We start from the raw sequence: 56,943 nt of genomic DNA on the forward strand, positions 1-56,943 counted from the left end.
GGAGGCCTTCCTCAAGAGGATGCGGAGCAGATGTCCTGGCTGCTTGAAAAATACGAGGCAACCCACGTCATGCTTGTGTCCAACCGGCCGTTCCGACTGATTGCGCTCAACATGCCTTCCGTCTCCGCCACGCCGGGTGCAGAAACCGAATTGAAGGTCGTCCAGCGCATGGCCATGCTGATCTCCGAAAGAGACCCGCTTCATGATTGATATCCGTACCGGCGATATCGACGCCTTCTTCTCAGCGCCCTTTCAGATCTACGGTGCGCGGAAACCCTATGTCTCGCCGATGCTGAGCGACCTCAAGCGCTTCCTTTCCGCCGAGACGAATCCACTCTTCGACACGGCTGCGGACTATGCCTGCTTCACGGCCCATGAGGGTGGTGCCGTGCGCGGGCGCATAACGGCGCATGTGCATCGCGCATCGAACGCGCAGTTCGCACTTGATCGCGGCTATTTCGGTTACTTCGACTGTGCCGACGATGAACGGGTCGCAGCCGCCCTCCTGGAGCGAGCAGAGGATTGGGCGCGCGCGAAGGGCTTTCGGGAGATCCTTGGAAACTTCAACCTGACGGCCATGCAGCAGGTGGGCGTCATGACCGGTGGTTTCGAGAACGCGCCCTATACCGACCAGATCTGGGGACCGCCCTATCTGCCTCGCTTGTTGGAAAACCGGGGCTATGCGCCCTGTTTCCCGATGACCACTTTCGAAATCGACATTCGCACCGTGGAGATCGACGGATTGCTTGCCAGCGCGCAGATGCGCGCTCTTTTCGACGACGGTTTCCGCTTTTCGCCAATCCGGCGATCGACGCTCGAACAAAGGCTGGAAGACTCCCGATTGATCCTCAACGAGAGCTTCGCAGACAATCCGATGTTCGTGCCCGTCAGCCGTGCGGAGTTCGAGTTTCAGGCCAAGGAGATGAAGTGGATCATGGATCCACGCATTTCGGCGGTCGCGGAAAAGGACGGTACGCCTGCCGGCGCGGTGATCGCCATTCCTGATGTCAATCCGATGCTGAAGGCGATGGGCTCAAGGCTGGGGCTGACTGCGCCCTGGCACCTGCTCAAGCATCGCCTGAAGCGCCGCCGCGCCGTGATCATATTCCAGGGTGTGAAGCCGGAACACCAGGGACGCGGGCTCAACCCGCTGCTGCTTGCCCATGTGCTGGGCGAGATGCGCCGTGCCGGCTATGACACCGCCGGTGGCACCTGGATTGCAGACGTCAACGCGGCGAGCCTGAGACAGGCGGAGAAGGCGGGCGCAAGGCCGCTTCATCGCCTGCATCTCTTCGGAAAGACGCTATGAAGCGCGTTGATGCCGCCATGCTCGCCGTTCTCGCGGCGGAGGCCAACCTCGCCCCTTCCGTCCACAACACCCAGCCCGCGCGCTGGGCGCTCGACGAGGAGGGACGCGTCCTGCTTGCCGCCGACCTCTCCCGGCATCTGAGCGTCGGCGATCCGACCAGCCGCGATATGGGGCTTTCCTGTGGGGCGGCACTTGAGGGCATGGCGATGGCGCTCGCAGCCCGCGGGATCGGTGTGACGATCGATGATCTCTGGACGCACAATCTACTCGATTGGAGACCCGGCTATCGGTTGGCCGCACGGCTACAGCTTACCGGCGAGGACGCGGTGCCGCCGGCGCTTTCTGAGTGGACCGCCAGGCGCTTCACATGGCGGGCGCGTTTCTCGCCAACCTCCCCTGAGCAGATTAAGAGGCTCGAACACTGGGCCGTTCAGGCGGTCGATGTGAGGCTTGCGTACGGTCGCGAGGACCTTGCCTTCGTTGCGTCGCTCAACGACCGGTCAAGCCTCACAATCATGCGAGAACGCGCATTCCGCGATGAACTCGTAAGATGGATGCGACTGTCACCCCGGCATCCGGCCTATTCCACTGACGGCCTCAACCTCGCAGCCTTGCAGATGGGACGACTGGAAGGTGCACTGGCGGGACATCTTCTGGCCTCACCGCTTTTCGACATTGCCGACCGCCTGGGGCTTGGCCAAGCTCTCGTCGCGGAGTTGGAAAAGACGATGACGGCAGCCGCCTGTCTCCTGTTTCACCGGCCGGAGAATGAGAGCCCGATCGTCTCCGGACAAGCCTTCTACCGTTTCTGGCTGAGCTTCACCCGCTTTGGTTTTGCCGGCTGGCCGATGGCGGTGCTTGCGGACCTGCCATCCGCTGCGCAGGCGTTGCGAGAGCGCTTCGCGCTGCCACCCGGACACCGGCTGATCAACGTGCTGCGCGTTGGGCCGGCACCGTCGACGGTTCCGAAGTATCGCCTTCCGGCAGGCGATCTCGTGCTGGACGGGAAGCCGGCCTGAAGGGCCGGCTTCCTTTTCGACATCCTCAGGCGGCGTTCTCGGCCTTTGCCGTCTCGGCGAGAAGCCTCTGGGCGTTGACGAAGTCCACCTTGCCGGTACCGAGCACCGGTACGGCACCTACCCTCACCTCCGAGGGAACCATCATGTCCATGGCGCCCTTGTCTTTGGCGAAGCGGAGGAAGGCGGCGCGTGTCGCACCCGGAGCGTCGGTGAGCATGACCAGGCGCTCACCTTTCTTGGGATCAGGCAGCGACACGACGACCGTCAACTGGCCGGGCCACATCTCGCCCGCCAGCGCCTCCACGGCGCCGAGCGAAACCATCTCGCCGCCGACCTTGGCGAACCGTTTGGCCCGCCCGCGGATGACGATGAAGCCCTCTTCATCAACCGTGACGATGTCGCCGGTGTCATGCCAGCCATCGGGTGTCGGTTCGATCACGCCGGGCGCTTCCACGCGAAGATATCCGGCCATGACGTTGGCGCCGCGGATGAAGAGCCGTCCGCCCTCGGTGACACCCGGCACGGCATCGAGCCTGTACTCCATGCCCGGCATGATCTTGCCGACGCTGCCGGCCTTGTTGAACATCGGTGTGTTCAGCGCGATCACCGGCGCGGCCTCGGTCACACCATAGCCTTCGAGGATGCGGACGCCGAACTTTTCCATGTAGAGCGCACGGGTGGCTGCCCGGACCGGCTCGGCGCCGGCGAAGCAGTATCGGATCGAGCGGAAGTCATAGGGGTGCGCCGTTCGTGCATAGCCGTTCAGGAAGGTGTCGGTCCCAAAGATGATCGTCGCGTTGGACGCATAGATCAACTCCGGGATGATCCGGTAGTGCAGCGGTGACGGATAGAAATAGACCGGCACGCCGGAGATGAGCGGCAGGACCGTTCCGGCCGTGAGACCGAAGGAATGGAACACCGGCAGGATGTTGAACACCTTGTCGCCCGAGTGAAAATCGATGCGCGAAGCAGCCTGGGCCGCGTTGGAGAGGATGTTGCGGTGTGTCAGCACCACGCCCTTCGGCGTACCCTCGGATCCCGAAGTGTAGAGAATGACCGCCGGCTCGTCGGCCGTGCGCCGGACGAGCGGCCGCCCCTTTCGCAAAAGACCACGCAGCTTGTCGGCAAGACCGATCGTCTGGCGCAGATCATCGAGCCAGACGATCTCCACCGTCTTCGCCAATTCCTCGACGACGGGCCCGAGTTTCGCCTGGGCGACGAAGGCACGCGACGTCAGCACATGACGGACCTCGGCTACCTTGCAGGCCGAGATGATGTTGGCTGCACCGGCGGTGAAGTTGAGCATGGCCGGTACCTTACCGGCGGACATCACGCCGAGGATGGTGGCAACCGCACCGTTGGCGTTGGGCAGGAGAACGCCAAGCGCCTTTTCGTTCGGGAAGAGCGACTGGAACTTCGCGCCGAGCACGGCCGCACCGGTCAATAGCTTGCCATAGGTGAGCGAACCGGTGACCGGGTCCTGCACGGCGAGCCTGTTGAACCCGCGCTCCCTGGCCGTCTTGATTACCTTCTCGATCACGGTGGTGTCCGTGTCGGTGGTGCGGAACATCAGCATCGACATGACCTGGTAGAGCGCAGCACCCGCGGCCATGCGGCGCTTGCGGCCCTTCAGTTCTTCCGGCACGGACAGGCGAACCGGCTCCAGAATGGTGACCTTCACCTTCGGGAACAGGCGACGGCGAACGTGCATGGAACTGAGGCGTGAGAAGTAGCTCTTCTCCAGCCCATCGATACGCACCGGCACGACCATGGAGCCGGTCTTGTCGGCCACCATCGCGGCGCCGTCATAGACCTTCATCAGCGCACCGGTCACCGTGATGCGGCCCTCAGGGAAGATCACCAACGGCTCACCATTGTTGACGGTCTTGATGAGCGTGCGCGTTGCCATTGGCTTTGACGGATCCAGAGGCAGGAAGTTGCACATCTTCAGGAACGGCTTGACCCACCAGGCCTTGGCGATCGTGTAGTCGACCGCGAAAGTCGGTTCCTCCTCGGTGAGTGCCAGCGCCAGCGCACCATCGAGGAAGGACACGTGGTTGAGCGCAATGATCGGTGCGCGACCGGCCTTCTTCAGATTGTCGAGGCCTTCGACTTCCAGCCGCAGGAAGGCGCGGAAGAGGATGGAGACGAAATCGCGGAATGCGTTGGTCGGCAGCGTGCGCAGCATAACCCAGGCAGCAACGGCATTGGCAAGGGCAAGGCCAGCAAAGAGCACCGGTGTCGACATGCCCAATGCCTGCAGGATCGCGACAAGGCCGCCGCCAACGGTGATGAAGGCTGCAGACAGCACGTTCGACGCACCGATGACGCGCGAACGCTGGTCCTCTTGCGCCCAGGCCTGAAGCGCTGCGAGCGTCGGTACGGCGAGGAATGCCCCAGCAATCGCCATGCCGGCAAGATCGATGGCGATCCGTACCGTGTAGGGACCGGCGAAGAAGGCAGGGAGCGTCTCCGTCGGGGCGACCGCACCGGCATGCCCGACGCACCAGGCGAGATCGAGGCCGAAGAGCGCCATGATCAGCGTGCCGGCTGGCGCCGGCAGCAGCACGATACGGCCCGCAGACATCCAGGCCGCGATTGCGGAGCCGACACCGATGGCCACGGCAAAGACAGCGAGATAGGCGGTAATTGCGGTTTCGTCGCCGCCGAGATGGTTCTTCACCATCGGCGGCAGCAGCGACAGCACGATAGCGCCTGCCAGCCAGAACCAGGCGGCCATCAGCGCGGTGCGCCAAAGCCGCCTGTCGCCGCGCAGCGAAGCAACGAGCCGGCCGGTGGAGCGCAAGACGTTGCGATCGACGACAAGGTCCGGCGCCTTGGCGCCAAGACGCGGAATGTAGCGGCTCGAAAGCCAGCAGGCGAGCGCCAGGCCGAGCATCATGGGACCAAACAGCCAGGGATTGACGCCGTCGGCTGCGGCAATCCCTGCGATGACAGTGCCGCTGAGAATGGCGATGAACGTCGCACCCTCGATCCAGGCGTTGGCGCGCGGTAGTTCCTTGCGCTCCAGGTGGTCGGGAAGGATACCGTATTTGACCGGCCCGAAGAGCGCGGAGATGGCGCCGAACAGGAAGAGCGCAACCAGCAGCACCGCGATGGAGGAGAATGCGATCCCGACAACCGCAACGCCTGCGGCAGCAAGCTCCCAGCGCTTCAGTCGCTCGGCAACGATCGCCTTGTCGAACTTGTCGGCGAGTTCGCCGCCGAGTGCGGAAAAGACTAGGAACGGCGCCATGAAGACGGCGCCGGCCAGCGTGACCAGCGATCCCGCATCATCGGCCGCCACGGTTGCGAGGATGAGGAAGACGAGCGTATTCTTAAGAAAATTGTCGTTGAACGCGGATAGAAACTGCGTCCAGAAGAGCGGCGCAAAGCGCCGGGATGTCATGAGATTGGTTTTCACGGAACGTCTCCCTTTTTTGAGCGTTCTAGATGAAAATGGTTACGCACTCGTCCACAGGTTGTTCGCCATGGCGACAAGGCTGATGAGCGATTAGACTTCGTCGGCCTTAATGCCGAGCAGCAATTTCTCGGTCTTGGCATCATCGATCCTGCGGATGAGCTTTTCTGCCTCCAGATTGTCGCGCAGCGTCTTGGTGACGTTCACGGCCGTCTGCAGCAGCATCAGGATGCCCATGGCCAGGTACCCTTTGCCCCAGAGGTCGATCGGCATCATGTAAAGGCCAATCACCACCATGAAAGCGGCCACCCCGAAGCTAACATAAGAGAAGGAGGTCCAGGCCGGGGAGTGTTTCATCAGGCTGTCGTTCATCGTCGTTGTCCTTTGAGAAACAGAGGTTCTAAAGCGTAAGGTTCATCTTGGCGCGCAAGCGCTCGAGCACGTCGTCGGCGCTTGTCACGAGAGGGCGTCCGCAACCGGCCGCAGCCAGTTTCTGCGCAAGTGCTGCCGGATCCGGCCGCTCTTCCAGCTCGATCAGCGCCTCGGCGGTCAATTCGGCCTCGCGCTGACGCGTTTCGAGCCGCGTGAGCGTTGCCTCGGCGTCGCTGAGTGTCGCGAGATCATTGCCGGGCACCTCTTTGGAAAGGCGCTGCGTCCGGTCACGTGCGGCGGCCAGGCGTTCGCCGCGGCGCAGCGCCTCCAGGCGCGTTTCGCTCTGCCGCACCGCTTGCCTCAGCCGATCTATTCCGTCTGCAAATTCCGCCTGAACCTGGCGCGCATTCTGCAGTTCGGTTTCCAGCCGCGCGATCGAGGCTGCGGCTTCCGCGGCCAGATCCTCTCGCCCCTTTTCAAGGGCTGCAATGGCGCGGATTTCGAGCTCCTCGATGTGAGCGGAAAGCCTCTCGGCGTTTTCCTTTTCCAGGCGATTTTGCGCTATGGCCACAGCGACGGCCCGTCGCGCGCTTTCGACACCGCGGGCAGCGTCGCGTATCTGCTGAGCAAGAATGGGCAGCGCATGCCGATCGGCGAAGGCCTCCTCCGCCATATGAGCGCGACCGCGCAAGAGCGTTACGATTTGTTTGAACATCTCCTCACCTCCATGTATGAACAATGTTCAATAATGTTCTCTCACAAAAATGAACGTTGTTCAATATTGAAAATGAACATCGTTCAACAAAATGAGGTGGCCAGTGGCCGGAAAGCGTGAAGCGAAGAAGGAAGATCTGAGATCGAGGCTTATTGCCGCCGGCACGGAGCTGATCCGGGAGCAAGGATTAAAGAACCTGCGCGCCCGCGATATAGCCGAGCGTGCAGGTGCAGCACTCGGCGGGCTCTACACCGTCTTCGATGATCTCGACGGACTGATCCTGCATATCAACTCGGGTACATTGAAGCGCCTGGAAGCCGCCCTCAACGCTGCGGTCCAACCGGCGGCAGATGTTCAGGAGGCCTTCCTGAGCCTGTCGCTCGCCTATCTCCGTTTTGCGCTCGCAGAGCGAAATCTATGGTCGGCGCTATTTGAACACAGAATGCCCGAGGGTGCCCCGGTCCCCGAGTGGCATCTTGCCGAACACGGCTTTCTGATCGGTCTCATCGCAGCACCGCTTGCGCAGCAGTTTCCGGAGGCTGCTCAGGAGGACGTGGCAGTTCGTGCCCGCACGTTCTTCGCGGCCGTTCATGGGGTAATCTCTCTCAGCCTGGAAGGACGGTTCATCGGAATAACGCCCGAAGTGCTCGAGCGCGAGATTACAGCACTCGCCGGACTTCTTGCCAGGCGCCCGAACTGACGCGCTCATTGCCGGATTGCGGGTTTCAGCGCGAGAGATCGCGAACTGGGGCTTAAGCGATCGTCAAAGGACAACAGGAAAGCGGAAGAGGCTAACCAGGCGATATTGAAGCGGCTGGACCTTGGCCCGGCAGATCGGTGAAGGTCCATTTCGTAGCGGGTAGCCCGCACCTGGTGCGGGCTACCCATTTGTCGCTGTCCAACTGGTTGCGTCCGAGCCCGGCTATTGCTGTGCCGGAGCGGTGTCTTGGAGTTTTGCCTGAACCTTCTTGGCGACTGCGGGATCGCTCTGTGCAGCCGTAAGGATTGCCGAATACTCTTCGATCGAAATGGCCGGTGAGGCTTGGACGGCCTCGACCATTTTCTTGCTGGCTTCGGTCTCCAGGTCCTTCTTCGCCGTTGCATCCGACGTTGCTTCTATCTTGGCGGAATATTCCTGCCTGACCTTGTCGACCTGAAGATAGGCAACCGCGAAAGCCTCGATTTTCTGGTCGCTGATCGCAGCGTCCGGGCCCTTGCTGCCAGCCTGGCCCTGCGTCGGCTGGGTCGTTTCGGCCTGAGCGATCTCAAGGGCGGATGCGGGACTGACGACCATGAAGCTAAAGACTGCCGCCGCGAGCGACGCGACGGGTTTGTAACCGGTGATCATATTCATTCCTCTCTGATGCGCATGACGTGATCAGGAGCGATACTGACTTTCAATCGCCCCTAAGGTCGGCCGGATACCGAATGCGCCGCGACGATGGAACGCTGGAATGGGCTCGATGCGGCCGTATCGGGGCCATTTGCTGACCATTCCACGGCAGCTTTACGGCTCACCCGACAGGTCCGGTCCTATCAAGAACGGCACTCTCTCCCGGTCCTGGGCCGACTACTTCTTCCCCACCCATCACGCCGACGCACGATCCAGAGTGACGTCGAGGAGTACGTTCGCGCCGGCGGTGACATCACCGGGTGACGCGTATTCGCGCGGATTGTGACTAATCCCGTCACGGCAGGGCACGAAGATCATCGTGGTCGGGACCCGGCGCGCCAGATTGAACGCGTCGTGGCCGGCGCCGGAAACGATGTCGCGATGGGAGAGTTGGCGCTCTCTTGCGCTTGCTCTGACGGCCGCGATCAAATCGCGATCGAAAACGATCACCGGCGAGTGCCAGGTCAGACGCCCCTGAAGATCGATCGCGCTATGGCGCTGGCGAAGTGTCTCCAGCCCGTCCATCAGCCGTTGGTGCATCCTGTCGAGCACGGCTTCGTCGGGATGTCGCAGATCGACCGTCATGTCTGCATGCCCGGGAACGACGTTGATCGTACCGGGGGACAGATCGATCCGGCCGATCGTGCAGCGCGCATTCTCGTCGACCCCGCCGATCGCCTGCACGAGCTCGATCACATGCATAAGCACCGGTACCGGGTCTTTGCGCAGCGCCGTCGGCACCGGGCCGGCATGGCTTTCCTCGCCGCGAACCAATATTTCATACCAGCGGATACCCTGGCCGCCGGTGACGACGCCGATGGTCTTTGCCTCCGCTTCCAGGATCGGGCCCTGCTCGATATGAAGCTCGATGTAACAATCCGCCTCAGGTAGGCCGGGTACAACCTCGCAATCGTAGCCATGCCGGGCGATCTCGTCGGCCACCGCGATCCCGGCGCCATCACGCGCCGACAGGGCCTTTTCCAGATCCAGCACGCCGCAGGCAACGCCCGAACCCATCATCGCCGGCTGGAAGCGGCAGCCTTCCTCATTGGTCCAGACACAGAGATCGATCGGCCTGACGGTTTCCACCGCCGCATCGTCCAGCGCCTCCAAAACTTCAAGCCCGGCGAGCACCCCAAGCACGCCGTCGAAGCGTCCGCCGGTCGGCTGGGTGTCGAGATGACTGCCGATCAGGACTGGTAACGCTTCGGGATTGAGACCGGGACGGCGAATGAAGAGATTGCCGATCCGGTCTTTGCGGATGCCGTATCCACGCGCCCCACACCAGCCAAGAAACAGGGCGCGGCCGGCTTCATCCGCATCCAAGAGCGCCTGCCGGCACGAGCCCCCTTCCGCCGTTGCGCCGACTTCGGCCATCGCCATCAATCGAGCCCACAAACGATCCCCGTCGATCCTGCTTCGCATCTTGTCCTCCGCACGCATGTATTCGTCGCTCACCAAGGTCCGTGGCTATTGGAGGGAGCGCCAGTCACCCATGAGGGGGACTGTGCCCGGCTCTCCCCCGCTCGCTACAACGCATGCCAAGGTCAACCGTGGAGGCAGGTCATGGACACGACACCGGACAGACGATGGCACCGCATTGCGGACGCACTGCGCCCCGAGACGCGGCTTTTGATCGACGGGCAGTTTCGCGCCGCCGCAGGCGATGAAACGCTGGCGTCGATCAACCCCGCAACCGGCGCTCTCGTCGCCAATGTCGCCTGCGGCAACGCCGCCGACATCGAGGCAGCCTGCGATATCGCGGCCAAGCGGTTTCGACAGGGTGTCTGGTCGCGCATGCCGCTCCGGCGGCGGACAGACATCCTCATCCGGTTTTCCGAACTGATCGCCGAGAACCGTGACATCCTGGCGGTGCTCGACACGATGGAGATGGGCAAGCCGATCGCCGAAATGTGTGCGATCGACGTGCCCGGCGCGGTGCTGACCATGCGCTACATGGCCGAGAGCATCGACAAGATCGCAGGCTCCGCACCGGTCACCAATCCGGACGCGCTGCACTACATCCTGCGCCAGCCGCTCGGCGTCGTCGGCTGCATCACGCCGTGGAACTATCCGCTGATGATGGCCGTCTGGAAGATCGCCCCGGCGCTTGCCGCCGGCAACTGCGTGGTCTTGAAGCCGGCCGAAGACACATCCTTGAGCGCGCTCCTGCTCGGTCGCCTGTTTCTGGAGGCGGGTGGCCCAGGCGGCGTTCTCAACGTCGTGCCGGGACGCGGCGCAGTCGCCGGCCAGGCACTGGCGCGCTCTATGCAGGTGGAAAAGATCGCCTTCACCGGTTCGACGGCGATCGGCCGGCAGATGTATCGTTACGCCGCGGATACGAACCTCAAGGCGGTTTCGGCCGAGCTCGGCGGCAAGTCACCGCAGATCGTGCTTGCCGATGTCGAGGACCTGTCGACTGTTGCCGCGAAGGTCGCCGACGGCCTGTTCGGCAATCAGGGAGAAGTCTGCTCGGCCGGCTCCCGCATCCTGGTGGAGCGCGGCATTCACGACGAATTCTGTGAGCTCCTCGCAGCACATGCTTCCCGGAAGTATCGGCCAGGCGATCCTCTCGACCCGACGACAACGATGGGACCGCTCGTCAACAAGGCCCATCAGGGCCGTGTTCTCGACTACATCGACGGCGCGCGCAAGGAAGGCGCGAAGCCGGTCATTGGTGGTGACCCGAGCGATTGCAGCCCGGACGCTACATGTTTCGTCGCGCCGACCCTCTTTGCCGGCGTCGACAGCCGCATGACGATAGCGCGGGAAGAAATCTTCGGGCCGGTCGGCGCGATCATTGCCCACGACGGAGCAGAGGACGCCGTCAGGATCGCCAACGACAGCCCCTATGGCCTGGCTGCCGGCGTCTGGACGTCCAGCCTCGGCAAGGCCCATCGCATCGCCCGCGACCTCGAATGCGGCATGGTCTGGATCAACGGTTACATGAACGGCGACATGAGCCAGCCCTGGGGCGGTTGGAAACTCTCCGGCCACGGCCGCGACAAATGTCTGCAGGCGCTCCTCGACAACACCCAGTCCAAATCCGTCTGGGTGACGCTCGACTGAGCGCCGGCGACAGCCGACAGCACACGACACGTGGCTGCCGGCACCAAACGCCCTCAGCATCGATTACCGGAGAGTTCATCTGCATTGATGTGAGGGGCGTGATATTTAGAAAATTCGACAGGAAAGGTACGAACCCCATGGCCCCAAACACCAGGAGAACGCTGCAGACGCTGACCGGCCTGCTTCTCGCAGCTTCGGCACTTTGCAGCGGCGCTGTCGGCGCCGCCGCCGAGACGCTCGTCATCACCGACGCCAAGGTCCGCACCATGAACCCCGCCGCCCCATTGGCCGAGGCAGTGGCAATCGACGACGACGGGGTGATCCTTGCCGTCGGCAACGAGGCGCGTGTGCTTGAGAAAGCCGGAGCGGACGCCCACGTCGTCAAGCTCGGCGGCCGGATGCTCCTGCCCGGCTTCCAGGATGCCCACGTGCATTTGATCGAGGCCGGGGTCAACGCCAGCCTCTGCGAGTTTGAAGCCTTCGCCTCTCTTGAGGAGACCAAGGACACCGTTCGCGATTGCATCAAGCAGAGCGACAACGAATGGGTTGTCGGCTCGGGCGTCAGCATGACTAACCTGCTCGACGAAACCGACGACCCGGTCGGCGTGCTGGACGAGATTTCGATGGACAGGCCGATCCTGATCCTTGACGACATCGGCCACGGCGCCTGGGCAAACAGCGTTGCGCTTGAGGCTGCCGGCTACGACAAGATCAACGGTAACCCGCCGGGCGGCATCATCCTGCGTGACCAGAAGACTGGCGCTCCGAACGGGATCGTGCTTGAAAACGCCCAGCAGAAGCTGCGCAACCTTGCCTTTCCGGATACGCCTGAAAACGTCAAGTTTGCCTATGAAAGCATGCTCCCGACGCTGAAGACGATGGCCGAGAACGGCATCACCACCGTCAGCGACGCCGGCGGTTTCTGGCCTCAGGGGCACCTGAAGGCCTGGGAGATGGCAGAGAAGAACGACACGCTGACGCTGAGAGCCGCCAATGCGCTCTACGTCTATCCCGACCTGCCGTTCGACGCGCAGGTGGAAAAGCTAGCCAGCCACTACAGCAACGATCCGAACCGACTTTTGAAATTCAATCAGGTGAAGATCTATGTGGACGGCATACTCGAGCAGCGCACCGGCGCCCTGCTTGCACCCTATAACAAGGGACCGGGTATCGATCACGGCTTCGACAGTGGCTTCCTCTATTTCGACGAAGAGACGCTCGACCGCTACTCCAAGGTGCTTTCTGAAAAGGGCTTCAAGCTGCACTATCACGTGACCGGCGACCGCGGTGCGCGCCTGGCGCTCGACGCCATCGCGCAGTCCGACCCGGAGCCAGGCCCGCATCGGCTCACGCATATCTACCTGCTGGACAAAGCCGATTACGGCCGCTTCAAGGATGAGGGCGTCGTTGCCGATTTCCAGCTCGCGCCGAGTTCGCTCAGCCGGGAATATGACGCCTTCATCCGCAAGTTCATCGGTGATCGCGCAGACACCATGATGCCGGCCGGAAGCATCGAGAAGACGGGCGCCACGGTTGTCATGAGCAGCGACTTCGATGCCGACGAGCTTTCGCCGCTCGTAAAGATCCAGACGGCCCTTCAGCGCAAGAAGGACGGGGCACCGGATGTCGAAACGGCGGTCAAATGGATGACGATCAACCCGGCGAAGCTGCTCAACCAGGACGACAAGACAGGCACGATCGAGCCCGGAAAGTTTGCGGACCTCGTCGTTATCGACAAGGATATCTTCGAGATCCCAGTCAAGGAAATCGGCAAGGCCGCCGTCGAAGCGACGCTTTTGCAGGGTGAGCCTGTCTATGACGCGGAAGGCCTCTTCTCCGGCAACTGATCGTGAAAAACGCCGTGCGTTCAAGTGAGCGCACGGCGCTATGACCATAATTGCTGGGCCCCGCCTTGCGCGAGTCCTGCGTGAACGCTGCGTCCTTACCCGCCGGCACCTCCGAGCAGGAGCGAGAACAGTTCGCCCTGCGAGGAGATCTTGAGCTTGGAATAGATGCGCTTGCGGTGAACCTTCACCGTCTCCGGGCTGTTGCCCAGAATACGCGCAATGCTCTTGGTCGAATGCCCCTTCAGCATGAGCCGGATGATCTCTCCCTCGCGCGTGCTCACCTTCAACTGCGACAGTGTGGCAAAGACCATATCGGCCGCGGGCTCGCTTGCAGCCGATCCTGACACCGGTTGCGGCCAGTGCTTGCGGCAAAGCTCCGAGACGACCGGCAACAGGCCGTCAAGATGGGCGCGGGCCTGCGGCCCGGGACGGCAGTCCTCCGTCCGCTGGCCGAGCGAAAGCGCGATCGCGGTGCCTTCGGTGCTTGCGACCAGCATGACGATTTCGTCGTAGAGCCCGGTTTCGGCATAGAACATGCGGTAGTATTCGCTCTCGCGAAAATCGTCCGGGGCACAGTCGTCGAGGCTCACCACCCGGTCGCCGGGATCGCTTCGATAGACGCCGTAGAACGGATCCAGCAGATAGGCGAAGCTGAGATAGGGGCCGACGGTGCGGCGGGTCGCCTCGGGATCGAGATCGCTATAGAGCTGCAGCGGCGGCTGGTCGGCGGAAAAGACCGAAACGAACAGGCTGTCGAACCCATAGACGTCGAGGCAGAGTTGCCTGAGCGCATCGGGAAAGGCCGGGCTGCCGATTGCAGCCACGGCCTCGCCTATCAGTGTCATCTGTTCGAACGGAAATCCCGCCATTCCCCGCCTTGTCGTCAAGTTCCCTTCGACGATCAAAGCGGTTCCTGCTGAGTAATGCAATGGATGCCGCCGCCACCGATGGCAATGGCATCAATGCGAACCTCGCGCACGCGCCTGTCCGGAAACAACGAACGGAACATCTGCCTTACGACCGTATCGGATTCGATCCCGTAACACGGCATGATCACCCCGCCGTTGACGAGGTAGGAATTGACGTAGGAGCGGCAGAATTTCGGGTGATCCGACGGCGCATCGACGGCTTCCGGAATGGTAACGATGCGGATCGGCCGCCCCTTGGCGTCTGTCTGGCCCTGCATCGCTTCCAGGTTCAGGCGGATGTAGTGGTTCCACTCTTCCTCCTCCTCGCTACCCCCTTCACCAGGACTTTCCATCAAGACCACGCCCGGCGCGACGAAGACGGCAATGCCATCCACATGACCATCGGTCTCGTCCTCGATCGGATTGCCAGGCAGCCAGATCACCTTTTCACCGCCGAGCATGTCGAGAAGCTCACGCTCGATGTCGTCGCGGCTCCAGCCGGGATTGCGGTTTCTGTTCGGGAAGCAGGTTTCGGTGGTGATGATCGTCCCCTCGCCATCGACGCTGACACCGCCACCCTCGGCGATCAGATTTGAGACGAAGCCGGCAACGCCAGCCTTCTCCAGCACGACCCCGGAAAAGGCGGCATCGCCCTTGAACGGATGATACTTGCCGCCCCAGGCGTTGAAAGTGAAGCGCGCTCCGGCGCGCCGGCCGTCCTTAGCCGTCAGGAAGCAGGGACCGGCATCGCGCGCCCAGCTGTCATCGATGTCTGCCTCGACGAGATCGATCGACGGGTCGAGGATGGCGCGCGCCTCGGCTATATCCTCCGGCCGCGCAGCCATCGTCACCGGCTCGAATTCGCGGATCGCGTGGGCGACCGCCGCATAGTCGCGGCGGGTCGCGGCGATATCGTCCCAGACCTCATGGCGGCACGGCCACATCATCCAGGTGCGGCGATGCGGCTCCCATTCGGCCGGCATGCGAAACCCGGCTTCGCGAGGTGTCTGGTTCTTCATGATTTCATACCTTTCCTAACCGGTCCCGATGCCTGCGACGGCGGCAGCGCCAGGATTCGGCTTTTACATCGTTGATTGTTTGCGAAAATAAAGTCAGCCGATCGTCGTCTGGCCATCGAGCGTGCGGATTGCGCCGTAGAGATCCGGCCGGCGGTCGCGGTAGATGCCCCAGCTGCGCCGGAAGGAGCGGACCGCATCAAGATCGAAGCGCGCCGTCAGATAGGTCTCGTCGGTGCGGCTCGCCTCGGCAACGATCGCGCCGGTCTGGTCGGCAATGAAGGACGTACCGTAAAACAGCGCCTCGTTGCCGCCGGCCGCCTCGCTTCCGACCCGGTTGGAGGCGATCACCGGGATCATGTTGGCGGCGGCATGGCCCTGCATCGTGCGACGCCAGTGGCCGGAACTGTCGATCTCGACGTTCTGTTCGCTGCCGATCGCCGTCGGGAAGAACAGAAGTTCCGCCCCTTGCAAGGCGAGCGCACGGGCGGTCTCGGGAAACCACTGGTCCCAGCAGATGCCGCAGCCGATCCGTGCGTATTTCGTATCGACAGCCCGAAAGCCGGTATCGCCGGGGCTGAAATAGAACTTCTCCTCATAGCCCGGCGCCTGCGGGATATGGGACTTGCGGTAGTTCCAGAGGATCTCGCCATCGGCATCGATGATCGCGAGCGAGTTGTACTGCGCCGGTCCCGCCTTCTCATAGTAGGAGATCGGCAGAACCACGCCGAGCTCCTTCGCAATTGTCCGGAAATGCCTGACCGCACGGTCCTCGCCGAGGCTAGCCGCCAGATCGAGGTGGTGGATCGTCTGCTCCAGGCAGAAATAGGGTGTCTGGAACAGCTCCTGCAAAAGGATGATCTGAGCACCATCCTCATGGGCAAGCCGCACCAGTTCCTCGGCCTTTTCGATATTCTCGTCGATGTTCCAGCTGCAGGCCATCTGCGTCGCTGCGACCGTGACTTCGCTCATGTCGATTGCTCCTCAAGCGGCGCCGCGGCGAGATGCCATGAAAGCGGCGATCGATTCTGAAAGCGCGGAAACGATCGCGTCGCATTCGGTTTCCGTGACGATCAAAGGTGGCGACACGATGAGCCGATTGCCGACCGGACGAACGATGACGCCGAGGGAAATGCAGCCCTGGAAGATCGTTTCGCTCGCTTTTTCGTGGGCAGGCAGCGGCGCCTTCGTCGCCTTGTCGGCCACAAGATCGATGCCGAGCATCAGCCCGGCGCCGCGCACGTCCCCAACGATGTCGTGGGCAAGCAGCGCCTTTGCCTGCCGTTGCAGGTAGGCGCCGGTCTTTGCCGCGTGCGGCAGCAGGCGCTCCCGCTCCATGATGTCAATATTGGCGAGCGCTGCGGCACAGGCGACCGGGTGGCCGAAGTAGGTGAGCCCCATCGAAAAGACGCCGCCTTCGCACTGCGGACGGCTGATGACGTCGTAGATTTCGTCGGAAATCAGCGTCGCGCCGAGCGGGATGTAACCTGAGGTGATGCCCTTGGCCGAAACGAGGATGTCCGGCTGCGTCTGATAGATGGCGTCGGACGCGAACCATTCCCCGAGACGGCCGAAGCCGGTCACCACCTCGTCGGCGATGTAGAGGATATCGTTGCGGCGGCAGACCGCCTGCATGCGGCCGTGGTAGCCGTTCGGCGCCACCAGAACGCCCCCCGCCCCCATGATCGGCTCGGCGATGAAGGCCGCGACGTTCTGCGGTCCGAGCTGCTCGATCCGCATCTCGAATTCCCGCACCAGGAGGTCGCAATAGGCCTCCTCGGACATGCCTTCCGGGCGGGCGTAGCAGTCGGCAGCTGAGATGTGGTCGATGAAATCCTCACCGACCTGAGCAAAGCCGTATTTGGTGCCGTGAATGCCGGTCAGCGCGGCCGCCACGTAGGTTGCACCATGATAGCCGTTGTTGCGCGAGATGATCTTGCGCTTGCCGGGCTTGCCGCGCATTGCGAAGTAGTAATGCACGATGCGGATCGCCGCATCGTTCGCCGTCGAGCCGCCGCAGGTGTAGTAGACATGGTTGAGGCTGCCGGGCGAAAGCTCCGCGAGCCGCGCGCCGAGCTCGGCTGCGGGCACGTTGCCCGATGCCCCGAAGGGATTGTAGTAGTCCATGTCGAGCACCTGGGCGGCAATCGCATCGGCCATCTCGCGCCGGCCGTGGCCGATGTTGACGCACCAAAGGCCGGCAATCCCGTCGAGCAGCCGTCGCCCGGTGTTGTCAACGACATAGGCGCCCTCGGCCTTCTCGATGATCTGGCTGCCTGTCGCGGCAAAGGTTGAAAAATCGGTATAGGGATGCAGGACGTGATCCCGGTCCTTCTCGAAGGCCGAGCGGTTGTTCGGCCGATCGGAGCCGACGGCTGCAACGGATTGAACGATGGTCATTTTCTTCTCCAGAATGGCATGAGGCGTGGTCTGCGGGATCGGCGTCACCGCAGAAGCTTGGTCCAGACACGGTCGTAAAGTTTGGTGACGGCGGGCGTGCAGGCGGTCAGGAATTCCGGCGCCGGCGCGCTTTCGGGCGGGCTGAGTTCAGGGGCACCGGCAAGTGCCTTGTCGACGAAGGCTTCGGAGCCTTTGATGCCGTTGGCGTAGCGGGCATAGTTGGTGATCATCGCCGCGTTTTCGGGATCCATAATGAAATTGATCCAGAGCTTGGCGTTCTCGATGTCCGGTGCGCCCTTCGGCACCGCGACATTATCCATCCAGCCGGTGTAGCCTTCCTTCGGGTAGATGTATTCGATCGACGGTCGTTCGTCGCGGGCACGCATGGCGTAGCCGTTCCAGCTCATGGAAACGGCCGCTTCGCCGGAAACAAGCAATTCCTTGGTCTCGGAGTTGTAGCTCTTGACGAATTGCTTCTGCGTCGACAGCAGGTCGAGTACCGCCTTCAGGTCCTCGGGGTTGTCGTTGCAGCGCGGCTTGCCGAGGTAGCGCAACGCCATGTTGATGACGTCGTTGACGTCACGCAGCATGTTGATCTTGCCCTTTGCCGCGTCATCCGGTTCGAACAGGATCTTCAGCGAGGTGTCATCGCCCTTGACGATATCGCGGTCGACAGCAAGACCGGTCGAGCCCCAGGCCCAGGGTGCCGAATAGAGGCGTCCCTTGTCCCAGAAGACGTCCCGCCACATCTCGTCGACATGCTGGTAGTTCGGCATCGCCGCGACATTGATCGGCTCGAGCAGCTTCTCGCCGATCAGGATCGTCATGGTATCGTGGCCGGGTACGATGATGTCGTAGCCGCCGGCCCCCGATTTCAGCTTGGCAAGCATGGTCTCCATGGAATCGTAGGTGTCGATATGGACCTTGACCCCGTAGGTTTTCTCGAATTTCTCGACCATCTCGGGCGGCGTGTATTCGCCCCAGGTGTAGATGAAGAGGTCGCCCGCCGCGAATGCCTGGGCTGGCAGGGTCGAGGTAAGCAGGGCAGTAAAGACGGCGGCCTTTTTCATTAGATGTTCCCTTCATTGTTTTGATTTTCGTTGATTTTCGCGAAGTCAGTGCTTGCGGCCCGCCTGCCCCAGCAATCCCGAAATCAAGACCAGCACGGTCGAGGCGACGAGCATCAGCGTTGAGATGGCGTTGACCTCGGGCGTCATGCCGAGCCTGAGCATGCCGTAGATGTGCAGCGGCAGGGTGGTGGCGCCGGGACCGGCAACAAGGGCGGTGATGATGAAATCATCGAGCGAGATGATGAAGGCGAGCAGCCAGCCGGAGACGAGGCCGGGCAGCAGCAGAGGCAGCGTGATGCGCAGGAAGGCCTTGGCCGGCGAAGCATAGAGATCGGCCGCCGCCGACGGCAGCGTCGCGTCCATGCTTTCGAGCCGTGCCTTGATCGGCAGATAGGAGAAAGGGATGCAGAAGACGATGTGGGCAATCAGGATCGTGGCAAAGCCGAGGCTGATGCCGAGGGCCACGAAGAAGACGAGCGAGGCGACAGCGGTGACGATTTCCGGCACCATCAATGGGAAGGTGAGAACGACATAGGCGCCCTCTCCGCCGCCCTTCTTGCGGTTGACCGTGGCAACGGCGGCACCGAGCGCAAAGACCGTGGCGACGGTCGCGGCGATGATGGCGATCACCACCGAATTGATGGCGGCTGTCTGGATGTTCTGATTGGCAAAGACCGTTTGATACCAACGGAAGGAGAAACCTGCCCAACGGGTGACGGACCGGCCGTCGTTGAAGGAGTAGATCGCCAGAACGACGATCGGCGCATAGAGGAAGACGACGCAGCCGACGGAGAGAAGACCGAAACCGGGAAAGACACGAAGGTCGCGCAAGCGGGCGGTGGACATGGCGGACCTCCCCTTAGTTCTGCTGTTGCTGCTGGGCGGCGCGCCGCGCCAGCCAGAGAAGGACGATGAGGGTGATGGTGAGCAGGATCATCGACAGCGCGGCACCAAACGGCCAGTTGCGCGCCGCCTGGAATTGCGTACCGATCAGGTTACCGATCATCAGCGTCTTGCCGCCGCCTAGAATATCCGGGGCCAGATAGGAGCCGACCGAGGGAATGAAGACGAGCAGGCTGCCGGCGATCAGCCCCGGTCGCATGACCGGCAGCACGATGCGGAAGAACGCAACCCTGCGGCTCGCATAGAGATCGTAGGCCGCCTCCAGCAGGCGGAAATCGAACCGTTCGAAGGCCGAATAGAGCGGCAGCACCATGAAGGGCAGGAACGAGTAGATCAGCCCGAGCGAGATGGCAAAGCCGTTGTAGCTCAGTGCCAGGGGCTGGCCGATGAACCCGACGTCGATCAAAGCGCTGTTGATTGGGCCATCGTCACGCAACACGAAAAGCAAAGCGATGGTGCGGATCAGGAGGTTTACCCAGTAAGGAATGGTGATCAGGAACAGCCAGATGTTCTTCACCCGGTTGGAGCGGGTGGCGATGTAGTAGGCGGTGGGCACGCTGATCACGAGGCAGAGAAGCGTCGCGACGGTCGCCTGCATGAGCGAGCGGGCGACGATGATCAGATAGTCGGGTGTAAAGGTCAGGCTGTCGTCGAGGAAATCCCGCTCGAACAGGATCTGCTCGTAGGCGGCGGTGGTAAAGGACCACTCGACGCCGCCATAGGCGCCCGGCACGAGAAACGAATAGGTGAGCATGATCGCAATCGGCGCGACCATGAACACCAGGATGATGCCGAGCGATGGCCACAGTAGGCTGGCATGGGCAAGCCCCGGCGGGATGCGCGAGGAAAGAGCAAGAGGCCGGGCGCTCATGACAGGAGCACCTTGATGGAGCCGGGCTCAAAACCGAGGCTGACGACATCGCCCGGCGCGAAATCCTGGCGGCCGCGCAGACCACCGCGGGGAGACCGCGCCGTCAGCGCGTGCCCGCCGGCGCGCAGGTGATATTCAACCGCATTGCCGAGATAAGTGCGATCGGCAACCGTTGCCGACGCTTGCCCGCCGCATTGGCCGACGCCCAGAACCAGCCGCTCGGGGCGGATCGAGAGCCAGACCTCTTGCCCGTCCTCGACATGCTGAGCGATCGGCGCATGCACCTGGCCAAAACCCTCGATGTCGAGAGCTGCCTCACTGCCAGCGGTCCCTGCAACCTTCGCCTCGATCAGGTTCGACTCGCCGATGAAATCGGCAACGAAGCGGCTTTGTGGCTGTTCATAAATCTCCTCAGGCGTGCCGACCTGCTGCAGGAGGCCGTTGCTGATGACGGCGACCCGGTCGCTCATCGCAAGGGCCTCTTCCTGGTCATGGGTGACGAAAATGAAGGTAATGCCGGTTTCGCGCTGGAGGGATTTCAGTTCCAACCGCATCTTCTGCCGGAGCTTCAGGTCGAGCGCCGACAGCGGCTCGTCGAGCAGCAGGAGCTTGGGCTGCGGTGCGAGCGCGCGGGCAAGTGCGACGCGCTGGCGCTGCCCGCCCGACATCGTGTCCGGGCGGCGATCGGCATATTCGCGCATGTGAACAAGATCGAGCATGCGCTCGACGGTGCGATCGACTTCGGTCCTCGGCTTGCCGAGCATTTCAAGCCCGAAGGCAATGTTGCGGCGAACGGTCATATGCGGGAACAGCGCATATTGCTGGAACACGGTGTTGACCGGCCGCGCTTCCGGCGGGAGGCGGCTGACGTCTTCTCCGAAGATGCGGCAGGAGCCTGACGTCAGCATTTCGAAACCGCCGAGGATGCGCAGCAAGGTGGTCTTGCCGCAGCCGGAGGGGCCAAGCAGGGTGAAGAACTCGTTGGCGCGGATGGAAAGACTGACGTCCTTCAGTGCCTCATGGGCCTGCGGCGTGCCGGCATTATAGGTCTTGCGCAGGCTTCGAACCTCGGCCGCGACGCTGTTTGGAAGCTGCACCGGATCGCAACCAGCCATCGGCACGATGTTGCTTTCGGCCCGCGGCCTTGGATCGGGGTGTTTGATGGCGCGCTGCATGGTTCTCCTCCACTTGAGCCGAGGGGAGCGACATACCGCTCGGCATGGAGAAACTATGCGTGGCGCCGACGTGGGGCGTTAGTCCCCCAGAGGGGGTACCACCGATGCCCGCGGCTCCAGATGCCTGGAAACGCGAAAAAGGCGGCCACAAGCCGCCTTTTAGAAAACCGCGTCAATGAGCACTGTCGCTTAAGTCTACGATCGCATTTCACCCCATGAACGACGGTCGCGTTCCTTTCAGCTTCCCGCTTCCGAGTTGCGGAAAAGGATGACCAAGGCGGTTGCGACGATCATGATCACCGAGATGGCGGCCACGGCCGGATCGAGATCCAGACGCAGGTTGTCCCAAATGCGCTTGGGCAGTGTGATGACGTTGACGCCGCTGACGAACAGGGTGACGGAACTCTCCTCCCAGGACATGACGAGGCTGACGAACCAGGCGGCGAACAGCCCGAAGCGAATGTTCGGCAGGATCACCCGGTAGATCGACTGCAGCTGGCTTGCCCCGAGGTTTCGGGCGGCAAGCTCGAGGTTCCGGTCCAGCCGACTGAGCGCGCCGAGGATGGCGATGACAGCAAACGGTACAATCATCACCACATGCGAGAGCACCAGTCCGGGGATCGTGTCGAGCAGGCCTATCTGCGCCAGCAGGAAATAGAGCGCGACCGCGGAGGTGACGGGCGGGACGATGATCGGCAACAGAACGAGGCCGATCAGGAAGCGTCCGCTCGCCGGCCGCCGCAGCCAGACACCGATGCCGAAGGCTGCAGCAAGCGCCGTTGCGATGACGCTCGAAAGAAGAGCGACGAGCGTGCTCGTGCCGATGCTCGAAAGCCAGGTATCGGGATCGAAAATCGCCAGGTAGTGCCTGAACGAATACTCCCCGTCCGGCATCGACAGGAAGCGCTTGGCCGTGAAGGAAAACGGGATGACGGCGGCAAGAGGCAGGAGCAGGAAGAGCCCGGCCACACCGGCAAGAAAGCCGCCAAGACGTGATGTGCCAAACATAATCCACCTACCGCGACATGAGTTGTTCGATGCGCATGACGCGCTGCGACAGCCAGAGGATGGCAAAGACGACGACGAGCAGCACGACGCCGAGAGCGGCACCGAGCCCCCAGTTGGCCGTCTGGAACATCTGTACGAACACCGATTCCGCCGTCATCACCACCCGACCACCGCCGAGGATCATCGGGGTGACGAAGAAGCCGAGTGAGAAGATGAAGGTCATCGCCAGTGCCGAAAACACACCCGGCAGAGACATTGGCAGATAGATCCGCCAGAACACGCCAAGCGGCCGGCAACCGAGGCCGAGCGCGGCCAGAAGCACGCGCCTGTCGATCTTGCGCATGACGGAGGCCATCGGCAGGATCGCAAACGGCACCATGAAGTGCACCATGCCAGTTATCACCGACCAGACGTTTCGGCCGGTCGAAAGTCCACTCAGACCGAAGGCCGCCGCGACGTCGCTGGCAAGCCCGTTGTTGCGCAGGATGACCACCCAGCCGAAGGCGCGCACCAGCACCGAGATCCAGAACGGAATGAAGATGCAGATCTCGATTAGCCGGCTGCGGCGCGCACTGCCCATCACCCAGTAGTAGGCGAGCAGATAGGCGATCGGAATAGTGATCGCGGTGCTCAAGAGGCACACCCAGAAGGTTCTCAGAAAGATCGCCTGGAAGTCCGCACCGGAGAAGATACGAAGATAGTTGCCGACGCCGAGCTCAGGCCGTGTGACGCTCCAGAGCGTCACACCGGCAAAGGGTAGCACATAGGCAAGCAAGAGGATCACCGGCAATGCCCAGAGCATTAAAAGCGATCCGCTCGCGCCGGGAGGCCTAAGCAACAGGAAACGCCTCTCGATCATGACGCGGTCATCGCCAGGTATTTTTCGAGCGCCGCATCGCCGCGGGCCGAATACCAGTCCATGTCCATCAGCACCTGTTGTGCCATGTTCTCAGCCGAGCTGCAGTCCAGCCGCTTGAGCTCCGCCGGCACGAGATCATGGGCAAGCGGATTGGAAGGGCCGCAGCCAAGTGCTTTCAGCAACTCGACCTGGCGCGCCGGATCCTGGCAGTAGCGGATGAAATCCATCGCCCGGGCGGACCCCGCCGGATTGCCCTTGATCACAGCCCAGCCCGACGGCGCAAGGATACCTTCGGCATAGGTCCAGCTGACATCGCCGCCTGTGTCTTTCTCCACCAGGTTGGCGCGGGTGTGCCATATCAGCGCCATCGACGCCTCGCCGTCGCGCATCAGCTGCTGGCTCTCGGCACCGGAATCCCAGAAGCTGACGATATGCGGCTTGATCTCATTGAGCTTGCGGATGGCGCGTTCTTCGTCGAGCGGATAGAGCTTGTCCATCGGCACGCCGTCGGCAAGGAGTGCTGCCTCCATGCAGCCCGACATCCACTTGTAGAGCGAGCGCTTGCCCGGATATTTTTCGACGTTCCAGAAATCCGCCCAGGACTTCGGTGGGTTGTCGCCGAATTTCTTGGCATCATAGGCGATGACATAGCTCAGGAAATAGTTGGCGACGCTGTATTCATAGGCAAAGCCCGATTGCACCTTCTCGCGATCGACCACCTTGTAGTCGATCGGCTCGATCATGCCTGCTTGGCCGAGCGATTTCGTCGCGCCCGGGTCGGCATCGCAGACGTCCCAAGAGACCGCGCCGCTTTCGAACTGCGCCTTCATCGCGCCCTTGGTCGGCCCAGAGCCGTCGATCTTCACCGCGATGCCCTGTTGTTCGGCATAGTTGCCTGTCAGCGCTGTCTCGAAAGCGCCGACGGCGTCCCCGCCCCAATTGGTGACGACCAGTTGCCCGTCGGCCGCCCTCGCCGATCGGCTGCCAAGATGCGGTGCGACGCCCAGCAAAACGAGGCCGGTCAGAAACGTCCGCCGGTCAATGCGACCGGAAAGATGACCGTCCTTCAGGAGTTCAAGGCATTCCGCTTTCAGATCGTTACTCATTGCATTTCCCCTTGTTGTTGTTTGGTTCGCATGCATTTGAAGCGTGTCAGCCGGCGAGCACCCGCCCGTCCATATGGCCCCAGTGCACCCAGAGCTGCTCGCCGCGCGCCGGGGGCACGCCGAGCGCGTCTCGCGTCGCCGTTACCGTCAGGCCCGTTCCCTCCGGCGCGCTGCCTTTGACGATCGTCGTACCACCCTGGAAGACGACGCCATCGACGGTCATCGGCAGCAGATTGTGGTCGGTCTTTGGTCGCTGGCGGCAAAGCGTCAGCTTCTCCGGTCGAATGGCGAGCACGGCCGGTGCGCCCGCCAACTGTTCGGCATCGGGGAGCGCCGCCCGTACACCGAATTCCCCGACATGCGCATGAAACTCGCCGGAAACGGCGCGCTGCCGCGAGACCGGCAACGTGTTCATCGTGCCGAGAAACTCGGCGACAAACCGGGTGTTGGGTTCATCGTAGAGCACGTTCGGCCGGTCGAGCTGGACGATGCGGCCGCGATCAAAGATCGCGATCCGATCCGACATCGCCATCGCTTCCATCTGGTCGTGCGTGACGAAAAGAAAGGTCGTTCCCGTCTTGCGATGGATATCGACCAGTTCGTCCTGCAATTGTTCGCGCAGGTTCTTGTCGAGTGCCGAGAGCGGTTCGTCCAAAAGCAGAAGCTCCGGCTCGAACACCAGCGCACGCGCAAGCGCCACGCGCTGCTGCTGACCGCCCGACAGCGCCGAGGGGCGTTTGTGCTCCTGTCCCCTGAGGCCGACAAGGTCGACCATCCGCGCCACCCGCTGCTCGACCTCGGCGCGCAAAACCTTCCGCACGCGCAGCGAAAAGGCGATGTTCTCCGCAACGGTCAAATGCGGGAACAATGCGTAGCCCTGAAACACCATGCCGAAATTGCGCCTGTCGGCAGGCGTGTCACCGATGTCCTCGCCATCCTTCAAAACAGCGCCTGACGACAACGGCTCGAAGCCGGCGATCGCGTTCAAAAGTGTCGACTTGCCCGATCCGGACGGGCCGAGAAAGGTGAGGAACTCCCCCTTCTCAATGTCGAGCGACACGTTTCTCAGAGCCTCGAAGCTACCGAAGGACTTGCAGGCTTCGCGAATGGAAATATGGGCTGGCATGGCTGCCTCCGATCAATCGACGCTGTCGCGGATTAGCGGACTCGTCGAGCAATGGATACCGCCGCCGTTAAGTTGCACCTTGTCGTAATCGATCTCGAGCACGGTGACATTGCTGCGGGAAAGCGCCTCGCGCGTGCGATCGGAAAGCCCGCGCGGCATGATCACGCGACCGGGCGCGATCGCCAGACCGTTGACGATCCAAGGATTGTCATCCTCGTTCATCTCGATCGTGCGGATGCCGAGCTGGCGGAGTTTCTCGAGGAAGACGAAGGAGAGACCGCGCGGCCAGATCAGCGCGAGATCGACGTCAATCATCAGGAAATGGCCGTCGATATGGATGTCGTAGCCGCAGAGGTCGACGACCAGAAGTTCGACACCCTGGTAGCGAAGCACCTCGGCGATCTGGCTGATGCCGTCGTCGTTGATGCGGATGCCACGGCCGATGACGGCGGTGCGGCTGTTGAGCCAGGCAAAGCTTCCGCCTTCGGCCATGGCCGTTCCGTGCAGGGTGCGAAGCACCGGCATTCCCTGTTTTGCCAGCGTCCGGGTCACGGCGAGTTCCTCGCCATGACGCATGCGCGGTGCCAGCCGGGGGATGATCGCCCCACCCTTGACGGCGATGCACGAGTCTCGGGTGTAGACCGACTTGAACCGACCGCGATCAACGCCCTCGACATAAACGACTTCGACGCCTTCGGCCCGCAGCAAATCGGTCAGGCCGTCATGCTGGGCCTGCAGTTCCTCAAGCGTCGGGATGCTGTCGCTCTGCCAGTACCAGCCTGTCTCGAGGTCGCCATAGGTGCCGATTTCCTCGATGCGCTTGGTGCGGTCGATGACGGAAAACTCCTCGCCGGGGCGATGCATCAGGACGGTGCGGAGCTGCCCGACGTCGTTGTTGCACCCCCAGTTTCGACCCCAGAGATTTTCCAGCCGCTCGGGCGCCTCGAAAGCGGGCTCGGCGACAGAGCCGAAATACTTGATCGTCGCGGAGTAGAGATCCTTTTTCTTCGGCGGCACGGCGTTCATGTGTAGTTCCCTTGGTGTTGGCCGGCTGTCATATCAGCCCGCCGTTTCGTTAAAGCAGATGCTAACGGATCGTTTTCCTCCCTCATAACGAATTGATTTCCGCCTTCAATTGAGGTTTTCTCAAGCATTGACGAGATCGGGGAGCGAGATCCGTGACAAGACTGCCGCCACTCAATGCCTTGCGCGCCTTCGAGGCGAGCGCCCGAAACAAAAGCCTGACCAAGGCCGCCAATGAGCTGCACGTTACGCCGGGAGCGGTCAGCAAACAGTTCCGGCAGCTGGAGGAGCATTTCGGCTTTGCGCTTGCGGTCAAATCACGTGACAGCTTCGTCCTGACGCCTGAGGGCCAGGAGCTATTCTCCAAGCTCACCCAATCCTTCGAGACCCTCAACGATGCGGTGCTCGGCCTTCAGCGCAATCCGATCGCCGGGCGGCTGGCCGTCAGGTGCATGCCGGCCTTTGCAACGCGATGGCTGGTGCCACGGCTCGGCAAGTTCTACGACCGCCACGAACGCGTGGAATTGCAGATCCTCTCGATGCCGGAATGGGGCGAACCGTTCCCGGACGGCCAGGCCGATCTTGCCATCGTGTTCGGTGATCCGGCAGTCGCAAAGGGCGAAGCGACACCGCTCAAGCAGATGGAGTTTTTTCCGGTCTGCAGCCCGATCCTGATCAACCGCGATGGCGACATCAAGCGCACCAAGGACCTGACCCGGCATGTGCTCCTCGACGGCGTCGGTTCCACCCATTGGAACGACTGGTTCAAGCATCACGGCCAGGAAATTCCCGCAACGGTTCGCCGGCTGAGTTTCGAAGACTTCAACCAGAATCTGGCCGCGGCGCGCTGCGGGATTGGCATCGCGATGGGCGACAACATCACCGCAGCCGAAGAGCTTGGCCAAGGGGCGCTCGTGCGGCCGCTCAAGGGTTTCATCAAATCGGCAACAAAGGGCTACTACATCGTCACGCAGAAGAACCGGGACAGCTCGCCGCTCGCCAAAGTGTTTATCGAGTGGGTGGTCAACGAGGCGCAGGCGACGGTTGAATTCGCCTGAAAGCTGACGGCGGCACCGGCATCAGTCGCCGCCCGACGCTGCCTGATCCATGCGCATCTGGCGCAGCATGTTCCGCCCGGCGATCAGCATCTCGAACAGGAAGGCCAACAGCGACCCGATGAGCGAGACGATCGCGCCGCCGAAAAACCAGAAAAGGTTCTCCTCGCGAAACCCGAAGGCAAGCGCGCCGGCGAGCAGATTGAGAATGGCGCAGCCCGTGCAGATCGCCGCGAAAGTCCCCAGCGCAACGGCGATCTCCAGCGCCAGCGTCCGCCGGCGCAGATAGTCAAGCTGCATCCGCCGCGCGTCGTTCTGCTCGTATTTCTCCCCGATCTCGTTGACGCGATCGGACACCCTGCCAAGCCGGGAGGCATAGACACTGACGAAGCCGGCAGTGCCGGCGAGAAGAAAGACGGGCGCCAGCGAGGTTTGGACGATCGAAGCGAGATCGATGACGGTCGACGGCGTCTCCATGCTTGCCTTCATTTTGCGTCGCTCGCTTCCGGCGAGACCGGGAGGAGCACTCTAGTCAGTTTTGACGGATATAGTAGCGATACAAACACCGAGATATGGCGCAGATAGAAGCGCTTCATACCCTTATCAAGGGAATACGGGAGCGACCCAGCCCGACGTTCACACGCCCAACAGTAACGTCCGCACCAGGGGATGCTTGGCGTCGGCAAGGCCGTCGACGACGTTGAAGTGGTGCCGGTCCGGCTCCGCGACAGCAGCCGTCGTTGCAGCCAATCCGGTCCAGATATTGGCAAGAAGCGCGTTCTGACGCAGGAACTCCGCACGCTCGCCGCCTCCGACCCAGCAGGTGATGCGGGCGTCTGGCATCGGCCGCAGCAGTGCCGGGCTCTGTGAAAGTGCCTCGGCCTCGTCGATCGCGAGCTTCTCGTTCATGGCCGTCGACATGATCGGGCGCAGGTCATGCACGCCGGAGATCGAGACGACGTTGCGGATCCGGCCCTGGACATCAGGCGAAAGCGGCGCGGTCGTCGTGATCATTCGGCTGACGAGGTGGCCGCCGGCCGAATGGCCGGTCAGCATCAAGGGACCCTCGACGCGTTTCGATGCCTCGCTTATAGCGGCGGCGACCTCTTCGACGATCCCGGCAATGCGAATCTTTGGGCAGAGCGTGTAGGACGGCATCGCGACGGCATAGCCGCGCTCCACTGCTCCGGCCGCCAGGTGCGACCAGAAGCTCTTGTCGAGCTGTAGCCAGTACCCGCCGTGGACGAAGACCACCAGGCCCTTGGGCGAACCGTCGGGAAGAAAGAGATCCATACGGTTCCTCGGCCGATCGCCATAGGCAAGGTCGAGTTTGGCGCGTCCGGCGCTCAAGAGGGCGTTGCGGAACGCCTCGGCCGGTTTGACCCAGGCTTCCGGCCAGCGATCGCCGCGCGCGATGTTCGAGCCGTTCGCATAGGCGTCGTCCCAGTCGGAAATGCGGTGTTCCAGCATCGATTTCATCCTCCCTTTGATGTCTCCTCACAGATAGCAATCGCCTGCCCCACCGGGAAAGGCAATGCCGGCAATCGAAAAAAACTTTAGGCTTGAAATAATTTTGGACTGGTGCGATGCTGCCCCATGTTCAGCCGAGAAGTGGAGGTCTCGCTGTGCCTATCGCCATAACTGGAGTCGCGTCGCCGACGGCCCGTGTCACTTTGAATAGTGCCGCGACGCTTGCCGCTTGTCCGCAGACCAGGGCTTTGAACCACCGCAAGACTTTCAGCCGGCTTTGAACAATGCCTGGGCAACAGGCACGAACGAAATTAGGGAACAGCCGCCACATGCTTGGACCGACTTCGCACGTCGATACGTTCACCCGCGACCATCTTCCGCCACAGGAAGAATGGCCGGAGTTTCTTCTCGAAGGTTTTGACTACCCGGATCACCTCAACGCCGCCGTCGAATTGACGGACGCCATGGTTGCCAAGGGTTTCGGCGATCATACCGCGTTGATCGGCAATGGCCGCCGCCGGACTTACAAGGAACTGTCCGATTGGACCAACCGTCTCGCCCACGCGCTGGTTGAAAATTACGGTGTGAAGCCCGGGCACCGCGTGCTCATCCGCTCCGCCAACAATCCGGCCATGGTCGCCTGCTGGCTGGCGGCCACCAAGGCCGGCGCCGTCGTCGTCAACACCATGCCGATGCTCCGGGCCGGGGAACTCGCCAAGATCGTCGACAAGGCCGAAGTCAGCCTGGCACTTTGCGACACGCGGCTGATGGAAGAAATGATCGTCTGCGCCAAGGACAGCCGCTTCCTGAAGCAGGTCGTGAGTTTCGACGGGACCGCGAACCACGACGCCGAACTCGACCGCATTGCGCTCGACAAATCAGTGGTCTTCGAGGCGGTGCATACCGGTCGCGACGATGTGGCGTTGCTCGGTTTCACCTCTGGCACGACGGGGATTCCGAAGGCCACCATGCACTTTCACCGCGATCTCCTGGCGATCGCCGACGGCTATGCCCGCGAAGTGCTCGGGGTCACGCCCGACGATATCTTCGTCGGCTCGCCGCCGCTCGCATTCACCTTTGGCCTTGGCGGCCTTGCGATCTTCCCCTTGCGCTTTGGAGCCGCAGCGACACTGCTCGAGCATGCGACGCCGGCCAACATGGTGGAGATCATCGAGAAGTACAAAGCGACGATCTCGTTTACCGCCCCCACCGCCTATCGGGCAATGATGAAGGCGATGGATAACGGCGCCGATCTTTCATCACTGCGCGTCGCGATCTCGGCGGGCGAGACCCTGCCCGGTCCGGTCTTCGAGGAGTGGACGGCCAAGACCGGCAAGCCGATCCTCGACGGGATCGGCGCGACCGAGATGCTGCATATCTTCATTTCCAACCGCTTCGAGGACCGCAAGCCCGCCTCGACCGGAAAGCCGGTCGGCGGCTACGAAGCGCGGATCGTCAATGACGACATGCAGGAAGTCCCCCGCGGCACGATCGGCAGGCTTGCGGTGCGTGGCCCGACCGGCTGCCGCTACATGGCCGACAGCCGACAGCGCGACTATGTGCGCGACGGCTGGAACCTGACCGGCGACGCCTTCTATCAGGACGAGGACGGCTTCTTCCATTTCGCCGCCCGTTCGGACGACATGATCATCACCGCCGGCTACAACATCGCCGGCCCCGAGGTCGAAGCCGCCCTGATTTCCCACCCGGAGGTCGCAGAATGCGCCGTCGTCGGTGCGCCCGATCAGGAACGCGGCCAGATTGTCGAAGCCTATGTCGTTCTGATATCTGGCGTGTCGGCAGACGACGCAACGATCAAGCGTCTGCAGGATCATGTGAAGGCGACGATCGCGCCTTACAAATATCCGCGATCGGTAAAGTTCCTGGACAACCTGCCGAAAACAGCCACGGGCAAGATCCAGCGGTTCCGATTGCGGTCGGAGAACTGAAAACATGAGCAAATCATACGACCCTTCGAAAGAAGGCGCCCAGATGTCGTTCGAGGGACGCATGTCCTATAGCGACTACCTGATGCTGGAAAAGGTACTGGATGCGCAGGAGCCGCTTTCCAAAGCCCATGACGAGATGCTGTTCATAATCCAGCATCAGACGTCCGAGCTCTGGATGAAGCTCGCGCTGCACGAGATCAACGCGGCGGTCCGCTCGATCCGCGACGACCGGCTGGAGCCCGCATTCAAGATGCTGACGCGCGTCGCCCGCATCTTCGAGCAGCTGAACAGCGCCTGGGATGTGCTGCGAACGATGACCCCCAGCGAATACACCACGTTCCGTGAATCGCTCGGCCAATCCTCCGGCTTCCAGTCCTGGCAGTACCGGGCGATCGAGTTCCTCGCCGGCAACCGCAATGTCGCGATGCTCGGGCCGCATGCGCACCGCCCCGACATCATGGAAAAGCTGGAAGCGATCCTGGCAGCGCCGTCGCTCTACGACGAGGCGATCCGGCTTCTTTCGCGCAACGGTTTCGATGTCGGCGCGGAAGCGGACAAGAGCGATTGGCGCGAGACGCGCACGGAAAGCGAAAAGGTCTTCGCCGCCTGGCAGATCGTCTACCGCGATCCCGAGCGCTATTGGATGCTCTACGAGCTCGCCGAGAAACTAGTCGATTTCGAGGACTACTTCCGTCGCTGGCGCTTCAACCACGTCACGACCGTCGAGCGCATCATCGGCATGAAACGCGGAACCGGGGGCACATCCGGCGCGTCCTATCTGAAAAAGATGCTCGAAGTGGAACTTTTCCCCGAGCTCTGGCACGTGCGCACGGGTCTCTGATAGAACACAACCCAAAAGGGAACCAACAAAGAGGAGAACAGCATGAACCGCATTCTGGCAGCAGGCCTTCTTGGCCTTTCACTTGCAACGTCAAGCCTTGCCCATGCCGAGCCGGTGAAGATCGGCGTCATCACCACGCTGTCGGGCGGCGGCGCCGGCCTCGGCATCGATATGCGCGACGCCTTCACGCTGGCGATCAAGCAGTCGGGCAACAAGGACGTCGAGCTGGTGATCGAGGACGATGCCCAGAAGCCGGAACTTGCGGTGCAGATCGCCGAGAAGATGATCCAGGGCGACAAGGTCGACCTGATGACGGGCATCATCTGGTCGAACCTTGCGATGGCCGTCGTGCCGAACACGGTGGCGCAGGACGTGATCTATCTGTCGCCGAACGCCGGTCCCTCGGCACTTGCCGGTGCGAACTGCAATGCGAACTATTTCAACGTCGCCTACCAGAACGACAATTTCCATGAGGCGATGGGCCAATACGCCAACAAGGATTACAAGAACGCCTTCATCCTCGCCCCCAACTACCCGGCCGGCAAGGACGCGCTGACCGGCTTCAAGCGCTATTACAAGGGCGCGCTTGCCGGCGAGATCTACACGCAGGTCGGGCAGACGGACTACGCCGCCGAAATCGCCCAGATCCGCGCCTCGGGTGCCGACACCGTCTACTTCTTCCTGCCCGGCGGCATGGGCATCGCCTTCATGAAGCAATATGCCCAGTCGGGCGTGAACATCCCCGTCATGGGCCCGGGCTTCTCCTTTAGCCAGGACGTCCTGCCGGCGATCGGCGACGCGGCGCTTGGCGTCAAGAACTCGGCGACCTGGTCGAAGGACCTCGACAACGAGGCCAACAAGAAGTTCGTCGAAGCCTTCAAGGCCGAGTACAAGCGCCTGCCCTCGATCTACGCGGCGCAGAGCTGGGATACCGCAAACCTGATCCTCGCCGCGCTGTCCAAGGCAAGCGTCAAAGACAAGGACGCCTTCCGCGCAGCACTTAAGGCAGCAGACTTCCAGTCGGTGCGCGGCAAATTCGTCTTCAACAACAACAACCACCCGATCCAGAACATCTACGTCCGCGAGGTGGTGAAGGAAGCCGACGGCGTGCTCACCAACAAGATTATCGCCACCGCCTTCGAAGACCACAAGGACGCCTACGCCGAGAAGTGCAGCATGTAGTGCCCTGCACCTGTCGTTTGCCCGGGTGCGCGGCCTTGATGCCGCCATCCGGTCGATGATCCATGTCCTCCTGACATCAAGCTTGGACCGGTCTCTTGTTCACCGCACTTCTGATCGAACAACTGCTCAACGGGCTCCAGCTCGGTGTGATGCTGTTTCTGATGGCCGCCGGCCTGACCCTGATTTTCGGGGTCATGGGCCTCATCAACCTGGCGCACGGCTCACTGTATATGATCGGCGCGTTTGCCTGCGCCACGGTCGCAGCCGCCACCGGCTCCTTCTGGATCGGCCTCATCGCCAGCCTTGCAGCTGCAGCTGGTGTCGGCGCGATCATCGAGGTCGCCGTCATCCGCAGGCTCTACGACCGCGATCATCTCGATCAGGTCCTTGCGACCTTCGCGCTGATCCTGATCCTGTCGGAAGGCGCCCGCTGGCTCTTCGGCTCCTTCCCGCTCTATCTCGACATTCCCCCCTTGCTCCAGGGTGCCGTACCGCTGCCGGGCGGCGGCCAGTACCAGCTCTACCGCCTGGCGATCATCGGCGTCGGCATTGCCGTTGCGATCGGCCTCTATCTGTTGATCTCCAGAACCCGGCTCGGCATGCGCATCCGGGCGGGCGAGTCCGATCGAGAGATGATCGGAGCGCTCGGTGTCGACATCGGCACGCTCTATACGGTCGTCTTCGCACTCGGTGCAGCGCTTGCCGGGCTTGCCGGCGCGTTGGTGGGCGCATTGCAATCGGTGCAGGTGGGCATGGGCGAACCGGTCCTCATCCTCGCCTTCGTCGTCATCGTCATTGGCGGTATCGGCTCGATCAAGGGGGCACTGGTCGGCGCTGTCATCGTCGGTGTCGTCGACACGATGGGCCGTTTCCTGCTCCCATCGCTTCTGGCACTCACCATGCCCGCATCACAGGCGACCACGATCGGGGCGGCGCTCGCCTCGATGCTGATCTACGTCGTCATGGCCCTTATCCTCGCCTTCAGGCCGAGTGGCCTGTTTTCGGCACAGTCGTGAGGCCAAGATGACCCGCGAAACCACAATCAACCTGCTGCTCGCCCTGCTGCTTCTCGGTGCGCCGATACTGGCTGCAAGCTTGGGCGAACCCTTCTATGTGACGCTCGCAACCCGCATCGTCGTGCTGGCGCTTGCCGCCGTCGGCCTCAATATGGCGCTCGGGCTTGGTGGGCTGCTCTCTTTCGGGCATGCGGCCTTTTTCGGCCTCGGCGGTTATGTCGCCGGCATCCTCGCCACGCACGCCTTCAATGCCGAGCCGCTCTTTGCCGGCATTCCGGCGACGACATCCATGCCGCTGATCTGGGTCGTCGCCGTCGCGGTCGCCGGGCTCATCGCGTTGCCGATCGGTGCGATCAGCCTGCGCACCTCAGGCGTCTATTTCATCATGATCACGCTCGCCTTCGCGCAGATGATCTACTACTTCGCGATCTCCTGGCCGGCCTATGGCGGCGAGGACGGCCTGTCGCTGTCGATGCGCAACGCCTTTCCCGGCGTCAACACGGCCAAGCCCCTGCCCTATTTCCTGATCTGCTACGCGGCACTGATGGCGGCGCTGCTTCTGTTTCGCGTGGTCGAGGGTTCACGCTTCGGCAGCGCCCTGCAGGCGGCGAGACAGAACGGTACCCGCCTTGCCGCAGTCGGCATCGCACCTTTCAACATCCGCCTCGTCGCCTTCGCCGTCTCGGCGATGATCACCGGGTTTGCCGGCGCGCTCTATGCCGACCTCAATCGCTTCGTCGGTCCCTCTATGCTCTCCTGGCACATGTCGGGTGAACTGATCGTGCTGATCATCCTCGGCGGCAAAGGCCGACTGTTCGGCCCGGTTGCCGGCGCGATGATCTTCGTCTTCTTCGAATATGTGCTCGGCGGCATCACCGAGCGCTGGCAGTTCTTCCTCGGCCTCATCCTGCTCGGCATCGTGCTGTTTGCCCGCGGCGGTCTGCTGGGTCTCCTCTCCGGAAAGCCGCGCCATGTCTGAGCCCGTTCTCGAAATCCGCGACCTCAGAAAATCCTTCGGCGCCCTTAAAGCGACTGATGGCGTCAGCCTCGAGCTTCACCCGGGGCAGATCCATGCGCTGATCGGCCCGAACGGCGCCGGCAAGAGCACGCTGATCCACCAGATTGCCGGATCGCTCAGGGCCGACAGCGGCACGATCCGTTTTCTCGGCCAGGATATCGGCGGCCTCGATATGGCCGCCCGCGCAAGGCTCGGCCTTGCCCGTAGCTTCCAGATCTCCTCGCTGGCGCAGGAATTCTCGGCTCTTCGCAACGTCATGCTGGCGGTGCAGGCGCGCCACGGCAGCAGCTTCCACTTCTTTCGCCAGGTCAGCAACGACAAGCAACTGACCGAACCGGCGATGGCGATGCTGGAGCGCGTCGATCTTGCTGCGCGTGCCCACGTGCCGGCGGCCGAACTCTCGCACGGCGAACGCCGGCAACTCGAAATCGCCATCGCGCTGGCGCTGTCGCCGAAAGTCTTTCTGTTCGACGAGCCCATGGCCGGCATGGGACCGGAGGGCTCCAAGCGGCTGACTTCGTTCCTTGATGGGCTGCGTCACGAAGCGCCAATGCTCTTGGTGGAGCACGACATGGATGCGGTCTTTGCGCTGGCGGATCGCATCTCCGTGCTGGTCTACGGCCGCATCATCGCGTCAGGCACAGTCGATGAAATCCGCAGCGATCCGGATGTGCGCCGGGCCTATCTGGGAGAAGCCGCGTGAGCCTGCTCGAACTCAAAGGTCTCGAAACCTTCTACGGCGCATCCCAAGCGCTCTTCGGCGTCAACCTCGATGTGCGCGAGGGCGAGGTCGTCGCGCTCATGGGCCGCAACGGCATGGGCAAGACGACGACGATCAACTCGATCCTCGGGCTCGTGCGCCCGCGTTCAGGCGCCATCTCCTTTGCCGGCAAGACCATCTCCGGCCTGCGCCCGCACAGGATTGCAAGGCTCGGTCTCGGTCTCGTTCCTGAAGGACGGCGCTGCTTTCCCAATCTCACCGTCATGGAGAACCTCGTCGCCACGGCTCGCGGCAACGAATGGACCTTCGAGAAAGTGACCGCGCTCTTCCCTCGCCTCGGCGAGCGGCGCGCTCAGTATGCCAACACGCTTTCGGGCGGGGAGCAGCAGATGCTTGCGATCGGCCGGGCCTTGATGACCAATCCCAGCCTGCTCATTCTCGACGAGGCAACGGAAGGGCTGGCGCCGGTCATTCGCCAGGATATCTGGTCGGCGATCCGCACTCTGAAGGCGGCAGGGCAGTCGATCCTCGTCGTCGACAAGACGCTTTCGGAACTCCTGCCCGTTGCCGACCGCTGCTTCGTCCTGGAAAAGGGCGCGACCGTATTCGAGGGAGCGCCGCTTGCGCTGACGCCAGAACTCCAGGATCGCTATCTCGGCGTTTGATCGGTCGCTCAGGCCGAGGGAATGCCACCGCCGAGCACTGTGGAATAGGCAGCCGCGTCGATGTTTCCGCCCGAGACCACGCAGACGATGTTTCCCTTGAGATCCGGTCGCGCGATTGCGGCGGCAAGCGAGGCAGCACCCGCGCCTTCGGCAACGATCTTCGCCTTCTTGAAGAGAATCCGCATCGCTTCGGTCACCTGCCCCGGGCTGACCGCAATCGCCCCATCGATCAGGTCACCGACCACCGGCCAGATCTGTGGCACCAGCGACGGTGCGCCGATGCTCTTGATAAAGGAGGGGCGGGTTTCGATCGTCACGATTTGGCCAGCGGCCAGGGCCGCCGAAACAGGGGCGGCGCTGTCATCTTCAACCGCAAAGACACGGCAGCGGTCGGAAGCGGCCTTGATAGCGCTGGCCACCCCGGTGGTCATGCTGCCGCCGCCATACGGGGTAAGCACGACGTCGACATCGGGCAGATCCTCGATGATCTCCACACCGATGGAGCCGTTCCCGGCCAGCACCGCCTGATCGGTCACCGGATTGATCAGCAGTTCCGGCGCATCCGGATGATCGGCGCCAGTGATGTAGTCCCACCAGGTCTCGGCACTGACGAACCGTACTTCTCCGCCGAGCGCACGCACACCGTCGATCTTGGTCTGGGGTGCGCCGCGATACATGTAGGCAACCATCGGCACACCGATGAGGCGTGCCGCCCAGGCCATGCCATAGGCCATATTGCCGGAACTGGTGACTGCGACGCCGCTTTCGAGTTCGGCCGGATCGCGCGACAACACAGCGTTCAAGGCGGGACGGAGCTTGAACGCGCCAATTGGCGACAGCGTCTCCAGTTTCAGGAATATCTGACGGTCCGGAAACCCAAGATCGAGCCTGACGAGCGGTGTGCGCGCGAAATGCGGCGCGATGCGTTTACGGGCATCGGCGATTTCCTCCGGGGTCGGGCGGTGTGGCGCGATCATTGCTTAAATCCCCCGTTAGCCGTCCTCTCGCCTCCAGGCACAATGGCTCTGAACGAATCCGCTGCGGGGCGGCAGCCTCGGTATGTGTCTGAACAAGAGGCAACGGGCGAAATACCGCCCGCTGCTCTTCGGTGCCATCAATCAGGTTACGGCCGCACGGACCGCGAAGCGCGCATCCTGCCATGCACCGGTGCTGAGGATGTCCTCCAGGATTTCGACGGCCTGCCAGACGTCGGCGTAGCTCACATAGAGCGGCGTGAAGCCGAAGCGCATCGTCGTCGGCGCGCGGAAATCACCGATAACGCCACGGGCAATCAGCGCCTGCATGATTTCGTAAGCGTGCGGGTGTTTGAACGACACCTGGCTTCCGCGCTTGGTTCCGTCGCGCGGGCTTTCGAGCGCCAGACCGTGGGCACCGCATTTCGCCTCAACGAGCGCGATGAAGAGATCCGTGAGCTGGATGCTCTTTTCGCGCAGCGCTTTCATGTCGACCTCGTCCCAGACGTCGAGCGCGCCCTTTAGCGCCCGCAGCGACAGGATCGGCTGTGTTCCGCAGAGGAAACGGCGGATGCCCTCGCCGGCAGCATAGTGCTTCTCGAAGGCGAAGGGACGGGCGTGTCCCCACCAGCCGGTGAGCGGCTGGCGGATATCGCCGTGGTGACGGGTGGCCGCATAGATGAAGGCGGGGGCTCCGGGGCCACCGTTCAGGTACTTGTAGGTGCAGCCGACCGCGAAATCGACATTGGCGCCGTCAAGATCGACTGGCAACGCGCCGGCCGTATGGCAGAGGTCCCAGATGACCAGTGCGCCATGTTCGTGCGCCTTGCGGGTCAGGGCCGCCATATCGCGCAGCTCGCCGGACTTGTAGTTGACGTGGTTGACCAGAACGACGGCGACGCTGCCATCGATCAGATCCTCGATCTCGGGCGCATCGACCCCTTCGAGCCTGAGCGAGGCGCCCGGACGCGTCGAGACCACGCCTTCGGCCATGTAGAGATCGGTCGGGAAACTGCCGCCTTCGCTGACGATCACCGACCGATCGGACCGCAAGGCCATGGCCGCATGGAGGGCCTTGTAGATGTTGATCGACGTGGTGTCGCAGACGACGGTCTGGCCGGCGGCCGCCCCGATCAGCCGCCCGACCCGGTCGCCGAGCGTCAGCGGCATCTCGAACCAGCCGGCCGTATTCCAGCTGCGGATGAGGTCCTGCCCCCATTCCTCGGTGGCGGCCTTGCGAAGCTCGTCGAAGGCGGCGGTCGAGGCAACGCCGAGCGAGTTGCCGTCGAGATAGATGAGACCCGGCGGCAGGATGAAACGCTCGCGCATCGGGCTGAGCACATCGGCCACATCCATGGCCTTTATCGCGGCAAGATCAGGAACTGCATTCATGAAGGTGGTCCTCATTTATTCGCGAACGGTTTCGCGGGCGGGCGCAGGGCCGCGGCTTCGCTTGAGGCTCGGAAGAGCCAGCATGGCCAGAACGAAGAGGCCGGTCGCAAGTTTCAGGTCCGGCGGTGGCATGCCGGCGGCCAGGCAGAAGGAGACGAGCTGGTAGTAGACGATCGCACCTACGAACGGCGCAGCGAGCTGGCGCGCCACGCTCTGCTTGCCGACGATCGCCTCGCCGATCATCAGCGCCGCAAGGCCGTTGATCAGGATGCCGAGGCCCATGTTGACGTCAGCAAAGCCCTGTGACTGCACCATCAGCGCGCCGCCTGCCGCCGAAAACGCACCCGCAAGCCCAACGCCACCGATCGTCGCCATCCAGACATTGATCCCTTGAGCTTCAGCCATATCGGGATTGGCGCCGACGGCGCGAACGGCCGTGCCTTTCTCCGTGCGGAAGAAGTGGTAGAGCAGGACGAAGACAATGAGTGCGATCAGGCCCGCGACGACGATCTTGCTTGCGGGGAAGCCCGGCTGCAGCCCCGGCGCCCAGTCGAACACCGTTGGCGCACCGAAGACCGAGAGGTTCGAGCGACCCATGATCCTGAGGTTGATCGAATAAAGCATCGTCATCATCAGGATGCCGGCGAGCAGCGTGTGGATCCGGAACCGCAGATGGATGAAGGCCGTGCAGCAGCCGGCAACGAATCCGGCGAGAAGTGCGATAGCGATCGCGGCGAGCGGCGACATGCCCGCCGCCATCAGCACGCCGCAGACGCAGCCGCCGAGCGGAAACGCACCCTCGCTGGTCAGATCCGGGAAGCTCAACATGCGGAACGGGATCATGATCCCGAGCACGACGAAGGCGAGGATCAGGCTCTGCGCGAGCGTGACGGGAACGAGCGAGACGAAGCTCGCGAAGGTATTTTGAATAATATCCATGATCGTCAGCTCGCCAGGAACATGCGGTCGGTTTTGACGGAGAAGTGGCCGATCAGATCCGGCACGGTCGTCTGCGCCTTTTCCTTGCCGTCGATTTCGAGACGGACGCGCCCGGCGTCGAGCATGATGACCTTGTGACCGAAATCCACCGCGTGCTGCATGTTGTGCGTCACCATCAGCGTTGTCAGCTTCAGGGCTTCGACCGCGCGGATCGTCGCCTGCATGACGATATCGGCAGTGCGCGGATCAAGCGCTGCGGTGTGTTCGTCGAGCAGCAGCAGTTCCGGCTCGCCGCCGACCGCCATGATCAAGGACAGCGATTGCCGCTGGCCGCCGGAAAGCAGCTCCACCCGTGTGTCGAGGCGGTTTTCAAGGCCGAGCCCGAGCAGCGACAAGCGTTCCCTGTAGGTGGCGAGCCGCGTCGCGTTTAGGCCGCGCCGCAGGGTGCGTTTGTTGCTGCGCAATTCGGCAAGCAGCATGTTTTCGGCCACCGTCATCGAGGCAGCGGTGCCGCGCATCGGGTCCTGGAACACGCGGGCAAGCCGCATCGCGCGCTTGTGTACGGGCGTTGCGGTCACGTCGTCGCCATTGATGACGATCTGGCCGCTATCGAGCACCAATGCACCCGAAATGGCGTTGAGCATGCTGCTCTTGCCGGCGCCGTTGGAACCGATGACGACGCCAAATTCGCCCGTGGCAAGGCTGAGATTGAGGCCGTCGAGCGCGACTTTTTCGTCCGCCTGCCCCTTGTAGAAAACTTTGCGGGCCGATCTGATTTCCAGCATTGGCTCCCCCTTAACTTATGAGATGACGGCGCTCGGGGCGCCGTCACTGAAGAGACAAGACGGAGATCAATCGACCACGCAGTTGCATTCGGTCGCGAGCGCTGCCGGCACTTCGATGCCGAAGGCAGCGGCAGCCTTCTTCGAGATCAGCGGCGCGTGATCCTCATAGGCCGGGCGCGACGGCGCGATCGTCTTCGGGTCTGCACCTTTGAGGATCTGAGCAGCGATCTTGCCGGCATTGACGCCGACCTGCTCATAGTTGACCGCAAAGCTTGCCGGTACGACGCCGTCACGCACTGCACCGTCGTCGGAGTTTACGATCGGGATCTGCGCCTGGCGCGCGGCTGCCGACACAGCACCGATCGCCGGCTGCAGCAGGTTCGATGCGGGCGTATAGATCACGTCGGCCTTGCCGGCGAAGGAGGCGATGCGCTGCTGGATGTCGTTGACATTGTCGACGCCGACCTCCACGACCTCGAAGCCTGCGTCAGGCGCTGCTTCCTTGATCTTGTCGAGCAGGGCCTGGTCGTTCGCCTCACCCGGATTATAGGGCACGCCAAAGCGCTTCGCGTTCGGCAGCAGCTTGTGGGTGAAGGCCATGACGGCGGCCACGTCCTGAAGGTCGGTCGCACCGGTCATGCCGTCGTCACCGGCCTCCCAAGACGGAACGAGCTTGGCGGCCACCGGATCGGTAACGGCGGAGAAGACGACCGGAATGCCGGAGCCGGCGAGCGCCTTCTTGGCGATCTGCGAGACGGGCGTGGTGATCGTGTAGACCAGTTTCGGCTGTTCGGCCTGCAGCTTGGCGATCATCTGCGGCACCAGCGAGGCGTCGAAATTGGTGTGGCTCTCGGTGTAGACGACGTCCTTGCCTTCGACGAAGCCGTTTTCGGCCAGCGCCTTCTTGAAGCCGGCGATCGATGCGTTCAATTGCGGATGCTCGCCAAAATTGGCGATGCCGATGCGAATCGGATCAGCGGCCGCTGCTCCCAGTCCCCATGCCATTGCACCGGCGACAACCAATCCCGAAAGCCACGTGCTCTTAAGCCTGCTCATACATCCCTCCCAGAATTTGACGAGCGTTACCGCCCTCCTCGGCGGCTTGCGCGGATCATGGAACCGCTCCGGCCTCTTGTCAAATTAATATATATATTTTCACATGAGGCGCAGAACTATATATATTTGTATCGACCCGGTGTGGGCGCTAAGGGAACCTGATGCAAGACCACGAACAGTCGACCAAAACGGAATCGGCATACCGGTTGCTGCGCCGCGACATTCTCGCAACGCGGCTGAAGCCGGGCGCGCCGATGAAGCTGAGCACGCTGCGCGAAAGCTACGGGATCGGCTGGACGCCGCTACGCGAGGCTCTGTCGCGGCTGGAGGCGGAAGGGCTGGTGACCGCCATCAGTAATCGCGGCTTTGCTGTTGCTCCGGTGTCACGCGAGGAACTCGACGACCTCACCCGCGCCCGCCTTGCCGTCGAAATGCCGCTGCTCATCGAGTCGATCGAGAACGGCGACAGCGCCTGGGAATCCGCCGTCGTCACGGCACACTACCGGCTGTCGCGCTGCAAGGTTTCCGTCGAGCGCTTCTCCGAGAGCGAAGTCGACGAGTGGGACGAGAAGCATGCCGGGTTTCATACGGCCTTGATCAGCGCTGCGCGGTCGCGCTGGCTCACGCGCTTTCAGGCGACGATCTCCGACCAGCTTCGCCGTCACCACCGCTTCCTAAGTCTGGCGCCGACGATTAGGGCCGCCGCCGGTATGAGCGCAGGCTACGAGGAGGCCGTTTCGGCGCTTGAGGACGCGATGGCGATCGAGCACCATACCGAGCTGATGGAGGCAGCACTCGATCGCGATATCGAGCGTGCCCGCACCCTGATGGCCGAGCACATCGGCTTTACCGTCAACGTCTATGTCCAGTCCGAGGATGGCGGTCGCGCGTCGCCGCTGCTCGCCCAGTCGGTACCTGGGCTTGCGTCCAAATGACGGCCCGTGACAACCTGTCCAAGACCTGCTTACCTCTCTAAAAGCAGAAAAACGAAAGAGCCGCTGATTTGCGGCCAAGGGTTGGAAGCGGACGTTGGGAATGATGGGTGAAGACAAGTTCGACACCTCGCCGGAATGGGTCGATGGCGAGACCAAGGCGCTCGAGGCTCCGGGCGATCACCGTGCAGAGCTCCGGCTATGGCTGCGTCTCTTGACCTGTTCGACACTTGTCGAAAGCGAAATCCGTCGGCGGTTGCGGGAAGAATTCGATTCGACCTTGCCGCGTTTCGACCTGATGGCCCAGCTCGAGCGTGCGCCTGACGGCATGGTGCTTGGCGAAGTCTCCAAGCGCATGATGGTCTCCCCCGGCAACATCACGGTGCTGGTGGAACGGCTGACCGAGAGCGGCCACATCAGCCGCACGACGCTTCCGACCGATCGGCGTGTGCAGATCATCGCGCTTACCCCCTTCGGCCGCGCCGAATTCGAGAAGATGGCAGCAAGCCATGCCGACTGGATCTCGGATCTGTTTGCCGGCCTTCCGGCCAAGGAAGGCGGCGTGCTGATGGATGAGCTTGCCACACTCAAGCGGTCGATCATCGCCTCGCTCGCGCGAAATTCCTGAGTCCACGGCGCTTCTGCCTACAACTGCCTTACTTTCTGCCGCACCGGCCTCGAAGCGATGCGACGCCGCTCGGCGGCGCTGCGAGCGCCCGGCGTCGGCTTCCCATCTGCCCAAAACAATTTTAAGCTTGAAATTTCTCCTGAACGAGTCCACCCTGCTTGCAACAGTCCAGCATGGCCACTTGTGCCAGCTCGACGGTGACGCGCAGCCGGAACTCGGGAGGAGAACGACATGCGGATCGTCTGTATCGGTGGCGGGCCTGCCGGCCTTTATTTTGCGCTGCTGATGAAGCGGCAGCATCCGGAGCATCACGTCACCGTCGTCGAACGGAACCGCCCCTTTGACACATTCGGCTGGGGCGTCGTCTTTTCGGACGCGACCATGCAGTCGATGCGGCAATGGGACCCGGAGACCGCCGAGGCGATCGAGGTTTCCTTCAACCATTGGGACGACATCGAGCTGGTCTTCAAGGGCCGCAAGATCCGCACGACCGGCCACGGCTTCGTTGGCATCGGCCGCAAGAAGATGCTCAACATCCTCCAGGAACGCTGCCTCGAACTCGGCGTCGAACTGCTGTTCGAGCAGGACGTGGAAAGCGACGAGCAGTTCGCCGACGCCGATCTGATCATCGCCTCCGACGGCGTCAACTCAAGGATCCGCAACAAATACGCCGACATCTTCAAGCCGGACATGGTGATCCGGCCGAACCGCTATGTCTGGCTCGGCACGGACAAGAAGTTCGACGCCTTCACCTTCGACTTCCAGCGCACCGAGCATGGCTGGTTCCAGGCGCATATCTACCGCTTCGACGAGAACACCTCGACCTTCATCGTTGAGACCACCGACGACGTCTTCCGCGCCCATGGCCTCGACCAGATGGACCAGGACCAGTCGATCGCGTTCTGCGAAAAGCTCTTTGAAGGCACGCTCGACGGCCACAAGCTGATGACCAATGCGCGGCACTTGCGCGGCTCCGCCTGGCTGAACTTCGGCCGGCTGATCTGCGAAAAGTGGAGCCATTTCAACGGCCACAGCCATGTCGTGTTGATGGGCGACAGTGCCCACACGGCCCATTTCGCCATCGGCTCGGGCACCAAGCTTGCGATCGATGACGCGATCGAACTCACCCGCCAGTTCGATATTCTGGGCCACGACAAGGCAACCATTCCCGCCGTGCTGTCGGCTTACGAAGAGGTGCGCCGCGTCGATGTCGCCCGCATCCAGAATGCGGCCCGCAATGCGATGGAATGGTTCGAAGTGGTCGGCACGCGCTATGCCGACACGCTGGAGCCCGAACAGTTCATGTATTCGATGCTGACCCGCTCGCAGCGCATCAGCCACGAGAACCTTCGCCTGCGCGACAAGGACTGGCTCGAAGGCTTCGAGCGCTGGTTTGCCGAACGCGCCGGTGTGGCGCCGGCGGCGAACGGGGCGGTTCCGCCGCCGATGTTTACGCCGTTCAAGCTCCGCGGCCTGACGCTGAAGAACCGCATCGTGGTTTCGCCGATGGCGATGTATTCGGCAGCCGACGGCGTGCCGAACGATTTTCATCTCGTTCATCTCGGCGCGCGCGCCATGGGCGGTGCGGCGCTCGTCTTCCCGGAAATGACCTGTGTGTCGGCCGATGCCCGCATCACGCCCGGATGTCTGGGGCTCTGGAGCGACGAGCAGGCCCAGGCCTTCAAGCGCATCGTCGACTTCGTACACCAGCAGACCCCCGCCAAGATCGGCATCCAGCTCGGCCATGCCGGCCGCAAGGGCGCGACAAAGGTCGCCTGGGAGGGGATCGATCAGCCCTTGGCCGAAGGCGGCTGGCCACTCATTTCCGCGTCCGCCCTGCCCTACCTCAAGCATTCGGACATGCCGCGCGAAATGACGCGGGAGGATATGGACCGGGTCGTCACCGATTTCGTGCGAGCCACCGAACGGGCCCGTGACCTCGGTTTCGATATCCTCGAACTGCACGTCGCGCACGGCTACCTGCTGTCGAGCTTCCTGTCGCCGCTTACCAATCTGCGCACCGACGACTATGGCGGCGATCACGCCGCCCGCGCCCGCTTCCCGCTCGAAGTGTTCCACGCAGTGCGTAAAGTCTGGCCCGAGGACCGGCCGATGTCGGTTCGCCTCTCGACCCATGACTGGCACGAGGGCGGCAACACGCCCGAGGACGCGGCAATTTTCGCCCGCCTGTTCAAGGAGGCGGGCGCCGACATGATCGACTGCTCGTCCGGCCAGGTGGTGAAAGAAGAAAAACCGGTCTATGGTCGCCTGTTCCAGACGCCATTTTCCGATAAGATCCGCAACGAGATCCAGGTTCCGACCATTGCGGTCGGGGCGATTTCCGAGGCCGACCACGCCAATTCGATCATCGCAGCCGGTCGAGCCGATCTCTGCGCGATTGCCCGCCCGCATCTGGCCGATCCGTCCTTCGTGATGCACGAGGCGGCAAAGATTGGCTATGACGGCGAGCCCTGGCCGAAACAGTACCATTCGGCTCGGGCCCAGTACGTGAACAACCTGGCGCGCGCCGCAACGACGGCAGGCAAGCCATGACAAGGCACGCCCTCGTCACAGGCGCCGGCAGCGGTATCGGCAAGGCGATTGCCCTTAGGCTCGCCGCCGACGGCCACATCGTCAGCCTCGCCGGTCGGCGCGCAGCACCGCTTGAAGCGGTACGGGGCGACATCCTTGCTGCCGGCGGACAGGCCTTTGTCCGTGACGGCTTCGATGTGACCAACCCGCAGGCCGTCGAGCAAGGTATCACGGCTGCGATCGCTGAAGCCGGAGAGATTGCCGTTCTCGTCAACTGCGCCGGCGAAGCGCCCTCGGCGCCGTTCGAAAAGACCGACTTCGCGCTTTGGCAGCGGGTGCTTTCCATCAACCTCACCGGCGTCTATCTGGTGACGCAGGCAGCGCTTGCCTCCGTGCGGCGGGCCGGCAACGGCCGGATCGTCAACGTTGCGAGCACCGCGGGCCTGACCGGCTATGCTTATGTTTCGGCCTATTGCGCGTCGAAGCACGGCGTCATCGGCTTGACGAGGGCACTGGCGCTTGAGCTTGCGCGCACCGACGTCACCGTCAATGCCGTCTGCCCCGGCTTCACCGACACGCCGCTGATCGACGGCGCGCTCGATACGATCAGCGAAAAGACCGGCCGTTCGCGCGAGGAAGCGCGCGCCAGCCTTGCTCGCTCCAACCCTCAGGGACGCCTGGTGACGCCGGAAGAAATCGCCCACACGGTCTCGTGGCTCGTCTCGGAAAAGGCGACGGCAATCACTGGTCAGGCGATCGCTGTCGCCGGCGGCGAAGTTCTTGGAGGATAGAGATGACAAACCCGATGCAGGCCAAGAAGCGCGCCTTCAAAGACCACAAGGCCAAGCACTTCCTGTTCGAAACGGATGCTGACGGACGCGTCGCCACGATCACCCTCAACCGTCCGGAAAAGAAGAACCCGCTGACCTTCGAAAGCTACGAGGAACTTTGCGATCTTTTCCGCTCGCTTGCCCGCGCCAGCGACGTGCGCGCGGTCGTGCTGGCCGGCGCCGGTGACAACTTTTCATCCGGTGGCGACGTGTTCGAGATCATCGAGCCGCTGACGCGTATGGCGATGCCCGATCTGCTGGATTTTACCCGCATGACCGGCGAACTGGTCCGCCAGATCCGCGCCTGCCCGCAGCCGGTCATAGCAGCCGTCGACGGCATCTGCGCCGGCGCCGGTGCCATTTTGGCCATGGCCTCGGACTTCCGTGTGGCAACGCTCGAGGCGAAGACGGCCTTTCTCTTTACCCGCGTCGGGCTGGCCGGCGCCGACATGGGCGCCTGCGGCATTCTTCCCCGCATCATCGGCCAGGGCCGCGCCGCCGACCTGCTCTTCACCGGCCGCGTCATGACCGCGTCGGAAGGCCACGCCTGGGGCTTCTACAATGCTCTGCATGAGCGTCCGTCGCTGCTTGCCGAAGCCCAGAAATTTGCACGCAGTATCGCCGACGGCCCCTGGTTTGCCCATGCGATGACCAAGAAGATGCTCGACCAGGAATGGGCGATGGGTATCGACCAACTGATCGAATCGGAAGCCCAGGCGCAAGCGATCTGCATGGCGACCGGCGACTTCCGCCGCGCCTTCGAGGCCTTTGCCGCCAAGGCGAAGCCTGAATTCAAGGGGAACTGAGCATGAGTTCCCATGGCACGACCTTGCGCCCACCTTCCCGCGATCATCTCGACTGGCCGTTCTACGATGACAGTCACCGTGCGCTCGCTGCGGAACTCGACGCCTTCGTGGCTCGTGGCGGCCTCGGCGAGATCGATCACGCTGATGTCGATGCCGCCTGCAAGCAGCTGGTCGCGGCACTCGGTACTGCAGGCGTGCTTCGCCATTGCGTGCCAAAGGCGTTCGGCGGTGCTAGCGACGAGATCGACAGCCGGTCGCTCTGCCTCATCCGCGAAACGCTCGCCTACACAGACGGGCTTGCCGACTTTGCCTTCGCCATGCAGGGCCTCGGGACGGGTGCGATCAGCCTGTCCGGCTCCGAGGCGTTGAAACACGCCGTCCTGTCCAAGGTCGCCCGCGGCGAATGGATCTCCGCCTTTGCGCTTTCCGAACCCGAGGCCGGCTCGGATGTCGCGGCGATGGCGTGCGCTGCGCGCCGGGATGGCGATCATTTCGTACTCGACGGTGAAAAGACCTGGATCTCGAACGGCGGCATCGCCGACGTCTATACCGTCTTTGCCCGCACAGGCGAGGCGCCGGGTACGCGCGGCATTTCCGCCTTCGTGGTCTTCGCCGATACGCCGGGCCTTACCATCCCCGAGCGCATCGAGACGATTGCGCCGCATCCGCTCGCCCGCCTTCGTTTCGACAATTGCCGCATCCCGGCGTCGCAACTTCTGGGCGCGTCTGGCGAAGGCTTCAAGATCGCCATGCGCACCCTCGACATTTTCCGCCCGTCCGTGGCAGCCGCCGCGATCGGATTTGCCCGGCGCGCGCTTGACGAGGCGGTGGCCCACGCGAAGAGCCGCAGGATGTTCGGCGCGACCCTTGGCGATCTGCCGACGGCGCAAAGCACGCTTGGCGAGATGGCGACCGCTATCGACGCGGCAGCACTCCTGACCGGCCGCACGGCGTGGCAACGCGACGTGCAGAAACGACCAACGACGCGCGAAGCGGCGATGGCCAAGATGACCGCGACCGAGAACGCGCAATGGGTCATCGACCAGGCGCTGCAGCTCTTTGGCGGCCGCGGCGTGCGCGTCGGCGAGATCACCGAGCGGCTCTATCGCGAGATCCGCGCGCTCAGAATCTACGAGGGCGCGACCGAGGTTCAAAAGCTCATCATCGGCCGCGAGCTGATGAAGGGCACGGGACGATAACAAGGGGTGTCGAACATGCATGGTTCGAAGGCGTCATTCGACTGGCAGGACCCGTTCAACCTGGATCAGCAGTTGAGCGAAGAAGAACGCATGGTGCGCCAGACCGCTGCGCGCTATGCCGAAGACCGTCTGGCTCCGCGCGTCCAGGAGGCATTCCGCCACGAGAAAACCGATCCGTCGATCTTTGCCGAGATGGGCGAACTCGGCCTGCTCGGTCCGATGGTGTCGGAGGAATACGGGGGCGCCGGCCTCAACTACGTTTCCTACGGCCTGATCGCCCGTGAGGTCGAACGCATCGACAGCGGCTACCGCTCGATGATGAGCGTGCAGTCTTCGCTCGTCATCGTGCCGATCCATACCTTCGGCAGTGAAGCGCAGAAGCGCAAATACCTGCCAGGACTGATTGCCGGCACCAAGATCGGCTGCTTTGGCCTGACCGAGCCAGACCACGGTTCTGATCCCGGATCGATGATCACCAAGGCCGCCAAGGTCGATGGCGGCTATCTGCTGTCCGGTTCAAAGACATGGATCTCCAATGCGCCGATCGCCGACGTGTTCGTCGTCTGGGCAAAGACATCAGATGGCGCCATCCGCGGCTTCATCCTCGAAAAGGGGTGGAAGGGTCTCAGCGCGCCGGCGATCCACGGCAAGGTGGGCTTAAGGGCATCGATCACCGGCCAGATCGTCATGGACGAGGTCTTCGTGCCGGACGAAAACATGCTGCCTGAGGTGACAGGACTGAAGGGCCCCTTCACCTGCCTCAACTCCGCGCGCTTCGGCATCGCCTGGGGCGCCCTTGGTGCAGCCGAGTCCTGCTATGACACGGCGCGGCAATACGTGATCGACCGCAAGCAGTTCGGCCGGCCGCTTGCCGCCAACCAGCTGATCCAGAAGAAGCTTGCGGACATGGCAACCGAAATCGCCCTTGGCCTGCAGGGCTGCCTGCGCCTCGGGCGCATGAAGGATGAAGGCAATCCGCCGGTCGAACTGACCTCGATCCTCAAGCGCAACTCCTGCGGAAAAGCGTTGGAAATCGCCAGAACTGCGCGCGACATGCTCGGCGGCAACGGCATTTCGGACGAATTTCCGGTGGCCCGCCACCTCGTCAATCTGGAAGTGGTCAACACCTATGAGGGTACCCACGACATCCATGCGCTGATCCTCGGCCGTGCCATCACCGGCATTGCCGCCTTTGCGAACTGAGGTCGGCATCGATGTTCAGGACCACGAGACCACTGCGGTTCGGAGACTGCGACCCCTCGGGGATCGCCTACTTCCCGTCCTATCTCAATATTCTTGTCGGGGTGACGGAGGACTTCTTCGCCTCGCTCGGCTTTCCCTGGAAAGCCATGAACGACGAGCGGCGGATCGGCGTGCCGACGGTGCGCCTCGATCTCACCTTCTCTCGACCGGGCTTCCAGGGCGACGATCTGGATTTCGCGCTGGCGGTGCGCGGCATTGGCCGCTCGTCGCTCGACATGGAGCACACGGTCTCGGCGAGAGGCGCCGTGCTCTGGACAGCAAAACAGCGGGTCGTTGCCACCTCGCTCGACAATCACGCTTCTTGTGCCTGGCCGGACGATATCCGCGCCGCGCTGACACAACATCTGGAGACGACCGATGCACACCATCCTGCAACCTGAAGGCTGGGCTAAGCCCATCGGCTATGCCAACGGCGTCTCGGCCAAAGGCCGCACCGTCTTCATCGGCGGCCAAATCGGCTGGAACGCGCAGTCCGAGTTCGAGACCGACGATTTCGTCGAGCAGGTGCGCCAGACGCTGAAGAACGTGGTCGCAGTGCTTGCGGCCGGCGGCGCCGAGCCGCAGCACATCACCACCATGACCTGGTACTTCACTGACAAGCAGGAATATGTCGGCAATCTGCGCGGCATCGGTCAGGCCTATCGCGACATCATCGGCCGGCATTTCCCGGCCATGGCTGCGATGCAGGTCGTCTCGCTCGTCGAAGACCGCGCCAAGATCGAGATCCAGGCAACGGCCGTCGTCCCCGATTGAGGTTTGGCAGCATGGCCGAGATCCGATTTTCCGAAAGCGTTTCCGCCCGACTTGAAGGTGGCGTTCTCCTCGTTACCATCGACAACGCGCCCGTCAACGCGCTCTCCGCGGATGTCCGTTCCGGCCTGATGGCGGCGCTTGACCATGTTGCCGAACGGTCGACGATTGCGGGTCTCGTCATCACCGGCGCCGGCAATACCTTCATCGGCGGCGCGGATATCAGGGAGTTTGGCAAGCCGCCGGTCGACCCGCTGCTTCCCGAAGTGATCGAGCGCATCGAGACCTTCGACAAGCCGGTTGCCGCAGCCGTCAACGGCCCCGCCCTTGGCGGCGGCTGCGAAGTGGCGCTTGCCTGCCACGGCCGGATTGCCGGCGAGAAGGTGTCGTTCGGCCTGCCCGAGGTAAAGCTCGGGCTTGTCCCGGGTGCTGGCGGGACGCAGCGCTTGCCACGCCTGATCGGCACGGTCATGGCGATCGATCTCATCGGAACCGGTCGTGCCGTGAAGGCCGCCGAAGCTGTGGCGCTTGGGCTTGCCGACAGCATTGCCGCCGATCCTGTCGCTGTCGCTCTGGCTTTCGTTCAAGAGCAAGCTGGCAAGCCGCTCCGTCGGACCGGCATGATCGCCGTCCCGCCTGCGCACGCCAAAGCCGTCGGCGCGGTGGAAGCGAAGGTTCTGGCAAAGGCCCGCGGCCAGGCTGCCCCCGCCGAGGCAATCCGCCTCGTTAAGGCAGCCGGTGAACTCGACCTGAAGCAAGGACTGGCTGAGGAACGCGCGACTTTCCGGCGTCTGCGGGATTCGGTCGAGTCAGCGGCCCTCAGGCATGTGTTTTTTGCGGAGCGCGCCGCCGGCAAGGTCGAAGGGCTCGACAAGGTTTCGCCTCGGCCGATCGCGATCGTCGGTGTCGTCGGCACCGGGCTGATGGGGTCCGGCATCGCGGTCTCCGCCTTGATCTCCGGCTACCGCGTGGTCGCCTTGGAGCAGACGGAAGAAGCCGCAGCCGGCGGACGGGCACGCATTGCCGAGACGCTCGACAAGACCGTGCGGGCTGGACGATTGACTGCTGACGGACGCGACGAATGCCTCGCGCGGCTGCAGACCACCGCAGAAGCCGTTGAGCTCGCGAAAGCTGACCTCGTCATCGAAGCGGTGTTCGACGACCTCCAGGTCAAGACGGAGTTGTTTCAGAAGCTCGACGGCATCGTCGCACCGGGCGCCATCCTCGCGACCAACACCAGTTATCTCGACCCCGATACGATCGCGGCGGCGACGGTCGATCCATCACGGGTGGTGGGCCTGCATTTCTTTTCGCCCGCCAACGTGATGCGGCTCGTCGAAGTCGTTGATTGCGCCAAGACCGCGCCGGACGTCCTGGCGACGGCGCTTGCCTTCGTCAAACGCCTCGGCAAGCTGCCGGTCGTAACCGGGGTCACCGAAGGCTTCATCGGCAACCGCATTTTCTCGGCCTATCGCCGCGAGGCGGAGTTCATGCTGGAAGATGGAGCACTGCCGCAGGAGATCGACGCCGCGCTCGAGGCCTATGGCTTTCCGATGGGCATCTTCGCCGTCAACGACATGGCCGGACTGGAGATTGCCTGGGCACGACGCAAGCGACAGGCGGCAACACGCGATCCTGCCGCACGCTATGTCGAAATCGCCGACAGGCTCTGCGAGGCCGGCCGTCTCGGCCGCAAGAGTGGCCGCGGCTGGTACGCCTATCCCGATGGTGAGCGCACCGTTGATCCCGACGTCACGGCGATGATCGAAACGGCGCGGGCAGCCAAGCGCATCACGCCGCGCGCCTTTAAATCCGATGAGATCATGAACCGGCTTCTGAACGCCATGTGCGACGAAGGCAAGGCGCTGCTCGCCGAAGGCATCGCCGCGCGTCCCGGCGACATCGATCTCGTGATGATCAACGGCTACGGATTTCCCGCGCACAACGGCGGGCCGATGTTTGCAGCCGGGCAAAGCAAAGGATAAATCTCATGGCTGAAGCCTACATCGTCGGCGGCGTGCGAACCCCCATCGGCCGCTACGGCGGAGCACTCTCGAGCGCCCGCCCGGACGATCTTGCGGCCCATGTCATCCGCGAGGCGCTGGCGCGCGTAGCATCCATTCCGGCCGAAGCGATCGACGAGGTCGTACTTGGCTGCGCCAACCAGGCGGGTGAGGACAATCGCAACGTCGCCCGCATGGCCTCCTTGCTCGCCGGGCTACCGGAGACGGTCGCCGGAACGACCATCAACCGGCTGTGCGGTTCCGGGCTCGATGCAGTCGGTTATGCCGCTCGCGCGATCCGGCTGGGGGAGGCCGAAATCATGGTCGCCGGCGGCGTCGAAAGCATGTCGCGTGCGCCCTTCGTCATGCCGAAGGCCGAAGGCCCGTTCCAGCGCAGCACCGAGATCCACGACACGACGATCGGCTGGCGCTTCATCAACACGGCCATGAAAGACCGATACGGCATCGACTCGATGCCGGAGACCGCCGAAAACCTCGCCGCCGAATTTTCCATCTCCCGCAAAGATCAGGACGCCTTTGCACTGCGCAGCCAGGCGCGCGCGGCAGTTGCGCAAAAGAGCGGGCGTCTCGCCCGCGAGATCGCCGCCTACGCGATCAAGGGACGCAAGGGCGAGACGACCCACGTCGAACACGACGAACATCCGCGCGAGACGACGCTCGAAAAGCTTGCGAGCCTGCCGACGCCCTTCCGCGCCAATGGCACGGTAACCGCGGGCAACGCATCGGGCGTCAACGACGGCGCGGCCGCGCTCATTCTCGCCTCAGCCGGCGCGGTCGAGCGCTACGGACTTCAGCCCTTGGCCCGCGTCGACGGCATGGCAACGGCCGGTGTTGCCCCACGCATCATGGGCATCGGACCGGTCTTTTCCACGCACAAGCTCCTGGAACGTTTTGGTCTCGGCATCGGCGACATCGATGTCGTCGAGTTGAACGAGGCCTTTGCAGCGCAGGCGCTCGCCTGCATGCGGCAACTGGGGCTTGCCGACGATGCGCCCCGTGTCAATCCGAACGGCGGCGCCATCGCGCTCGGCCATCCGCTCGGCATGTCCGGTGCACGCCTGGCGTTGACCGCCGCGTTGGAGCTCGAAGCGCAGGGTGCCAAGCGTGCGATCGCCACCATGTGCATCGGCGTCGGACAGGGCATCTCGATCCTGTTGACACGGCCGTAGCGGCTGCACGCTTCGTGCCGTCAGCCGAAGGCCGCTCAAGACAATGAGAAAGCTGGGCTTGCTACTCAGCTCATGGGACTGAGACCGAGCCGCAAGCGGCTCGGTCTTCAAGCTTATTTTCCACCCCAGGCGGCGGGATAGTCCGGCAGCTTCTCGCAGCCGCACATGGCGTGATGCAGCGGGGGCATCTTGGCGTCGACATATTGATCGAGCGTTTCTGCCGTGATCGCCGGCTGCGGCATTACCCATTCCGGACCCGGCACCGCCTCGCCCTGCAGCACCTTCACTGCCGCGATGATTGGCGTGCGCCATTGGTAGGTCGGATAGGTCGGGGCTATCGCCTTGAAGCCTTCCGACTTCCACTTGACCAGGAAGTCCTGCTGGTCCTCGCCGGTAATGATCGGGGGCGGCAGGCCCGCATCCTCGAAGGCTTCGAGGGCTGCAACTGCTGTGGCACCAGCGTCCATCCAGATCGCGTCGATTTTGCCGCGTTGCAGGTAGTCTTCGACGATCGACTTGGTCTTGGCATTGTCGCCCTCGGTGAATTCCTCGCCGATGACGTTCAGCCCTGTCTCCTTGAAAATGCGCTTGGCCGCGGACGCGCGGGTCTCGAGCACATCGACACCCGGTACGATGCGCAGCATCAGGACGTCGGCGCCCGCGGGTGCCGTCGCCGCCACGAACTCGCCTGCCTGGATACCGAAGCCGTAACCACCCACCGGATGGATGAAGGTGACCGGGCATTTGGTGTTGACGCCGCGGTCAAAGACGATCACCGGCAGCTTGGCACAAGCCTTCTCGACTGCAGGCGTCAAGGCTGCCGTCGTATTCGGCGAGACAATCAGGGCCGAACATTTGCCGCCGTTGATGAGGTCGTCGATGTCGGCGATCTGCTTGTCGTCGGACCCTTCGGCATCGACGTGAATGAGCTCCTTGATTTCCGGATGGAGCTTTACTTCGGCCTGCATGTTCGTCCAGCCGGTTACCCGCCAGGCATTGTTCACGCCGGCGTTTGAAAAGCAGATCGTGTAGGGACCTGGCTTCTTGTACTTTGCGGTGTCGGCCATCTGGTCGCCGTAGTACTGCTCCCAAGGCTCCCCGTCGGGACCATTGGCCTTGGCCGTCAGCAGCGTCCGCTGTCTGTCGAACTCGGCAGTATCGTCGAAGTTCAGCTGTTGGCTATGCGCCGTGCCGGCGACGAGCGCAGCCGAAAGTGCGGCGGTCAGCAATTTTTTCATGTCTCACTCCCATTGATCATGATTTTTCAGTTCCTCCCGATGGCCTGGAGCGGAATGCGGAAAGCGCCCGCAACCCGCTCTGACCCTCGAAATCAGGTCCCGCCGGCGCGGTTGCGCCGGTAGGTTGCAAGCACGACTGCGGCGATCAGGATCAAGCCCTGGACGACATCGCGCGTCGGCTTCGGCAGTCCGATGAAGTTGAGCAGCGTGAAGATGGCGGTCAGCGTCAGCGCGCCTGCAATCGAGGCGGGCACGGAGCCGCGGCCGCCGAGAAGCTGCGCTCCGCCGATCACGCAGGCGGTGATCGCCTGCAGCTCGTAGCCGACGCCGACATCGGTTGATACGCCCGCAAATCCACCGAGCAGGATGCCGGCCGTCACCGCGCTCAGCGACGAGGCGACAAAGGCGATGATGCGCACCCTCTCGATCGGCACACCCGACATTTGCGCCGCGCGCGGATTGTCGCCGAGCGCATGCAGCATGCGCCCGAGATTGGTGCGATGCATGAGCCAGAAGAAGACGAAGCCGACGACCAACAGCACCAGCAATGCCACCGGCAGGAACTGGATCAATGGAATGCCCTGAAGGCTGGCGCGCCCGAAGAAGCGGAACGTCTCCGGCAGGTAGCCGCGCGGTGATCCGCTCGACCACATGAAGGCAGCACCATTGAGCGTGATCATCATGCCGAGCGTGGCGATCAATGACGGCACCCGCAGATAGGAAACGACCAGGCCGTTCACCACGCCGACGGCGAGCCCCACCGCATACATGACCGCAATCACCCACCAGGTCGCATCGGCACTGTTGTCGAGCAGCATCGACGAGCCGACGACCGTCAGCGTGATGAGCGAGCCTGCCGAAAGGTCAAAACCGCCGGAGACGATGACGTAGATTTGGCCGGCCGCAAGGATTGCAAGAGGAGCGGCTCGCTTCAGGAAATTCATGTAGCCCGTGGGCTCGATGAAGTTCGGGTTCGAAAACGTGATGGCAACGAGAAGGGCTGCCAGCACGAAGAAGACGGGATTGATCTTCGGCAGCCGCCCAATGCTTGCCACGCCGCGCGTCTTTGCGGAGCCGACGGTTTCCTGGATCATGCCACTATCCTCTTTGAACGGACTGCGTAAAAGGCGACGGCGGCGACGATGATGATGCCGCGCATTACCTGCTTGGCGAAGGCGTCAATGCCGGCGAGATTGAAGATGGAATCGATCAGCGAGAAAATGATCACGCCGGCAACAGTGCCCCAGATCCCACCCTTGCCGCCGGAGAGGATTGTGCCGCCGATGACGACGACGGCGATCGATTCCAGATCATAGGCGCCCTCCGTGCCGATCCAGGGCGAACCGGATTTCAGGCGGCTGGCCAAATAGAGGCCGGCGAGCGCCGCGCAAAGGCTGCAGATGATATGGCTCGCCATGACGACCCGCGTCGTGTTGATGCCGGCCGCGCGCGCCGTGTCGCGGTTGCCTCCAACCGAGTAGATGTTGGAGCCAAAGCGCGTGAAGCGCAGGACGATCCATGCGCCAAGGACCAGCAGCGCCAGAACGACCAGGCTGACCGGCAGCCCGAGCACCTCGCCATAGGCGAAATACTGGAACGCATCCGGTACCGAGCCGCCGAACCGGCCATGAAAGGAGGCAAGACAGCCCTGAATGATCAGCGCCATGCCGAGCGTCGCGATAAGCGGGTTGACATCGAGGCGGGTGATCAGGAGCCCGTTGAGGGTTCCGACCACCGTCCCCATCACAAGCACCGCAGCAACGGCCGGCACCATCATCGCAGGGTCGCCGTTCATGATCGCAGAGGACACCACGGCCGAGGCCGAGATGAGATGGGCCACCGACAGGTCGATCGAGCCGACGAGGATGGTGAAAGTCTGTCCAACGGCGGTGATGCCGA

At 62.8% G+C, this 56,943-nt stretch carries 53 protein-coding genes (2 of these 53 cut by a window edge); 25 read left to right on the forward strand and 28 right to left on the reverse strand.

All coding sequences use genetic code 11. From position 1 onward, the window contains the following. The 3 genes in view from IB279_RS30005 to IB279_RS30015 are tightly spaced (each overlapping or abutting the next) and all read left to right on the forward strand, a layout consistent with a single transcriptional unit that may run on beyond the window. Positions 1 to 210 carry the end of a hypothetical protein gene (locus IB279_RS30005; RefSeq protein ID WP_192340420.1) on the forward strand. It extends 990 nt beyond the left edge of the window, so the window shows 210 of its 1,200 coding nt (coding positions 991-1,200); the start codon falls outside the window, past its left edge; the stop codon is at positions 208 to 210. After that, positions 203 to 1,309 carry a GNAT family N-acetyltransferase gene (locus IB279_RS30010; protein ID WP_192340422.1) on the forward strand — a complete coding sequence of 369 codons (1,107 nt, stop codon included), beginning with the start codon at positions 203 to 205 and terminating at the stop codon, positions 1,307 to 1,309. The genes IB279_RS30005 and IB279_RS30010 overlap by 8 nt, the downstream gene beginning before the upstream one ends. Further along, the gene (locus tag IB279_RS30015; RefSeq protein ID WP_060580751.1) at positions 1,306 to 2,328 is read left to right on the forward strand and encodes a hypothetical protein; all 1,023 of its coding nucleotides are present in this window, start codon (positions 1,306 to 1,308) and stop codon (positions 2,326 to 2,328) included. The genes IB279_RS30010 and IB279_RS30015 overlap by 4 nt, the downstream gene beginning before the upstream one ends. Positions 2,329 to 2,353: 25 nt before the next feature. Here IB279_RS30015 and IB279_RS30020 read toward each other — a convergent pair whose 3' ends face one another. From IB279_RS30020 to IB279_RS30030, 3 genes are all read right to left on the reverse strand, one after another. Further along, positions 2,354 to 5,752 (reverse strand): acyl-[ACP]--phospholipid O-acyltransferase, encoded by a 3,399-nt coding sequence (locus IB279_RS30020; protein ID WP_192340424.1) that lies wholly within the window; start codon positions 5,750 to 5,752, stop codon positions 2,354 to 2,356. Between the two features lie 90 nt (positions 5,753 to 5,842). Beyond that, positions 5,843 to 6,121, reverse strand: coding sequence for a YiaA/YiaB family inner membrane protein (locus tag IB279_RS30025; RefSeq protein WP_034796305.1), 279 nt, complete (start codon positions 6,119 to 6,121; stop codon positions 5,843 to 5,845). A gap of 28 nt (positions 6,122 to 6,149) precedes the next feature. Continuing rightward, positions 6,150 to 6,836, reverse strand: coding sequence for a PspA/IM30 family protein (locus IB279_RS30030; protein WP_192340426.1), 687 nt, complete (start codon positions 6,834 to 6,836; stop codon positions 6,150 to 6,152). Positions 6,837 to 6,939: 103 nt separating this feature from the next. Between IB279_RS30030 and IB279_RS30035 the strand changes: the two genes are divergently transcribed. Continuing rightward, a complete protein-coding gene (locus tag IB279_RS30035) occupies positions 6,940 to 7,536 on the forward strand; it encodes a TetR/AcrR family transcriptional regulator (RefSeq protein WP_034796298.1) in 597 nt (198 codons plus the stop codon). Positions 7,537 to 7,758: 222 nt separating this feature from the next. Here the strand turns inward: IB279_RS30035 and IB279_RS30040 are convergent, their stop codons facing one another. Both IB279_RS30040 and IB279_RS30045 read right to left on the reverse strand, forming a co-directional pair. Further along, positions 7,759 to 8,184, reverse strand: coding sequence for a DUF4168 domain-containing protein (locus tag IB279_RS30040; protein WP_060530163.1), 426 nt, complete (start codon positions 8,182 to 8,184; stop codon positions 7,759 to 7,761). Between the two features lie 240 nt (positions 8,185 to 8,424). Beyond that, a complete protein-coding gene (locus tag IB279_RS30045; protein WP_192340428.1) occupies positions 8,425 to 9,654 on the reverse strand; it encodes a Zn-dependent hydrolase in 1,230 nt (409 codons plus the stop codon). Positions 9,655 to 9,795: 141 nt separating this feature from the next. Between IB279_RS30045 and IB279_RS30050 the strand changes: the two genes are divergently transcribed. Then, positions 9,796 to 11,298 carry an aldehyde dehydrogenase family protein gene (locus IB279_RS30050; protein WP_060580753.1) on the forward strand — a complete coding sequence of 501 codons (1,503 nt, stop codon included), beginning with the start codon at positions 9,796 to 9,798 and terminating at the stop codon, positions 11,296 to 11,298. Positions 11,299 to 11,435: 137 nt separating this feature from the next. Then, a complete protein-coding gene (locus tag IB279_RS30055; RefSeq protein WP_060580754.1) occupies positions 11,436 to 13,145 on the forward strand; it encodes an amidohydrolase in 1,710 nt (569 codons plus the stop codon). Positions 13,146 to 13,240: 95 nt separating this feature from the next. Here the strand turns inward: IB279_RS30055 and IB279_RS30060 are convergent, their stop codons facing one another. The 13 genes from IB279_RS30060 to IB279_RS30120 form a co-directional block, all read right to left on the reverse strand. Further along, the gene (locus IB279_RS30060) at positions 13,241 to 13,990 is read right to left on the reverse strand and encodes a helix-turn-helix transcriptional regulator (RefSeq protein WP_162744784.1); all 750 of its coding nucleotides are present in this window, start codon (positions 13,988 to 13,990) and stop codon (positions 13,241 to 13,243) included. 56 nt (positions 13,991 to 14,046) lie between these two features. Beyond that, positions 14,047 to 15,072, reverse strand: coding sequence for an agmatine/peptidylarginine deiminase (locus IB279_RS30065; RefSeq protein WP_210338743.1), 1,026 nt, complete (start codon positions 15,070 to 15,072; stop codon positions 14,047 to 14,049). 93 nt (positions 15,073 to 15,165) lie between these two features. Next, positions 15,166 to 16,041 (reverse strand): N-carbamoylputrescine amidase, encoded by an 876-nt coding sequence (gene aguB, locus IB279_RS30070; RefSeq protein WP_060580756.1) that lies wholly within the window; start codon positions 16,039 to 16,041, stop codon positions 15,166 to 15,168. Positions 16,042 to 16,053: 12 nt separating this feature from the next. Further along, positions 16,054 to 17,469: an aminotransferase gene (locus IB279_RS30075; RefSeq protein WP_192340430.1), complete on the reverse strand. Its 1,416-nt coding sequence runs from the start codon at positions 17,467 to 17,469 to the stop codon at positions 16,054 to 16,056. Between the two features lie 44 nt (positions 17,470 to 17,513). Continuing rightward, positions 17,514 to 18,539 carry an extracellular solute-binding protein gene (locus IB279_RS30080; RefSeq protein WP_060580758.1) on the reverse strand — a complete coding sequence of 342 codons (1,026 nt, stop codon included), beginning with the start codon at positions 18,537 to 18,539 and terminating at the stop codon, positions 17,514 to 17,516. A 45-nt stretch (positions 18,540 to 18,584) separates the two neighbouring features. Then, positions 18,585 to 19,385 carry an ABC transporter permease gene (locus IB279_RS30085; protein ID WP_192340432.1) on the reverse strand — a complete coding sequence of 267 codons (801 nt, stop codon included), beginning with the start codon at positions 19,383 to 19,385 and terminating at the stop codon, positions 18,585 to 18,587. Positions 19,386 to 19,398: 13 nt separating this feature from the next. Further along, the gene (locus IB279_RS30090; protein WP_060580760.1) at positions 19,399 to 20,313 is read right to left on the reverse strand and encodes an ABC transporter permease; all 915 of its coding nucleotides are present in this window, start codon (positions 20,311 to 20,313) and stop codon (positions 19,399 to 19,401) included. Beyond that, positions 20,310 to 21,488 (reverse strand): ABC transporter ATP-binding protein, encoded by a 1,179-nt coding sequence (locus IB279_RS30095; protein ID WP_375292965.1) that lies wholly within the window; start codon positions 21,486 to 21,488, stop codon positions 20,310 to 20,312. Before IB279_RS30095 ends, IB279_RS30090 begins: the two co-directional genes overlap by 4 nt. 237 nt (positions 21,489 to 21,725) lie before the next feature. After that, complete coding sequence (locus IB279_RS30100; RefSeq protein ID WP_060580761.1) at positions 21,726 to 22,496, reverse strand: ABC transporter permease; 771 nt, start codon at positions 22,494 to 22,496, stop codon at positions 21,726 to 21,728. Between the two features lie 7 nt (positions 22,497 to 22,503). Further along, entirely contained in the window at positions 22,504 to 23,355 is an 852-nt protein-coding gene (locus IB279_RS30105; RefSeq protein ID WP_192340434.1) for an ABC transporter permease, read from the reverse strand. Next, positions 23,352 to 24,461, reverse strand: a complete 1,110-nt coding sequence (locus IB279_RS30110; protein WP_113294093.1) for an ABC transporter substrate-binding protein — start codon at positions 24,459 to 24,461, stop codon at positions 23,352 to 23,354. Before IB279_RS30110 ends, IB279_RS30105 begins: the two co-directional genes overlap by 4 nt. Positions 24,462 to 24,507: 46 nt before the next feature. After that, positions 24,508 to 25,587 (reverse strand): ABC transporter ATP-binding protein, encoded by a 1,080-nt coding sequence (locus IB279_RS30115; RefSeq protein ID WP_192340436.1) that lies wholly within the window; start codon positions 25,585 to 25,587, stop codon positions 24,508 to 24,510. A 12-nt stretch (positions 25,588 to 25,599) separates the two neighbouring features. Then, positions 25,600 to 26,613 carry a dimethylarginine dimethylaminohydrolase family protein gene (locus IB279_RS30120; protein ID WP_192340438.1) on the reverse strand — a complete coding sequence of 338 codons (1,014 nt, stop codon included), beginning with the start codon at positions 26,611 to 26,613 and terminating at the stop codon, positions 25,600 to 25,602. A 152-nt stretch (positions 26,614 to 26,765) separates the two neighbouring features. Between IB279_RS30120 and IB279_RS30125 the strand changes: the two genes are divergently transcribed. Beyond that, a complete protein-coding gene (locus tag IB279_RS30125) occupies positions 26,766 to 27,668 on the forward strand; it encodes a LysR substrate-binding domain-containing protein (protein WP_192340440.1) in 903 nt (300 codons plus the stop codon). A gap of 21 nt (positions 27,669 to 27,689) precedes the next feature. Here IB279_RS30125 and IB279_RS30130 read toward each other — a convergent pair whose 3' ends face one another. Next, a complete protein-coding gene (locus tag IB279_RS30130) occupies positions 27,690 to 28,142 on the reverse strand; it encodes a DUF2721 domain-containing protein (RefSeq protein WP_034796355.1) in 453 nt (150 codons plus the stop codon). A 159-nt stretch (positions 28,143 to 28,301) separates the two neighbouring features. Next, complete coding sequence (locus IB279_RS30135) at positions 28,302 to 29,135, reverse strand: alpha/beta hydrolase (protein ID WP_192340442.1); 834 nt, start codon at positions 29,133 to 29,135, stop codon at positions 28,302 to 28,304. A 329-nt stretch (positions 29,136 to 29,464) separates the two neighbouring features. Here IB279_RS30135 and IB279_RS30140 point away from each other — a divergent pair, with 329 nt between their 5' ends. The 7 genes from IB279_RS30140 to IB279_RS30170 all read left to right on the forward strand — a co-directional run bounded on the left by IB279_RS30140 (position 29,465) and on the right by IB279_RS30170 (position 36,527). Next, positions 29,465 to 31,084: a benzoate-CoA ligase family protein gene (locus IB279_RS30140; protein ID WP_034796293.1), complete on the forward strand. Its 1,620-nt coding sequence runs from the start codon at positions 29,465 to 29,467 to the stop codon at positions 31,082 to 31,084. A 4-nt stretch (positions 31,085 to 31,088) separates the two neighbouring features. Further along, positions 31,089 to 31,925, forward strand: coding sequence for a tryptophan 2,3-dioxygenase (gene kynA / locus IB279_RS30145; RefSeq protein WP_060518000.1), 837 nt, complete (start codon positions 31,089 to 31,091; stop codon positions 31,923 to 31,925). Positions 31,926 to 31,967: 42 nt separating this feature from the next. Continuing rightward, a complete protein-coding gene (locus IB279_RS30150) occupies positions 31,968 to 33,107 on the forward strand; it encodes an ABC transporter substrate-binding protein (RefSeq protein ID WP_060518003.1) in 1,140 nt (379 codons plus the stop codon). A gap of 95 nt (positions 33,108 to 33,202) precedes the next feature. Next, positions 33,203 to 34,123: a branched-chain amino acid ABC transporter permease gene (locus tag IB279_RS30155; RefSeq protein ID WP_034796285.1), complete on the forward strand. Its 921-nt coding sequence runs from the start codon at positions 33,203 to 33,205 to the stop codon at positions 34,121 to 34,123. 7 nt (positions 34,124 to 34,130) lie between these two features. After that, positions 34,131 to 35,102, forward strand: coding sequence for a branched-chain amino acid ABC transporter permease (locus IB279_RS30160; protein ID WP_034796282.1), 972 nt, complete (start codon positions 34,131 to 34,133; stop codon positions 35,100 to 35,102). After that, entirely contained in the window at positions 35,095 to 35,844 is a 750-nt protein-coding gene (locus IB279_RS30165; protein WP_060580769.1) for an ABC transporter ATP-binding protein, read from the forward strand. The genes IB279_RS30160 and IB279_RS30165 overlap by 8 nt, the downstream gene beginning before the upstream one ends. Further along, on the forward strand, positions 35,841 to 36,527 hold the full coding sequence (locus tag IB279_RS30170) for an ABC transporter ATP-binding protein (RefSeq protein WP_192340443.1): 687 nt from the start codon (positions 35,841 to 35,843) through the stop codon (positions 36,525 to 36,527). Before IB279_RS30165 ends, IB279_RS30170 begins: the two co-directional genes overlap by 4 nt. A gap of 8 nt (positions 36,528 to 36,535) precedes the next feature. On the opposite strand, the gene IB279_RS30175 is transcribed toward IB279_RS30170, so the two are convergent. From IB279_RS30175 to IB279_RS30195, 5 genes are all read right to left on the reverse strand, one after another. Then, positions 36,536 to 37,504, reverse strand: a complete 969-nt coding sequence (locus tag IB279_RS30175) for a threonine/serine dehydratase (protein WP_060518011.1) — start codon at positions 37,502 to 37,504, stop codon at positions 36,536 to 36,538. 141 nt (positions 37,505 to 37,645) lie between these two features. Continuing rightward, positions 37,646 to 38,893 carry a kynureninase gene (kynU, locus tag IB279_RS30180; RefSeq protein ID WP_113136082.1) on the reverse strand — a complete coding sequence of 416 codons (1,248 nt, stop codon included), beginning with the start codon at positions 38,891 to 38,893 and terminating at the stop codon, positions 37,646 to 37,648. Between the two features lie 15 nt (positions 38,894 to 38,908). Next, positions 38,909 to 39,832, reverse strand: coding sequence for an ABC transporter permease (locus IB279_RS30185; RefSeq protein ID WP_192340445.1), 924 nt, complete (start codon positions 39,830 to 39,832; stop codon positions 38,909 to 38,911). A gap of 5 nt (positions 39,833 to 39,837) precedes the next feature. Further along, positions 39,838 to 40,617, reverse strand: a complete 780-nt coding sequence (locus IB279_RS30190; protein WP_034796269.1) for an ABC transporter ATP-binding protein — start codon at positions 40,615 to 40,617, stop codon at positions 39,838 to 39,840. 66 nt (positions 40,618 to 40,683) lie between these two features. After that, positions 40,684 to 41,673, reverse strand: coding sequence for an ABC transporter substrate-binding protein (locus IB279_RS30195; protein ID WP_034796266.1), 990 nt, complete (start codon positions 41,671 to 41,673; stop codon positions 40,684 to 40,686). Positions 41,674 to 41,834: 161 nt separating this feature from the next. Here IB279_RS30195 and IB279_RS30200 point away from each other — a divergent pair, with 161 nt between their 5' ends. From IB279_RS30200 to pcaF, 11 genes are all read left to right on the forward strand, one after another. Further along, a complete protein-coding gene (locus IB279_RS30200; protein WP_060518015.1) occupies positions 41,835 to 42,608 on the forward strand; it encodes a GntR family transcriptional regulator in 774 nt (257 codons plus the stop codon). Positions 42,609 to 42,708: 100 nt separating this feature from the next. Further along, the gene (locus IB279_RS30205) at positions 42,709 to 43,233 is read left to right on the forward strand and encodes a MarR family winged helix-turn-helix transcriptional regulator (RefSeq protein ID WP_226020898.1); all 525 of its coding nucleotides are present in this window, start codon (positions 42,709 to 42,711) and stop codon (positions 43,231 to 43,233) included. A 231-nt stretch (positions 43,234 to 43,464) separates the two neighbouring features. Then, positions 43,465 to 45,786: a bifunctional salicylyl-CoA 5-hydroxylase/oxidoreductase gene (locus IB279_RS30210; protein ID WP_060580772.1), complete on the forward strand. Its 2,322-nt coding sequence runs from the start codon at positions 43,465 to 43,467 to the stop codon at positions 45,784 to 45,786. Next, the gene (locus tag IB279_RS30215) at positions 45,783 to 46,556 is read left to right on the forward strand and encodes an SDR family NAD(P)-dependent oxidoreductase (RefSeq protein WP_192340447.1); all 774 of its coding nucleotides are present in this window, start codon (positions 45,783 to 45,785) and stop codon (positions 46,554 to 46,556) included. Before IB279_RS30210 ends, IB279_RS30215 begins: the two co-directional genes overlap by 4 nt. Positions 46,557 to 46,558: 2 nt before the next feature. Next, the gene (locus IB279_RS30220; RefSeq protein ID WP_034796259.1) at positions 46,559 to 47,401 is read left to right on the forward strand and encodes an enoyl-CoA hydratase family protein; all 843 of its coding nucleotides are present in this window, start codon (positions 46,559 to 46,561) and stop codon (positions 47,399 to 47,401) included. 2 nt (positions 47,402 to 47,403) lie between these two features. Continuing rightward, positions 47,404 to 48,600, forward strand: a complete 1,197-nt coding sequence (locus IB279_RS30225; protein ID WP_192340449.1) for an acyl-CoA dehydrogenase family protein — start codon at positions 47,404 to 47,406, stop codon at positions 48,598 to 48,600. A gap of 15 nt (positions 48,601 to 48,615) precedes the next feature. Further along, the gene (locus IB279_RS30230) at positions 48,616 to 49,803 is read left to right on the forward strand and encodes an acyl-CoA dehydrogenase (protein WP_034796255.1); all 1,188 of its coding nucleotides are present in this window, start codon (positions 48,616 to 48,618) and stop codon (positions 49,801 to 49,803) included. A gap of 11 nt (positions 49,804 to 49,814) precedes the next feature. Continuing rightward, positions 49,815 to 50,243, forward strand: coding sequence for a thioesterase family protein (locus IB279_RS30235; RefSeq protein WP_192340450.1), 429 nt, complete (start codon positions 49,815 to 49,817; stop codon positions 50,241 to 50,243). After that, positions 50,221 to 50,616 (forward strand): RidA family protein, encoded by a 396-nt coding sequence (locus IB279_RS30240; protein ID WP_034796252.1) that lies wholly within the window; start codon positions 50,221 to 50,223, stop codon positions 50,614 to 50,616. Before IB279_RS30235 ends, IB279_RS30240 begins: the two co-directional genes overlap by 23 nt. Before the next feature lie 11 nt (positions 50,617 to 50,627). After that, positions 50,628 to 52,598, forward strand: a complete 1,971-nt coding sequence (locus tag IB279_RS30245) for a 3-hydroxyacyl-CoA dehydrogenase NAD-binding domain-containing protein (protein WP_192340452.1) — start codon at positions 50,628 to 50,630, stop codon at positions 52,596 to 52,598. A gap of 5 nt (positions 52,599 to 52,603) precedes the next feature. After that, complete coding sequence (gene pcaF, locus IB279_RS30250) at positions 52,604 to 53,806, forward strand: 3-oxoadipyl-CoA thiolase (RefSeq protein WP_060603473.1); 1,203 nt, start codon at positions 52,604 to 52,606, stop codon at positions 53,804 to 53,806. 113 nt (positions 53,807 to 53,919) lie between these two features. On the opposite strand, the gene IB279_RS30255 is transcribed toward pcaF, so the two are convergent. From IB279_RS30255 to IB279_RS30265, 3 genes are all read right to left on the reverse strand, one after another. Continuing rightward, on the reverse strand, positions 53,920 to 55,044 hold the full coding sequence (locus IB279_RS30255; protein ID WP_060580779.1) for a substrate-binding domain-containing protein: 1,125 nt from the start codon (positions 55,042 to 55,044) through the stop codon (positions 53,920 to 53,922). A 92-nt stretch (positions 55,045 to 55,136) separates the two neighbouring features. Continuing rightward, positions 55,137 to 56,138 carry an ABC transporter permease gene (locus tag IB279_RS30260; RefSeq protein ID WP_051659341.1) on the reverse strand — a complete coding sequence of 334 codons (1,002 nt, stop codon included), beginning with the start codon at positions 56,136 to 56,138 and terminating at the stop codon, positions 55,137 to 55,139. Beyond that, positions 56,135 to 56,943, reverse strand: the 3' portion of a protein-coding gene (locus tag IB279_RS30265) for an ABC transporter permease (protein WP_082566303.1). It continues 172 nt past the right edge of the window; only the last 809 of its 981 coding nucleotides appear in the window; the start codon falls outside the window, past its right edge; it ends in the stop codon at positions 56,135 to 56,137. Before IB279_RS30265 ends, IB279_RS30260 begins: the two co-directional genes overlap by 4 nt.

The organism is Ensifer sp. ENS06, assembly GCF_014852205.1.
Classification (GTDB): domain Bacteria; phylum Pseudomonadota; class Alphaproteobacteria; order Rhizobiales; family Rhizobiaceae; genus Ensifer; species Ensifer adhaerens.

Excerpts from the sequence above, each read along its gene's own strand:
- IB279_RS30010 (WP_192340422.1), top strand. The coding sequence starts at position 203 with ATGATTGATATCCGTACCGGCGATATCGACGCCTTCTTCTCAGCGCCC.
- IB279_RS30015 (WP_060580751.1), top strand. The coding sequence starts at position 1,306 with ATGAAGCGCGTTGATGCCGCCATGCTCGCCGTTCTCGCGGCGGAGGCC.
- IB279_RS30025 (WP_034796305.1), bottom strand. The coding sequence starts at position 6,121 with ATGAACGACAGCCTGATGAAACACTCCCCGGCCTGGACCTCCTTCTCT.
- IB279_RS30030 (WP_192340426.1), bottom strand. The coding sequence starts at position 6,836 with ATGTTCAAACAAATCGTAACGCTCTTGCGCGGTCGCGCTCATATGGCG.
- IB279_RS30040 (WP_060530163.1), bottom strand. The coding sequence starts at position 8,184 with ATGATCACCGGTTACAAACCCGTCGCGTCGCTCGCGGCGGCAGTCTTT.
- IB279_RS30045 (WP_192340428.1), bottom strand. The coding sequence starts at position 9,654 with ATGCGAAGCAGGATCGACGGGGATCGTTTGTGGGCTCGATTGATGGCG.
- IB279_RS30050 (WP_060580753.1), top strand. The coding sequence starts at position 9,796 with ATGGACACGACACCGGACAGACGATGGCACCGCATTGCGGACGCACTG.
- IB279_RS30055 (WP_060580754.1), top strand. The coding sequence starts at position 11,436 with ATGGCCCCAAACACCAGGAGAACGCTGCAGACGCTGACCGGCCTGCTT.
- IB279_RS30060 (WP_162744784.1), bottom strand. The coding sequence starts at position 13,990 with ATGACACTGATAGGCGAGGCCGTGGCTGCAATCGGCAGCCCGGCCTTT.
- IB279_RS30065 (WP_210338743.1), bottom strand. The coding sequence starts at position 15,072 with ATGAAGAACCAGACACCTCGCGAAGCCGGGTTTCGCATGCCGGCCGAA.
- aguB (WP_060580756.1), bottom strand. The coding sequence starts at position 16,041 with ATGAGCGAAGTCACGGTCGCAGCGACGCAGATGGCCTGCAGCTGGAAC.
- IB279_RS30075 (WP_192340430.1), bottom strand. The coding sequence starts at position 17,469 with ATGACCATCGTTCAATCCGTTGCAGCCGTCGGCTCCGATCGGCCGAAC.
- IB279_RS30080 (WP_060580758.1), bottom strand. The coding sequence starts at position 18,539 with ATGAAAAAGGCCGCCGTCTTTACTGCCCTGCTTACCTCGACCCTGCCA.
- IB279_RS30085 (WP_192340432.1), bottom strand. The coding sequence starts at position 19,385 with ATGTCCACCGCCCGCTTGCGCGACCTTCGTGTCTTTCCCGGTTTCGGT.
- IB279_RS30090 (WP_060580760.1), bottom strand. The coding sequence starts at position 20,313 with ATGAGCGCCCGGCCTCTTGCTCTTTCCTCGCGCATCCCGCCGGGGCTT.
- IB279_RS30095 (WP_375292965.1), bottom strand. The coding sequence starts at position 21,488 with ATGCAGCGCGCCATCAAACACCCCGATCCAAGGCCGCGGGCCGAAAGC.
- IB279_RS30100 (WP_060580761.1), bottom strand. The coding sequence starts at position 22,496 with ATGTTTGGCACATCACGTCTTGGCGGCTTTCTTGCCGGTGTGGCCGGG.
- IB279_RS30105 (WP_192340434.1), bottom strand. The coding sequence starts at position 23,355 with ATGATCGAGAGGCGTTTCCTGTTGCTTAGGCCTCCCGGCGCGAGCGGA.
- IB279_RS30110 (WP_113294093.1), bottom strand. The coding sequence starts at position 24,461 with ATGAGTAACGATCTGAAAGCGGAATGCCTTGAACTCCTGAAGGACGGT.
- IB279_RS30115 (WP_192340436.1), bottom strand. The coding sequence starts at position 25,587 with ATGCCAGCCCATATTTCCATTCGCGAAGCCTGCAAGTCCTTCGGTAGC.
- IB279_RS30120 (WP_192340438.1), bottom strand. The coding sequence starts at position 26,613 with ATGAACGCCGTGCCGCCGAAGAAAAAGGATCTCTACTCCGCGACGATC.
- IB279_RS30130 (WP_034796355.1), bottom strand. The coding sequence starts at position 28,142 with ATGGAGACGCCGTCGACCGTCATCGATCTCGCTTCGATCGTCCAAACC.
- IB279_RS30135 (WP_192340442.1), bottom strand. The coding sequence starts at position 29,135 with ATGCTGGAACACCGCATTTCCGACTGGGACGACGCCTATGCGAACGGC.
- IB279_RS30140 (WP_034796293.1), top strand. The coding sequence starts at position 29,465 with ATGCTTGGACCGACTTCGCACGTCGATACGTTCACCCGCGACCATCTT.
- kynA (WP_060518000.1), top strand. The coding sequence starts at position 31,089 with ATGAGCAAATCATACGACCCTTCGAAAGAAGGCGCCCAGATGTCGTTC.
- IB279_RS30150 (WP_060518003.1), top strand. The coding sequence starts at position 31,968 with ATGAACCGCATTCTGGCAGCAGGCCTTCTTGGCCTTTCACTTGCAACG.
- IB279_RS30160 (WP_034796282.1), top strand. The coding sequence starts at position 34,131 with ATGACCCGCGAAACCACAATCAACCTGCTGCTCGCCCTGCTGCTTCTC.
- IB279_RS30165 (WP_060580769.1), top strand. The coding sequence starts at position 35,095 with ATGTCTGAGCCCGTTCTCGAAATCCGCGACCTCAGAAAATCCTTCGGC.
- IB279_RS30175 (WP_060518011.1), bottom strand. The coding sequence starts at position 37,504 with ATGATCGCGCCACACCGCCCGACCCCGGAGGAAATCGCCGATGCCCGT.
- kynU (WP_113136082.1), bottom strand. The coding sequence starts at position 38,893 with ATGAATGCAGTTCCTGATCTTGCCGCGATAAAGGCCATGGATGTGGCC.
- IB279_RS30185 (WP_192340445.1), bottom strand. The coding sequence starts at position 39,832 with ATGGATATTATTCAAAATACCTTCGCGAGCTTCGTCTCGCTCGTTCCC.
- IB279_RS30190 (WP_034796269.1), bottom strand. The coding sequence starts at position 40,617 with ATGCTGGAAATCAGATCGGCCCGCAAAGTTTTCTACAAGGGGCAGGCG.
- IB279_RS30195 (WP_034796266.1), bottom strand. The coding sequence starts at position 41,673 with ATGAGCAGGCTTAAGAGCACGTGGCTTTCGGGATTGGTTGTCGCCGGT.
- IB279_RS30200 (WP_060518015.1), top strand. The coding sequence starts at position 41,835 with ATGCAAGACCACGAACAGTCGACCAAAACGGAATCGGCATACCGGTTG.
- IB279_RS30205 (WP_226020898.1), top strand. The coding sequence starts at position 42,709 with ATGATGGGTGAAGACAAGTTCGACACCTCGCCGGAATGGGTCGATGGC.
- IB279_RS30210 (WP_060580772.1), top strand. The coding sequence starts at position 43,465 with ATGCGGATCGTCTGTATCGGTGGCGGGCCTGCCGGCCTTTATTTTGCG.
- IB279_RS30215 (WP_192340447.1), top strand. The coding sequence starts at position 45,783 with ATGACAAGGCACGCCCTCGTCACAGGCGCCGGCAGCGGTATCGGCAAG.
- IB279_RS30220 (WP_034796259.1), top strand. The coding sequence starts at position 46,559 with ATGACAAACCCGATGCAGGCCAAGAAGCGCGCCTTCAAAGACCACAAG.
- IB279_RS30225 (WP_192340449.1), top strand. The coding sequence starts at position 47,404 with ATGAGTTCCCATGGCACGACCTTGCGCCCACCTTCCCGCGATCATCTC.
- IB279_RS30230 (WP_034796255.1), top strand. The coding sequence starts at position 48,616 with ATGCATGGTTCGAAGGCGTCATTCGACTGGCAGGACCCGTTCAACCTG.
- IB279_RS30235 (WP_192340450.1), top strand. The coding sequence starts at position 49,815 with ATGTTCAGGACCACGAGACCACTGCGGTTCGGAGACTGCGACCCCTCG.
- IB279_RS30240 (WP_034796252.1), top strand. The coding sequence starts at position 50,221 with ATGCACACCATCCTGCAACCTGAAGGCTGGGCTAAGCCCATCGGCTAT.
- IB279_RS30245 (WP_192340452.1), top strand. The coding sequence starts at position 50,628 with ATGGCCGAGATCCGATTTTCCGAAAGCGTTTCCGCCCGACTTGAAGGT.
- pcaF (WP_060603473.1), top strand. The coding sequence starts at position 52,604 with ATGGCTGAAGCCTACATCGTCGGCGGCGTGCGAACCCCCATCGGCCGC.
- IB279_RS30255 (WP_060580779.1), bottom strand. The coding sequence starts at position 55,044 with ATGAAAAAATTGCTGACCGCCGCACTTTCGGCTGCGCTCGTCGCCGGC.
- IB279_RS30260 (WP_051659341.1), bottom strand. The coding sequence starts at position 56,138 with ATGATCCAGGAAACCGTCGGCTCCGCAAAGACGCGCGGCGTGGCAAGC.